The organism is Actinokineospora sp. PR83 (genome assembly GCF_021056305.1).
Taxonomy (GTDB): domain Bacteria; phylum Actinomycetota; class Actinomycetes; order Mycobacteriales; family Pseudonocardiaceae; genus Actinokineospora; species Actinokineospora spheciospongiae.
In genome coordinates, this window is the sequence record NZ_JAJCXD010000035.1 from 78099 (window position 1) to 134425 (window position 56327).

Here is a 56327-nt window from a genome sequence, read left to right on the forward strand (position 1 = left end):
TGCCGGACACGCTGCTCCCGGTCGGCGAGCGCGTCGGCCTGGCCTACGACGCCGTCCTGCTGCTGGTCCGCACGACCCAGGACCTCATCGCGGGCAAGAGCGACAAGTCCCTCCCGGACCCGCTCTACCTGTACACCGCCATCACCGACCACACCCGCGACGAGCCGTACCAGGGCGTCACCGGTCCCCTGAGCTTCACACCGGGCGGGGTGGCGCAGGACAAGCACCTGGCCCTGCTCTGCGTCCCCGACCTGCCGAACGCGTTCACCCCGGACCACCCGGTGCCCGACCGGGTCCACGAGATCGGCAGGCGGGCGGCGAGCGACGCACCCGCCGTCTCCCGCCCGTGCGGCTGACCACCGGCCGGTGACGACGCCACCCCGCGCGCGCGGGGTCACCGCCGGATCTGCCTCCCGGGTGCCCGGAGGGCGCCGGTGGCGGCGGCGTCCAGGATGCCGCGGAAGGTGGGGCACTCCAGGTGGCTGGGGGCCGGGCACGCGGCGGCGTGGCGGAGGCCGTCGCGCAGGGCGGTGAGGTCGGCGATGGTCGCGTCGAGCTCGTCGGCCTTGGCGGTGAGCACCTCCCGGTCGAGGGCGGGGCGGCCGTCCGGGCCGAACATGCGGGCGATGTCGTCGAGGGTGAAGCCCGCGGCCCGGCCGACCGCGATCAGGGCCAGGCGTTCCAGGACCCCCTCGTCGAAGACGCGCTTGAGGCCGTTGCGGCCGGTCGAGGCGATCAGCCCCCGCTCCTCGTAGTACCGCAGCGTGGAGGCGGGCAGGCCGGAGCTGCGGACCACCGCCGTGATGTCCAGTTCCGCCATCGCACCTTGACCTCAAGTCAGCTTGAGGTGACAGGGTAGGGCTGTCGGTCGGACGAGGACAAGGAGTGGGGAATGGACGTGCGCGAGACCAATCGCGAGCAGGCCGCGCTGTGGGGCGGGTCGGCCGGGCAGTCCTGGGTACAGGCGCAGGGGTTGCTGGAGTTGATGTTCCAGCCGCTGCAGGACCTGCTGGTCGACGCCGCGCGGGACACCTCCCCCAGCCGCGTGCTCGACGTGGGTTGCGGGACGGGCGGGGTGACCGCGGCCATCGCCCGGGCCCTGGGCAAGCCGTGCGTCGGCGTCGACATCTCCGAACCGGTGATCGCCGCGGCCAGGGCGCGGACCGAGCCGGGGGCGACCTTCGTCCGGGCCGACGCGCAGGTGCACCCGTTCGAGCCCGCGTCCTTCGACCTGGTGGTCTCCCGGTTCGGCGTGATGTTCTTCCAGGACCCGGTCCGGGCCTTCGCGAACCTGCGCCGCGCGGTGAGCGGCGGCGGACAGCTCCGCGCGGTCGTGTGGCGCGGCGCGGCGGACAACCCGTTCATGACGACGGCGGAGCGGGCCGCGGCGCCGCTCCTGCCGGACCTGCCCGCCAGGGACCCGGACGGGCCCGGCCAGTTCGCCTTCGGGGACGCCGACCGGGTGCGCCGCGTCCTCGACCGGAGCGGGTGGACCGGCGTCGACATCCGGCCGCTCGACGTGGTCTGCGCCTTCCCGGAACCCGAGCTGGTCCGCTACCTGAGCCTGCTCGGCCCCGTCGGCCTGGCCCTGCAGAAGGAGGACGAGCAGACCCGGGTCCGGGTGGTGGAGTCGATCCGCGGCGCCTTCGACCCGTTCGTGCACGGCGCGGAGGTCCGCTTCACCGCCGCCTGCTGGCTGGTCACCGCCACCGCGGGCTGACCGGCGACCGGTGCCGTGGATGATCTGACCACGACCTTCGGACGGGAGCCGCGATGGGCAAGCTGATCTACTCGATGATCACCTCGCTGGACGGGTACGTCGAGGACGCCGACGGCGAGTTCGCGTGGGGCGCCCCCGACGACGAGGAACTGCACGGCCACATCAACGAACTCGCCGCGTCGGTGGGCACGTTCCTCTACGGGCGGCGGATGTACGAGACGATGCTGTACTGGGAAACGGCGTACGACGTCCCCGACCAGCCACCGGTGGTGCTGGAGTGGGCGAGGCAGTGGCAGGCGACGGACAAGGTCGTCCACTCCCGCACCCTGACCGAGGTCTCCAGCGCCCGGACCCGCCTCGTCCGGGAGTTCGACCCCGACGCCGTCCGCCGCCTCAAGGCCGAAACCGACCACGACCTCACCGTCGACGGGCCGGACCTCGCCGCCCAGGCCATCCGCGCGGGCCTCGTCGACGAGTACCACCAGATCATCTGCCCGGTGCTGGTGGGCGGCGGGAAGCGCTTCTTCCCCGACGGCGTCCACGTCGACCTCGACCTGGTCGACGAACGCCGCTTCGCCGGGGGCGTGGTGGTCCTGCGCTACGCGAGCAGGCGCTGACCGGCGGAATCGGGTGTCGCAGTTGGCGGGGGCGAACGACGCGAACCGCACCGGCTCCCGGGTGAGCACGACCTGGGCGACAGCGCCCCCACCGCAGGTGTGGGGCCGTGGCCGGGGAGGTCGACAGTCGAACACCGTCCCCAAGTCATCCCCGTGACGACTCCGAGTTACCAGTGGACGCATCCGGCTCACCGGATCGAGAACGCACGCAACCATGCACGACTTGGAATATGTTGCTACTCTGCGTCAACAAGATTGCTACACACGGGTAATAGGAGACAAACCATGACCACCCACCTGGAGCACACCGGCCACGACCACGTGCACGGTGACGGCTGCGGCCACCAGGTCGTCGAGCACGGTGACCACGTCGAGTACGCCCACGACGGCCACCTGCACCGCCAGCACGACGGCCACTGGGACGAGTGCGAGCCCGCGGGCCACGCGGTGCACGAGGGCCACGACCACCAGCACAGCGCGGGCTGCGGCCACGAGGCGGTCCCCCACGGCGACCACGTCGACTACCTGCACGACGGTCACCGGCACGCCGAGCACGGTGACCACTACGACGACCACTAGACCTCTTCCCCGGCATCGGCGAGGGGGCTCAGCCCGGTGCCGGGGAGCCCTCACCCCACCAGCACCGCCGTTCCGCAACTCGCGACAACCTGGTCAAGCGTGCCGCGGCAGGGCACGGCCGCCTCTCGGCGTCGGACCCGTGGGCTATTCTGATGGAAACGATTGTCGTTTTCACGGAGGTCCGGGCAGGCGCACCGCGTCCCCGGTCCCGTGCCCACCACGAGGATCACCAGGTTCACATGACCGCAGACGCGCGCGTTCCCGTCACCGTCCTGTCCGGCTTCCTCGGCGCGGGCAAGACCACCCTGCTCAACCACGTCCTGACCAACCGGGAGGGGCGCCGGGTGGCCGTGGTGGTCAACGACATGAGCGAGGTCAACATCGACGCCGCGCTCGTCTCCGGCCGCGGCGGTGAGCGGCTGGTCGAGCTGACCAACGGCTGCATCTGCTGCACCCTGCGCGAAGACCTGCTCGACAGCGTCGGGGCGCTGGCCCGCGAGGGCCGCTTCGACACCATCCTGATCGAGTCCACCGGCATCTCCGAGCCCATGCCGGTCGCGGCGACCTTCGAGTGGACCTTCGACGACGGCACCAGCCTGTCCGACCACGCCCGCCTCGACACCATGGTCACCGTCGTCGACGCCGCGGGCTTCCTCGCCGAGGTCCGGCGCGGCGACCGGCTCGACGAACGCGGCCTCGCCGCCGCCGACGGCGACGAACGCGGCATCTCCGACCTGCTGGTCGACCAGGTCGAGTTCGCCGACGTCCTGGTCCTCAACAAGACCGACCTCGCCACCACCGAACAACTCGCCACCACCGAGGGCCTGCTCCGCGCGCTCAACCCCGGCGCCCGACTGGTCCGCTCCCACCGCGGCGCCGTCCCCCTGTCCGAGGTCCTCGACACCGGCCGCTACGACCCCGTCACGGCCGCAGAGGCGCCCGGCTGGACCCGGGAGCTGGCAGGCTCGCACACCCCGGAAACCGAGGAGTACGGCATCCGCTCGGTCACCTACCGCGCGGACCGCCCGTTCCACCCCACCCGGCTCGCCACCGCCCTGGCCGACTGGGAGGGGGTGACCCGCAGCAAGGGCTTCTGCCACCTCGCCAGCCGCCCGCACACCCTCGCGGTCTGGTCCCAGGCGGGCCCCACCCTCACCATCGAGCCCGGCGAACTCCTCGACCACCACACCGCCCGCCAGGAACTGGTCTTCATCGGCATCGACCTCGACCGGGAAGAGCCGCGCCGCCGCCTCGACCCGGCCCTGCTCACCGACACCGAACTGGCCGAGGGCCCCACCGCCTGGCAGCGCTACGACGACCCGCTGCCGCCGTGGGAGGACCTCGACGCCCACGAGCACCACTGGCACTGACGGCGCGGGGTCCATCGGGCACTTGCTCGACGTCCGTGCACTGCGTTGACCTGGGGGCTTATTCCCGTGCGCCGGGGTTCCCGAACGCCTAGCGTTGCGTCCGCCACGGGCGCGGGACCCGGTCCGCCTGCGGCCCCGACTCACCAGATCGGAGGTGCGGAGCGGGATGACCTGTCACCTCCACGCGCTCTGCTTCGACGCGAACGACCCCGACGGCCTCGCCCGCTTCTGGGCGGGTGTCCTGGGGTGGGAGCACGGTGACGACCCCCGGGACGGCATCACCCTCGTCCCGGTTGACGACACCGGGTTCCGGCTCCGGTTCCTGCCGAGCCGGGAGCGGAAGACCGGGCAGAACCAGGCGCACTTCGACCTGACCAGCACCTCCCTGGACGACCAGCGGGAGACGGTGGCCAGGGCGCTCGACCTCGGGGCGCGGCACATCGACGTCGGTCAGCGCCCCGAGGAGGGGCACGTCGTGCTCGCGGACCCCGAGGGCAACGAGTTCTGCGTCATCGAACCGGGCAACAACTTCCTGGCCGAGTGCGGTTTCGTCGGAGCGCTCGCCTGTGACGGGTCGCAGGAGGTCGGTTACTTCTGGAGTGCGGCGTTGGGGTGGCCGCTGGTGTGGGACCAGGATGAGGAGACTGCGATCCGCTCGCCCCTGGGTGGTCCGAAGCTCACCTGGGGTGGTCCGCCGGTGGCGGTGAAGACCGGGAAGAACCGGTTGCACTTCGACCTCGTTCCGGGGGCAGGCGATCAGGGGGCGGAGGTCGATCGGCTGGTTTCCCTCGGGGCGAGGGTGCTCGACACCGGTCCGGGTGGGGTTGAGCGGGTGGTCATGGCTGATCCCGATGGCAATGAGTTCTGCGTGCTGCCTTCGTAGTTCGCGGCGTGCACCGGCGGGTTCCGCCTGCCGTGTTCGAGAGCGCCGGTCGTTCGGTTGTGCCCGGGTGGGTTCTCCACCGCGCGGGCCAGGCGAAACCGGGCCCTGAACGTGGTATAAGGTGCCCTCTCGTCACTGGGGGATGAGGAGTGCGCGCGTGCGGATGATGAGCCATGCCGAGTACTTGGCACTGCGACGGTTCCCCGCCCTGGACGGGCTGCGGGCCGTCGCGGCGGCGATGGTCATCCTGGTGCACTTCGGCGGGCCGTCCTGGGCCTGGCTGTCCGGCTGGGCCGGGGTGCAGTTGTTCTTCGTGCTCACCGGTTTCCTGATCACCACGCTGGCGCTGCGCGAGGAGTCGCGGACGGGGCGGGTGTCGCTGCGGGAGTTCTACCTGCGGCGGGCGTTCCGGATCATGCCGGTGTACTTCGTCGTGCTCGCGTTCATCGTGGTGTTGCTGTACTTGCGGCGGGAGCCCGCGTTCGCGCTGCTGCCCGACCAGTTGCCGCTCTACCTGACGTTCAACAACGACCTGGTCGCGCCGGGGCCGTTGCACTGGGTGGGGCCGGTGCACCTCTACGGGCAGTCGTGGACGTTGGGGGTGGAGCAGAAGTTCTACCTGGTGTGGCCGCTGCTGGTGTTCGCCGTGCCCGCCATGCGCTTCAGCCGCAGGCTCGGCCTGGCGCTGGCCGCGATCGCGCTGGCGCTGGGCATGACGTCGACCATGGGCGGGTTGACGGTGCACTACGAGGTCATCCTGGCGGGCTGCGTGCTGGCGATCGTGCTGCACGACCCGCGCGGTTGGGCGGCGCTGCGCTGGGTGACCCACCCGGTGGTCGCCACCGCGGCGGCGCTGGTGTTCGTCTGCGCGCACCTGGCCCTGCCGTGGGGCATCCGGCAGGTGGGCGAGGTCACGGCGATCGCGATCTACGCCCTGCCGGTCGTCCTGCTGATCGCCGCCATCGCCCCGGGCCGGGGGCCGGCGGCGTGGCTGCTGTCGCTGCGGCCGATGGTGTGGCTGGGGCAGCGGTCGTACTCGCTCTACCTGGTGCAGCACATCGCCGCCATCGTGGTGCTGTCCTCGGTTCCGACGCTGCAGGACGGGCGCACCAGGACGGCGGTGGCGATCCTGTTCGCGTCGCTGGCCATGGCCGAGGTGCTCTACCGGTGGGTCGAGCTGCCGATGATCGACTACGGCAGGCGGGTCATCGGCTGGTTGCGCGCCCGTTCGGAGCGCACCGACGACACGGAGCCCGCTGACGACGCGAACTCCGAGACCGTCACGATGCCGCCGGTGCCCGCGTACGTGCCCGAGCCGACCGGCGCGGGCCAGCTCCCCGCCGGGAGCCGCACGCCCTGACCGGGTGCCCATCGGGCGCCGCCACCGGCCCGGAATTGGCTACCCTGGGCCCCACAGCGGGTCCGGCGCTCCCGGGCACGACCGCGACCAGTGAGGTGGGCATGCGAGAGATCATCAGGTCCAACAACCCCGTGCTGCTGTCGTTCGCGGCCTCGCTGCTGGCCGAGGCGGGCATCCACCACCACCTCGCCCACGCGCACGACGCGTCGCTGGAGGGTTCGATCGGCGTGGTGGAGCAGCGGCTGCTGGTGGCACCGGACCGCTACGACGAGGCCCACCGGCTGCTCGTGGACGCGGAGGCGATCGACGCACCGCCCGCGCCCACGCACCCGGCCTGAGCAGGGAGTCCTCTCCCGGGGCGTCGGACCGGGAACCGAAGAGGCGGCAGCGGACTCCTACCGGTCGTGAGTGAGCAACCCCCACCGCCGGAAGACCTGCCCGGGGCCGCGCTGCGGGCGTACCGGGCGAGCAGGCCCCGCAGGCGCAAGCTGTTCACCGGGTTCGCCGTGCTGTTCGCGGTGGGCTTGGGCGTCCTGGTGTGGGCGTGGACCGACCAGTCCGCGTTCGACGGCCGCAAGCAGCCCACGACCGCCCACGTCGAGGCCCGGCACGGCCACCGCGGCGGGCACACGCTCGACCTGGTGCTGACCGTGGGCGGGCACGAGTACCGGACCGGTCTGCGCGACGCCGACGGCAGGGTGGGGCAGGACATCGAGGTGTTCTACGACCCGGAGGACCCCACCGAGGTCACCGCCCCGGGTGACTCCCTGCACGGCAGGCTCATCGCCTACTCGGCGGCGGGTACCGCCGTCGGCGGCCTGATGGTCGCTGTCTTCGCGTTCGGAGCCGCCCAGACCCGCCGGGTGGCCCGCGGCCCCTGGCGCACCGGCACGGTCACCGCCCGCACCCCGAACAGCTTCCACGTCGAGTTCGCCGACGGCACGGGCACCGCGCTGCTGCGCACCCGCCACCCCCTGCCCGACGGCTACCGGACCGGGGCGGCCGCGGTGCAGCACCTGCGGGGCGGGCGCTGGCTGTACGTGCTCGCCAACCGCACCCCGCTGATCCTCCCGGCCTCGGGACAACCGCCGCCCACCGCGCCCTGAACGCGCGGGGTGTACCCCGGCGCGACGGGATGCGCCCGGGTGTCCGACAGCGGCCAGATCGGCGCAACCTGTTCTGCCGCAGGGGATCCGGCGTGATCACCCCAATGGCGGCCCGCACCACCCCGGTGGCGGATGATCACCGGTGCGGTGCCTGGTTTGCTCGACCGGCAAGCGTTCCGCTGACGGAAGGATTCCCCGTGTCGAGTTGCAGACGGTTGCTCGGGTTCGCGTTCGGCGTCGTGCTGCTGGCCCTGGGCCTGGCGCCCGCGACGGCGTCGGCGGCACCCGCCGGGACCAGCGGTGTGTGGGCGTGCTCGATCCCGGCGGGCAGCACCTACACCGGCGTTCGCCTGAGCAGCAACTGCGGTGGCTTCTCCTACGAGTACAACGTCACCGCACCCTCGAACGGCCTCTGGGCCTGCACCGTCCCGTCCGGCTGGTCCTACACCGGCGCCCGCCAGGGCAGCAACTGCAACACCTCCAGCCTGTCGTGGGAGTACAACCTCGCCACCCCCAGCACCGGCACCTGGATGTGCACGGTCCTGTCCGGCCACACCTACTACGGTGTCCGCCAGGGTTCCAACTGCGGCTCGGGCCTGACCTACGAGTACAACATCGTCATCCCGGTCAACGGGGTCTGGGCCTGCTACCCGCCCACCGGCTGGTCCTACACCGCCACCCGCCAGGGTTCCAACTGCGGCTCCGGCTTCACCTACGAGTACCTGCTGTTCAAGCCCTGACCCACCCCGTGCCCCGGTCCGCCACCGCGCGGGCCGGGGTACGGCGGGTAACGGCATTCCGCTCAACGCGGTGAACGGGTCAGGTATGTCCCTGGCCGTCTCGGGGGTGACCGACGCGGTCGGCACGCACGCGGTGACCGTCTCGCCACCTGCACGATCGGGGTGTACGACCGGACCGCGCAGTGGATGATCCCGCTGACCCGCGGCCCGGGGGACGCGGGCGGCGACCTGACCTGGTCCCCCCGACGGCACCCTGCTGGCGTTCACCAGCCGCGACCGGGCCGTGGTCGGCAGCGACCGCACGGGCTTCCACCTGTCCCGCAGCATCGCCGCGGGAATGGTGGGGATCCGACGAATCACCGCCTCGGCGTGAAGCGGTGCTCGAACGGTCACGGCAACGGTTTCCGCATCACCGTGCAGACCGTCTCGTAACGTCGGATCCCGCCGCCCGGGGCCTCCTCGTCCCAGGCGTCGGGTTCACTGCCGTAGGCGGTGTAACCGAGCCGCTCGTACAGCGCCCGAGCGCGGGGGTTGTCCTCCTCCACGCTCAACTCCGCGCGGCGCAGACCCCGAGCGGTGATGCGCTGCTCAGCCGCGCGAACCAGGAGACTGCCGATCCCGCACGACTGCAACGCCGGGTGCACGGCCAGCTGCCACAGGGTTCCCGCTCCCGGGCGCACCTCGAAGTCGACCCCACCGATCGCCACGGGCAAGTCGGACGGCGGACACACCGCCAAGTAGTCCGCGACGCCGGTACGAGCGCGCTTCACCTCGCGCGCGACCTGGGTCAGGTGCAGCGCCGTGCCGGACCACGAACACCACTCCAGATCGCCTGGGCGCAGGTCGCGCACCGACAGGGTCACGAGGACACCGGGCACCCGTACCACCTCCTGCCGGTCAGGATGTCCGCGACCCTGGATACCGGCAACGGAATTACCCACACCTGCCGAGGGCTGAACGCTCGTGACCGGGGACTCACGCCGCGGAAGGAGCGTCACCTCCGGTGGTTTCCGGGGCCTCGTCCCGTCTGAGGGTGACCCACACCGCGATCTGGGAGCGCTTGGTGAAGTCGAGCTTGACGAGGATGTGCTGGACGTGGGTCTCGGCCGTGCGCGGTGAGATGCGGAGCCGGGCGGCGATGTCGCGGTTGGACAGTCCCTGCGCCACCAGGCGGGCGACCTCCCGTTCCCGCCTGGACAGGGGGTTGTGGTCCGGGTCGGCGGCCGGGGACTCCTCGGTGGTCTCGTCGAGCGCGAGGCGCCGCGCCCGTTCCGGCGTCAGCGCCCGCCCCCGGCTGTGGGCGCTGTCGAACCGCCGGTCGCCCAGTGCTTCCCTGGTGATCCCGGTGAATTCGCGGTGCGGGCGGGCCACGACGTGCGCGATGGGGGACGCGAGGCGTTCCCAGGCGGTGGCCGCGGCGCCGAACAGGGTCGCGGCCCGTTCGTGCTGGTCGCGCTTGCAGGCGGCCCAGGCGAGGGTTTCGAGGTGGAAGGCGTCCCCGAACGGGCTGTTCAGCGTGCTCGACGCGAGGGCGGTGCGGGCCGCGGCGGTCGCGGCGCCCACGTCGCCGAACTTGACCTCGATGAGGGCGAGGCCGAACAGGGCCATGTCGCGGTAGTGGCTCCCGCCGCCCGCCTCGCCGCGGGCGATCACGCGGCGCAGCTTCTCGCGACCGGTTGCCACGTCGCCGTTGTACGCGGCGACGATGCCGTGCAGCGCCAGGGTCCGCAGTTCGCGGCGCAGGTCGCCGTGGGCGCGCAGCACGGGGACGCACTCCTCGGCCAGGTCCGCCGCCCGGGGGTCGCGGCGCAGCATCACCTCCAGGACGCGGACGCTGGTGATCTGCGCGGTGAGCAGGTCGTCGCCGATCGCGGCGGCGAGGTGTTCGGCCTCGGTCAGCGACGCGGACGCGGCCTCCACGTCGCAGCACCACAGGGCGTGCAGCGCGGCGGTGGCCAGCGCGAACGGGCGGTCGGGGTGGTCGGCAGGGGCGGCGGCCAGCGCGCGGTCCAGCCACCGCTGGGCCTCGGTGTCGAGGCCGAGCAGCGTCCAGTGCTCGTCGACCCGGGCCGCCATGCGCAGCGCCACCCCGGCCTGCCCGGGTTCGGCGACCGACCAGCCCAGGGCGGCCCGCAGGTTCGCCTGCTCCCGCCGCAGCCGCCGCCCCCACAGCGCCTGCTCCGGGCCCGCCCACCGCGCGTCGGCCAGGTGGGTGAGCCGGTCGAACCAGTCCCGGTGCCGCCGCAGCGCCCCGTCGAGGGCACCGGACCGCTCCAGCCGCTCGTGGCCGTACTCCCGCAGGGCTTCCAGCATCCGGTACCGGACGTCACCGTCGTCGGCCTCCACGCGCTGGAGCACGGACTTGTCCACCAGGGCGTCGACCACACCGCACACGGCGTCCGCGTCCACCCCGGAGCCCGCGCACACGTGCTCGGCCGCCGCCAGGTCGAACGAGCCCGCGAAGACCGACAGCCGCGCCCACACCAGCCGCTCGGCCGCCGAGCACAGCCCGTGGCTCCAGTCGACGGTCGTGCGCAGGGTCTGCTGCCGCTCGGGTGCGGTGCGGCTGCCGTTGGTCAACAGCGCCAGGCTGTTGCCCAGCCGCTCCGCGATCTGCCGCGGCGACAGGCCCTGGATGCGCGCGGCGGCCAGTTCGATGGCCAGCGGCAGGCCGTCGAGCCGCCCGCACAGCCGCGCCACGTCCTCGCGGTTGCCCTCGGTGATCCGGAACCCCGGGTGCACGGCGGTGGCCCGGTCCACGAAGAGCCGCACGCCGTCGTACCGGGCCAGCCGCTCCGGGTCGGAGGTGTCCCCGGGGCCCGGGACCGGCAACGGCGGCACCCGCAGCACCTGTTCGCCCGGCACGCCGAGGGATTGCCTGCTGGTGGCCAGCACCACCACCCTCGGGCACGTGGTCAGCACCTGGTGGACGAAGGTGGCGCAGTCGTCCACCAGGTGCTCGCAGTTGTCCAGCACCAGCAGCACCGCGCGCTCACGCAGGTGGTCGAGCACCCTGTCGGTGGCCGAGCGGCCCGACTGGGCGCGCAGCCCCAGCAACTGCGCCACCAGGTCGGCCTGCAACGCGCCGTCGCGCAACTCCGCCAGTTCCACGAGCAGGACCCCGTCGGGGTGCTCGGGTGCCACTTCCCTGGTCACCTGGGCCGCGAGCCTGGTCTTGCCGACCCCGCCGGGGCCCGCCAGCGTCACGAGCCGCCCGGAGCCCAGCAGCCGACGGGCCTCGGCCACCTCCCGGTGCCTGCCGAAGCACCTCGTCAGCTCGACCCCGAGCCGCGAACGACCCACCCCGTCCAGGACATCGGTGGCCGAAATCGAGCTGTCCGGAACCATCGCACACTCCCTAACAGTCGTTAGGAATAGTCGCAGTGGACCCCGTCACCGTCAACCCGGGCAGGCCGTCGGACCGAGTGTTTTTACGTAGTTCTGCCGATGCCGGGCCGCCGACGCCCGTGCCTATCCTGTGCACCGGATCACATCGGACAGACGTGACCAACCGCCGAGGAGAACAGCAGATGACGAAGATCCGCCGCAGCGCCGCGGCCCTGGCGCTCACCGTCGCGGCAGGCGCCGTCGTCGCCGCGGGCGGCCTCTCGCCCGCGAACGCCGCGACGCGGGGGTACGTCGCACTGGGCGACTCCTACTCCTCCGGCGACGGCGCGGGGGCGTACGGGTCCAGCGGGGCGTGCCTGCGCAGCGCCAACGCCTACCCGGAGCTGTACGCCAAGGCGCACCCGGGGACGGCGCTGTCGTTCGTCGCGTGCGCGGGCGCGAAGGTGGAGGACGTGCTCGGCAAGCAGGTGCAGGCGCTGACCGCCGACACCGGCCTGGTCACCATCTCCATCGGCGGCAACGACGTCGGCTTCGCCTCGGTGGTCACCACCTGCACCTTCGGCTCCGACGCCGCGTGCACCGACCAGATCGCCAAGTCCACGGCCACCGCCACCACCGCGCTGCCCGGCAAGCTGGACACGACCTACGCCGAGATCAAGACCCGCTCGCCCCGGGCCGAGGTCGTCGTCCTGGGCTACCCGCGCCTGTTCGCCTCGGGCCCGGCGTTCTGCACGATCAGCCAGACCAAGCGCACCGCGCTCAACAAGGCCGCCGACAGCCTCGCCGAGATCATCGCCGACCGCGCCCGCAGCGCCGGGTTCACCTACGAGGACGTGCGCGACGAGTTCGCCGGGCACGGCGTGTGCACGGTCAACCCGTGGATCCACGGCATCCGCCCGCTGGCGGTCGCCGAGTCCTACCACCCCACCGCGGCGGGCCAGAAGAACGGCTACTACGCCGCCCTCACCAAGGCGATCGGGTAGGCACCACAGGTCTTGACAACGGGAACGCGGTCGGCTGCCATGACCCCGGCACGGCTCCGGTACGGCCGTGCCCGGGCGGTGGTGTCCGCCCGGGCACGGCCGACTCCCGGTGCCGTCGACAGGCGAGCGGACCGGGAGCGGCGCGGTGGACGAGTTCGTGCGGGAACTGGTGGACCTCACCGGGTGGCGGGGATCGGCCTACGGGCCGGTGGCCTGGGACGCGGTCGAGGCGGACCTGGGGGTGGAACTGCCCGCGGACTACAAGGAGTTGCCGGCCACGTTCCCGCCCGGCACCTTCAACGCCGCCAACCTGCACCTGGGTGAGGCGATCGTGCTGCCGCCGCACACCGTTGCGGGCAAACTGGACCACCTGTACCAGTTCAGCACCGAGATGCGCGAGTTGCGCGACTGGCGGGACGAGCACCCCGAGGACGTCCCGCACCCGATCCACCCCGAACCCGGGGGGATGATCCCCTGGGCGCGGGCGGCACACGAACTTCTGCTCTGGGTCCGCCAACCCGGCCAGTCACCCGACGAGTGGACCGTCGCCGTGTCCAACGGGGGCATCTGGCGGTGCGACGAAACCTTCCCGGTCGTCGAGGAGTTCGACTGCGGGGCGGTGGAATTCCTCGTCGGTCTGGTCCGCGGAACCATTGTCAGCAAGGTGTTGGCCGGGGAACCGGAAAACCTGATCGCTCCTCCGATGGCAGCCCGGTTCCCCTTCCAGCCTGTACCCGAAGACGACTGGTGGAGCATGTCCACCGTCTCGGGTGGCGGCGGATGAGCGGCGCTCGATGAGGGCGTTGGTCGTCACCGGGCCGGGCCGCGCCGAGGTGCGGGACGTGCCCGATCCCGTCGCCGGGGTGGGGCAGGTGGTCGTGGACGTCGAGCGGGTGGGGGTGTGCGGGACCGACGTGGAGTTCTTCACCGGGGAGATGAGCTACCTGCACACCGGGGACGCCGCCTACCCGATGCGGTTGGGCCACGAGTGGTGCGGCGCTGTCACGGCCGTCGGCGACGGGGTGGACCCGGAGTGGCTGGGGCGTCGGGTCACCGGGGACACCATGCTCGGGTGCGGGCGCTGTCACCGGTGCCTCGACGGGCGCCACCACGTGTGCGCGGACCGCTTCGAGATCGGGGTGCGGGGCGGGTTCCCCGGTGCCCTCGCCGAGCAGCTCGCCGTTCCGGTGACCGCGCTGCACCGGCTGCCGGACTCCGTGGACGCCCCTCTCGGTGCCCTGGTGGAGCCGGGGGGCACTGCGCTGCGCGCCGTGCTGGCCGCCGACCTGCGGGCGGGTGATCGGCTCCTGGTGCTCGGTCCCGGGACGATCGGGCTGCTCGTCGCCTGGTTCGCGCGGGCGCGCGGGGTGGAGGTGCACCTGGTGGGGCCGGTGGGCGGGGACCAGACCTTCGTGCGCGGCCTCGGGTTCGCCGGGGTGTGGACCGCCGACGCGCTGCCCGCGGTGCCGTTCGACGCCGTGGTCGACGCCTCGAACTCCCCGGTGCTGCCCGCGTTGGCGGTCGAGTCGGTGGAGCCGGGCAAGCGGGTGGTCTACGTCGGTCTGGCGGGGTCGCCCAGCGCGGTCGACACCCGGGCGTTGGCGCTCAAGGACGTGACCGCGGTGGGCATCCTGGGTGCGTCCCCCGCCCTGGCGGCCACGATCGACGCCTACGCCTCCGGGGCGGTGGACCCGCGCGGCCTGGTCGCGGCCACGGTCGGGCTCGACGACGTGGGGCGGGTGCTGTCCGGGTGGCGCCCGGTGGGGGCCGGGCCCGGGCCGAAGGTCCACGTCGATCCCCGCCTCGGCCCGGTGGGGTGAGGGTCACGCGCCGAGGTGGTCGGCGACGCGTTCGGCCTCCCGTTCGCGGTGCTGGGACCGGTACAGCTCCAGGGCCCGCTGCCAGCTCTCCCCCGCCCGCGCCCGCCCGCCCAGGGCGAGGTGGGTGTGGCCGAGGTGGTCGAGGGCGTCGGCCTCGGCGTAGCTGTCGCCGAGCAGGCGGTGCAGGTCGAGGGCGTGGCGGTGGTGGTCGAGGGCCTCGCCGTGCCTGCCGGTGCGGCGGGCGATGACGCCCAGGGTGTCGCGGACGGCGGCTTCGCGGCTGCGGTGGCCGTGGCGGCGGAACCAGGACAGCGCGGCCTCGCAGGCCACCCTCCCCTCGGCGTAGCGGCCGAGCAGGGCCAGGTACCAGCCGGTGTCGCTGAGCGCCTCGGCCTCGCGGGCCGGGTCGCCCTCCGCCGCGTACCGCAGCAGGGCCCGGCTGGTGTGGTCGAGGGCTCGTTCGTTCTCGCCGCGCTGGTGCCACACCTGCGCCAAGGCCTGGTCGGTGTGGGCCCGCTCGGTGGTGTCCCCGGTGTCGCGGGCCAGGGCGAGGGCGCGGTTGAGGTGTTCCAGCGCCTCCGCGTGCGCGCCGACCCTGGCGCACGCCGAGCCCAGGCCGCGGTGGGCGACGAGTTCCCTGGCCGGGTCGCCGAGGCGGGTGGCGGCGCCGAGGCCGAGCCGCCACACCGCGACGTCCTCGTGCAGGTGGCCGCGCTGGCGGTGGTAGGTGCTGAGGTACCAGGCCAGGTACCAGGCGCCGACGGGGCACTCCTCGTCCTCGGCGAGCTGCTGGGTGGCGAGCAGGCACAGGTGCTCGGCGTCGAACCAGGCCAGGGCCGCGGCGCGGTCGGGGAACGGGTGCGGCGGGCAGTCCAGGGCGGTCGGGTCGAAGTCGGTGCGCTCGCGGTGCGGGTGCAGCAGCCGGTCGGCCGCGTGGGCGGCGAGGACGTAGTACTCCACCAGCCCCTTCACCGCCGCGCGCAGGCAGCCGTCCGGGTGCACCCGCAGGGCCAGGTCGGCGGCGGTGCGGCGGACCAGGTCGTGCATCCGGTACCGGCCGGGCACGTGCTCCTCCACCAGCGACACCTGCTCCAGCGAGCGCAGCACCGCCCGGGTCTCGACCTGGTCCAGCGCGGCCAGGCGGGCGGCGGCGGGCAGGCCGATGTCCGGCCCGGGCGCCCAGCCCAGCAGGCCGAGCACCCGCTGCTGCGCGTCGGTCAGCGAGCGGAACGACCAGGACAGCACCGCCGCCGCGCTCGTCGCGGGCTCGCCGCCGTCGAGGGCGGTCAGCCGGGTGGCGGTGTCGCGCAGCTCGGCGGTCCAGGTGCCCAGCGGGAACCCGGGGTGGGCGACCGCGCGGTTGGCCACGATGGCCAGCGCCAGCGGCAGACCGGCGCAGTGGTCCACCAGTTCGTCCGCCGCGTCCGGCTCCGCGGCCAGCCGGTCGCGCCCGAGGTGCTCGGCCAGCACGTCGGTCGCCTCGGCGCGGGTGAGCACCGGCACGGGCACCGGCCGGGCGCCGACCGAGGTGATCAGCCCGGCCAGCCGGTCGCGGCTGGTGACCAGGACCGCGCAGGTGGCGCCGCCGGGCAGCAGCGGCAGCACCTGGGCGGTGTCGCGGGCGTTGTCCAGCACGACCAGCATCCGCCGGTCGGCCACCAGGCTGCGGTAGCGGCCCACCCGCGCCTCCAGGTCGGCCGGGATGCGCACCGGGTCCACGCCCAGGGCCTGGAGGAACTCGTGCAGCACCGCCCCGGGGGCCAGCGGTTCGCCGACCGGGCTGAACCCGCGCAGGTCGACGAACAGGTGGCCGTCGGGGAACCGGTCGAGGCGCAGGTGCGCCCAGCGCAGCGCCAGCCAGCTCTTGCCGACCCCACCCGCGCCGGTGAGCACGCAGATCGCGGCCCGCCCGTCGGCCGACACCGACTGCCGCGCGTCCAGCAGCGCCAGTTCCCGGGCGCGGCCGGTGAACGACCCCGGGGCGGCGGGTAGCTGGCGCGGGACCACCTCGAGGCCGTCGCGGGTGGTGGTCTCGGCGCTGAGGGCGGGATCGGCGGCGAGGATGCGCTGGTGCAGGCGGCGCAGCGGCAGGCCGGGGTCGGCGCCCAGCTCCTCGGCCAGCAGGGTCCGCACCCGGTGGTAGGCCTCCAGGGCGTCCGCGGTGCGGCCCGCGCGGTGCAGGGCCAGCAGGTACTGCTCGGCGATCCGCTCGTCGAACGGGTGCTCGGCGTTGCGGGAGGCCAGCTCGGCGACCAGACCGCCGCGGTGGCCCAGCCGCAGCCGCAGGTCGGTGCGGTCGCTCTCGGCGCCGAGCCGCTCCTGGTGCAGCCGGGCCCGCTCGGCGAGCGCCCACTCGCCGTCCAGCCCGGCCAGCGCCGGACCGCGCCACAGGTCCAGCGCCTCGGTCAGCACCGCCTCGGCCAGCCGGTCGTCCGGCTCGGCGCGTGCCTGCGCGCACAGCGACCGGAACCGGTGCAGGTCGACCGCGGTCTCCTCGACCACCAGCGCGTAGCCGCCGGAGCGGCGCACGATGTCGACCGGGTCGGTGCCCGCGAGCGCCTGGCGCAGCCGCGAGACGTAGCTCGACAGCGTCGGCCGGACCCGCCGGGGCACGGCCGCGCCCCACACGCGCTCGGCGAGCACGTCACCCGGCACGGCCCGCCCCGCGTCGACGGCCAGCGCGGCGAGCACGCACCGCTGCCGCGCCGGTCCGAGGTCGGCGGTCCTGCCGTCGACCTCGGCGGTCATCTCCCCCAGCAGAGCGAACCGAACCACCGCAAGCCCCCCCAGCACCGTTGCCGACGTGTACTGGATAGCGCCCCTGACGGGCGGAATGCACGAATCCACAACAGGTTCACACGAACGGCCGCGCATCGTGTGAACCGCGGCCGGGGAGGACCCGGCCGCGCGACGATCACGAGGAGAACCGGATGAAGCGACGGATGCGGCTGCTGCTGGTGGCTTTCCTGGGGGCCATGGCGCTGCTGGTGGGGACGGTCGGGGCGCCCGCGATGGCGGTGGAGAACGGCGGCACGACCACGCTGGGCACCCAGGCCGCGGGCAACACCGTCCGCTCGAACATGAACGGCAAGTGCCTGGAAGTGCTGAGCTGGACCAACTACAACGGCGCGCCCGCGGGCATGTGGGACTGCCACGGCGGCACCAACCAGCAGTGGGTCTTCACCGCGGCGGGCGAGCTGCGGTCGGTCTGGAACGGCAAGTGCCTGGAGATCCTGGGCTTCAACAACAACAACGGCGCCGCGGTGGGCCTGTGGGACTGCACCGGTGGGTCCAACCAGAAGTGGTACTCCCTGGGTGCGGACATCCGGTCGCTGCAGAACAGCAAGTGCCTGGAAATCCTGAACTACGACAACAACAACGGCGCCCCGGTCGGCATGTGGGACTGCTACATCGGCGGTAACCAGCTCTGGTACTGATCACGCTCCGGAGGTCCGGCTCCGCCCCTGACCGACTCCGGTTCCTGACGGACGAAGGCCCGACGCCCCGGCGTCGGGCCTTTGCTGTGTGCGATTCGCCGACCACACAAGGACCATGTGGACAATCGCCGGATCGGCGGCCCGCACCGCCGGTCAGCCCACGTGGACTTTCCGCTCGGGGTGCTCACCGGGGCCGTGGTCGGCCGCGGGGGCCGCCGCGAGTGGGGTCGGGGTCAGGTCGGTGTCGTCCTCCCCCGCCTCCAGGAGGGTGGCGGCCGGGCCGACGATGCGCGGGTCCGGGCTGCCGATGGCCTCCGGGTTCCGGTCGCTGTAGTCGAAGCGGGCCAGGACGCTGCGCATCGCCTCGACCCGGGCGCGCTTCTTGTCGTTGCTCTTGACCACGGTCCACGGCGCCTCCGCGGTGTCGGTGGCGCGGAACATCTCCACCTTCGCCTTGGTGTAGGCGTCCCACCGGTCCAGGGACTCGATGTCGTTGGCGCTGAGCTTCCACTGCCGGACCGGGTCGACCTGGCGGATGATGAACCGGGTGCGCTGCTCCGCCCGCGACACCGAGAACCACAGCTTGACCAGCAGCACCCCGTCGTCGACGAGCATCCGCTCGAAGGCGGGCGCCTGGCGGATGAACCGGTCGTACTGCTCCTGGTCGCAGTAGCCCATCACCCGCTCCACGCCCGCGCGGTTGTACCAGGACCGGTCGAACATGACGATCTCACCGGCGGTGGGCAGGTGGGTGACGTACCGCTGGAAGTACCACTCCCCCTGCTCGCGGTCGGTCGGCTTGCCCAGGGCCACGACCCGGGCGCCGCGGGGGTTGAGGTGCTCGGTGAACCGCTTGATGGTCCCGCCCTTGCCCGCCGCGTCGCGCCCCTCGAACACGATGACCATGCGCCCGCCGGTGTCCTTGATCCAGTACTGCAACTTGAGCAGTTCGATCTGCAGCAGGCGCTTGGTGTGGTTGTACTCCTCGCGCGACATCCGCTCGTCGAGCGGGTAGTTCTCCCGCCAGGTCTCGACGGCGCTGCCGTCCTCGCGGATGAGCACCGGGTCGTCGTCGTCGGAGAACTCCACCCGCAGCTTCGTGCGCAGCTCCGGGAACACCTCGGCCGCGTCGACCCCGTCATTCATCACGGAACCAGACATACCCGACCGCGCCGGAACCCACACCCCGATCGGGCGGCTCGGTTCCGCCATCGACACTCGCAGGCACGGTCTGGCACCACGTGATCACCGACGGGTGACGCGGCGCAGGCTGTTCCCGTGCTGCGCCCGGGGCAAACCATGACGCGTTCGGCGATTGCCGCCCACTTCCGGGGGGTATCCACTGCGGACGGAGTACACCGACGGGGCTGGAGAGACCGTGACGATCCTTGACGTGCGCACCTCGGGACTGCCCGCGGCGCGCGGACCCCTGTCCGAGGCCGTCGCCGAGGTGCTGCGGGAGCCCGCCGGGACCGCGCTCCCGGCACCGGGTGACGCCGACCCGCTGGGCGCGGACCTGCAACTCGCCCTGACCCTCTGCTACGAACTGCACTACCAGGCCTTCGCCGGTGTCGACCCCCGGTGGGAGTGGGACCCGGGGCTGCTGGGCTTCCGGGCGCGGCTGGAGGCCCTGTTCGAGGGCGCGCTGCGCGACCGGGTGAGCGGTGGCACGGACATCGCGGGCGAGTTCGACGACCTGCTGGTCGAGCACCTGCCCGGCAGCGGCCTGAGCCACCACCTGCTCGCCGACGGCACCTGGGAGCAGATGCGCGAGCTGTTCGCGCACCGCTCGATCTACCACCTCAAGGAGGCCGACCCGCACGCCTGGGTCATCCCCCGGCTGTCCGGGGTGGCCAAGGCCGCGCTGGTGGCGGTGGAGTTCGACGAGTACGGCGGCGGGCGGGCCGACCGGATGCACTCGCGGCTGTTCGCCGACCTGCTCACCGCCGCCGGGCTGGACGCGGGCTACCTGCACTACCTCGACCACGTGCCCGCGGCCACGCTGGCCACGGTCAACATGATGTCGATGTTCGGGCTGCACCGGCGCCTGCGGGGCGCGCTCGTCGGGCACTTCGCCGCCGCCGAGATCACCACCGGCCCCAGCGCACAGCGGATGGACAAGGCCCTCGCCCGCTTCGACGCCCCCGCCGCGTGCCGCTTCTTCTACACCGAGCACGTCGAGGCCGACGCCGTGCACGAGCAGGTGCTCCGCCACGACGTGGTCGGCGGCCTGGTCGAGGCCGAACCGGAGCTCGCCGCAGACGTCGTCTTCGGCATCCAGGCGACCGACCTGCTCGAACAGGGCTTCTCCGACCACGTCCTCGGTGCCTGGAACTCCGGCGGGACCTCGCTCCTGCTGCCCCTGTGACCCGCTCCCGGGAGAGGAACACCCCATGAAGCCCACGCGCCAGGTGTCCCTGGAGCTCGACGGCCCGGTGCTGGTGGAAGGACCGGTCGACGTGCGCACCCCGGACGGTAGGGTCGTGCACTCCGACCGCTTCAAGGTCGCCGTCTGCACCTGCAAGCGCAGCAAGACCTTCCCGCTCTGCGACACCAGCCACCGGCGGAAGGTGCGCGACGACCAGTGAGCGGAAACCTGTGAAGGGAGAACCGTGGTCGACGCGGTCGTGATCGGTGCGGGCCCCAACGGGCTGGTCGCCGCGAACCTGCTGGCGGACGCGGGTTGGGACGTGCTGGTGCTGGAGGCGGCGGCGGAGCCGGGGGGTGCCGTCAAGACGGCCGAACTCACCGTGCCCGGCTTCCGGCACGACCTGTTCAGCGCGTTCTACCCGCTCGGCGCGGCGTCCCCGGTGCTGCGCGAGCTGGACCTGGAGGGCCACGGCCTGCGCTGGGAACACGCGCCCGACGTGCTCGCCCACCTCTTCCCGGACGACCGGGTGGCGGTGCTCTCGCGCGACGTGGAGCGGACGGCGGCCTCGGTCGACGCGTTCAGCGCGGGCGACGGCAAGGCGTGGCGGGGGTTGTTCCAGCACTACCTCGACATCCGCGAGGACCTGCTGGCGGCGGTGCTGCGCCCGTTCCCCCCGGTGCGGGCGGGGCTGGGCCTGCTGCGCACCCTCGGCCTCGGCGGCGCGCTGCGCGACGCGCGGGTGCTGACCATGCCGTCGCGGCGGTTCGGGCAGGAGGTGTTCGGCGGTGAGGGCGCCCGGGTGCTGCTGGCGGGCAACGCCCAGCACACCGACCTCGGGCCGGACCAGGCGGGCAGCGCCGTGTTCGGCTGGCTGCTGAGCATGCTGGCCCAGGACGTCGGCTTCCCCGTCCCCCGGGGCGGGGCGAGTGGGCTGATCGACGCCCTCGTGGCCCGGTTGCGGGCCAAGGGCGGGCGGGTCGAGTGCGGTCGGCCGGTGACGAAGGTGCACGTGGCGGGCGGTCGCGCGCTCGGTGTGCGCACCGCCGACGGCGAGGACGTGCGGGCCACCCGGGCGGTCGTGGCCGACGTGCCCGCACCGGCGCTGCTGCTGGACCTGGTGGGCGCGGACCTGCTGCCCGCCAGCTTGGTGCGCGACCTGCGCCGGTTCGACTGGGACGACGCCACGATCAAGGTCGACTGGGCGCTGTCGGAGCCGATCCCCTGGCGCTCCCGGGACGCGGCCGGGGCGGGCACCGTGCACCTGGGGGTCGACCTGGACGGCCTGGCCGCGGCGAACAACGACCTGGACCGCGGCCGGGTGCCCGAGCACCCGTTCCTGCTGCTCGGGCAGATGACGACCGCCGACCCCACCCGCTCCCCCGCGGGCACCGAGACGGCGTGGGCCTACACCCACGTGCCGCGCGACGACCAGTGGTCCGCCGAGCGCCTGGCGGCGAAGGCGGAGGAGTTCGAGGCGCTGGTCGAGCGGCACGCCCCCGGCTTCCGCGACCTGGTCATCGGCCGGTCGGTGGCGGGTCCGGCGGACCTGGAGCGGGCCAACCCCAGCCTGGTCGAGGGCGCCATCAACCAGGGCACCTCGGGCATCCACCAGCAACTGATCTTCCGCCCGACCCCGGGTCTGTCCCGACCGGACACCGTGGTCGAGAACCTGTTCCTCGCGGGCGCCTCCGCGCACCCGGGCGGCGGGGTGCACGGGTCCGCCGGGGCGAACGCCGCCCGCGCCGCCCTCGCTTCCCGCTCCTGGTACGGCCCGCTGTACCGGGCGGGGATGCGCGGGGTCCAGCGCGCCCTGCACACCTGATCCGCCTGCCCGCAACGCGATTCGGCGCTCGTCCCCGAGTTCGGGACGAGCGCCGGGTGCGCTGTGGACGGTGTGCGCTCAGTCCCCGCTGCGGCGCAGGACGAGGTCGGAGAGCCTGCTCAGCGCTTCGACGTTGCGCGGCTTCAGCAGCGCGTCCTGCACCGGCTTGGGCAGCAGCCGCGCGGGACCGCTGCGGGCCTGCTCGACCATCCGCATCCGCGTGCGCGCCGGGCCCTGGGGCTCCAGCTCCAACCGGACCAGTGCCTCACCGGTCGGCCAGGCGCGGGCGGTCAGCTCGATCATGCGGCCCTGGTCGACCCGCACCACCTCGGTGGTGTCGTCGATGGTCACCGGCCACGCGCCCACGCTGTGGTGGATGCGCGTGCCCAGGGCGGGCCAGCCCGCGTCGACCTTGCGGATGTGCGAGGCGCCGACCACCCACCCGGCGTAGCTCCACCCGTCGGCGATGACGTCCCACACCTGGGACACCGGGGCATCGACGTCTCTCGTCACTTCGGCCATGCCACAGGACTACCCCGCCGCGGGCAGGCCAACCCTGCCGGAGGAACGCCGCCCAGTGCTGTCGACCGCACTCGTGGGTCCCCCACACGTGTGATCGTTCCCGATCCGGGGTACGTGAACTGTGATCGTGTTGTCCGAAAGCACCAGGGTTGGAGCAGACATGCCTCGGGTTCAACAGCACCGCCGCCGCCTGCCGGGGAGCTGGTTCCGCACCACCACGGTGCAGAGCCACTACCGCCGCTCGCCCGCCCTGGTCCCCACGATCATCGCCGTGGTCCTCGGGCTGGTCCTGTTGGCGGTACTCATCTTCTGACCGCAGCACGCGGTTCCCGACGACATCGCGCGAGCCGATCCCCCGATGCCCGGCGTCGGGGGATCGCACGTTCAGCCGGGCTGATCGACGCGCAGGAGGTCGGCCACCCGGGTGATGAGGTCCGGGCCCACGCGGCAGCAGCCGCCGATCACCGACGCCCCGTCGGCCGCCCACCGCCGCGCCGCCGCCGCGTCGAAGCGCGCCGCACCGCTCCAGGTGCCGGTCCAGTCCTCGCCGCTGTTGGGGTAGATCACGACCGGCTTGCCCGTGACTCGCCGGGCGGTGCGGATCGCGCCGGACACGTCCTCCGGGCGGCAGCAGTTGACGCCGACCGCGATCACCTCGTCCACACCGTCGACCACCGCGAACGCCTCGTCGAGCGGTTGCCCGGCGCGGGTGCGGTCGCCGTCGACGGTGTAGCTCACCCAAGCGGGCACGCCGAGTTCGCGCACCAGGTCGACCAGTGCTTCCGCCTCGTCGACGTCCGGCACGGTTTCCACCGCCAGGAGATCGGCGCCCGACCCGGCCAGGACTTCCAGCCGCGGGCGGTGCCAGGCCCGCAACTCCGCGACCGCCTTGCCGTAGCGGCCCCGGTACTCCGAACCGTCGGCGAGCACGGCGCCGTACGGCCCGACCGAAGCCGCGACCCAGCGCTGAACCCCGTCGCCCGCGACCTCCTGCCGGGCCGCGTCGGCGAGTTCGACGCTGCGGCGGAGCAGGGCCGCGGTCTCGTCGAACCCCAACCCCCGGGCGGCGAACCCGGTGAAGCTCGCCTGGTAGCTGGCCGTTGTGGCGATCCGCGCGCCCGCCCGGAAGTACGCCGCGTGGGCGGCCACGACCTCCGCCGGGGAGTCCACCAGCAGCCGGGCCGACCACAGCGGGTCGGACAGGTCGTTGCCCCGCCGTTCCAGCTCGGTGGCCAGACCGCCGTCCGCGACGACCACGCCGGGACCCGGCAGCACGGGGTGGTTTCGGGGGATCAACCCAGACCCCCCGCGAACTCGCTCCCACGCCACTCGGCGACCATCGGCTTCAAGCCGTCGACCAGGAGCGGCAGTTCCGGCGCCAGGGCCAGGCAGCTCAGCATCTGCAGGTCGCGCAGCGCCACCATGGCCCGCAGCAGGCGGGGGTCGACCGGCCGCAGGCCCAGCGGGGCCGCCGCGGCGTCGTAGGCGGCCACCGCCTCGGCACCGACGTGGGTCAGGTCCCACTCGACCGGGCCGAGCATCACGTGCTCGAAGTCGGAGTAGTAGACGCGGTCCGGGGTCTCGATGAGGTTGTAGTAGGGCGCGTCGCCGTGGACCGGTTGGAGGGTGGCGTCGGGGAACTCGGCCCGGAACGCGTCCACGGAGGTGGTGAGCGGGCTCAGGACCGCCCACTCCCGCCGGGCGCGGTCGAGGTCGTCGGGGGCCAGCAGGTCCGGGCGGTCGGCCAACTGGTGGAACCCGTCCTCGACGCCGTGCCCCAGCGCCGCGAACAGGCGCGGCTCACCCGGGTAGTCGCGCAGCTCAGAGTGCAGCCGGGCGGTCAGCGCGACCTGCTCCGGCAGGTCCAGTGTGGACTCGGTGACGCCGTCCACCCGCTCCCAGAACGTCATCCCGAACCCGCCGTGGCGCACCGGTTCGGCGGGCACGAGCGGGCTCGGCACGACGGTGGGCGCACCGCGCCCGGCCAGCCACGCCGTCACGGCGAGTTCCGCCCGCTGGAAACCCGCCTGCACCGCGGGGGTCACCGCGCGCGGGACGACCACCGGCACCCTGGCCACCACCGGCGCCGGGTCGAGCCGCACGACCACCGAGAACACGTCGTAGAGCACCCGCGCGTCCCGCACGGTGAGCCCCAGCCCGCGCGCGGCCGCCACGGCGGCGTCGCGGGCACGGTCGGATCGGGCGGCGCGGTCCTCGTCGGTGAACACCCCACCACCGTAGCCGTGCCCGCCCGGGACCGGTTCGGACGCGGCCGGCCGCCGGTGCTCCGAGTGGGCGGCGGTGCGCGGAATCCACCCCGGGCCGGACATGCCCTGTGCCACACTGGCCCGCGTCCGCACCCGGGGGTACGAGGTGGGGCCCGGAGCCGCCGCGCAGGCCGCCACCGGGTGATCGCGGTCGACTCCGCCCCCGCCGCCGACGTGCGGACCGTCCTCCGCGACCCGACCCCGCATGAATGGACCCGACACGTGAGAACCCGCGCGTTAGCCCCGTCGCTGCTGATCCCGGCCCTGCTGCTGGCGGGCTGCTCCATCGCCAACCCGACCTCCAGCGAGGTGTCCCTGCAGTACGGCGCGGGCCCGTTCGACTCCCGCAAGTTCGTCGAGTGCGAGACCGCCCGCGACGTCTCCGACGTCAACGACGACCACTACTACTACCCGTCCGGGCAGCGCGACTTCACCTTCGGCGACGGCGAGGGGCTCGACGCCGCGGCGCTCACCTCCACCACCCAGGACTCGCAGGAGATCAAGGTGACGGGCACGGTGAAGTTCACGCTGAACACCGACTGCACCCAGTTCACCGACCCCACCGGCAAGGTCTGGCCGGGCGGGAAGCTGCAGATGTTCCACGAGCTGATCGCCTACAAGTACGAGGCCGCCCCCACCGACGGCGGCGAGCAGATGGAAGGGGGCTGGTCGGAGCTGCTGCGCAACTACGTCGGCGCCGCCCTCGACCGGGCCACCGACAACGAGGCCCTCAAGTACCCGTGGCAGAAGCTCTACACCGACACCGCCGCGAAGGCCCAGTGGGAGAAGGACGTCCTCGGGCAGTTGCCGGACATCCTGCGCTCGCTGACCCAGGGCGTGGACCTGATCACCATCAACAGCGTGCTGCTGCAGAAGCCGGGCATCCAGGCCGCGCTGGTGCAGGGGCTCACCGAGAAGCAGGCCGCCGAGCTGCGCGGGCAGGCGGTGGAGGTCGACAAGCAGGCCGCGTCGTCGTTCCCGGGCGGGATCGTCGCCTACCAGCAGTACCAACAGCAGCAGGCGGTGAACCAGGCGATCAAGGACGGCAAGGTGCAGGTGCTCCCGGTCCCCCAGGGCTCACCGGTGATCGTGTCCCCCACGAAGTAGTCCGGCCCGGCCCACCGCGGCGGCCCGCGCTCACCCGGCGAAGTTCAACCGCGCCCAAACCGTCTTGCTCGCGCGGTGGCGGCGGATGCCCCAGCAGTCGCAGAGCTTCGACACGAGCAGCAGGCCCCGGCCGCGGTGGGCGGAGGTGGAGAGGGCACGTTCGACCGGTACGGCACCCGGGGTGGCGTCGTCCACCTCGACGCGGATCGTGTGGTCCTCGCGGGCCAGGCGGACGCTGCGCGGGCCGGTGGCGTGCTCGCGGGCGTTCGTGGCGAGTTCGGTGATGACCAGTTCGACGTCGCTGAGCGTGAGTGGGTCCAGACCCTCCAGCACTTGGCGGGACCAGTCGCGGACAGTGCCCAGCGAAGGCGGCTCGGGCGAATCGAGGTGCAGCTCGTATGTCGCGGTCGACATGGTTCCCCTCTCTGCCACCGACACCCGACGCGACGCGAGGAGGACGGCGACCCCGATCGGGTACCCAGGTGACCCGGGCGCACACTTATCGCCCGCGCGGCCTCACCCCGGCGGCGCGGGGGCGGCCGGGACGCTGATCGCGAGGACCGCGGCGTCGTCCTCCAGACCCGCGCCGAAGTCGGCCAGCAGGCGGCGCACCGCGTCGACGACGGCGGGCGCCGTACTGGGGGCCAGCCCCGCCGCGAAGGTCAGCAGGGCGACCTCCTCGTAGCGCTCCCGGTCGCGGCCGGTGTGGGCCTCGGTGAGCCCGTCGGTGTAGAGCAGCAGGGTGTCGCCGGGGCCCAGGTGCACGGTGACGGTGGTGATGGTGACCCGCGACAGGACGCCGATGAGCTGCCCTCCCGGGGTGGGCAGGTAGTCGACGGTGCCGTCGGCGCGCAGCAGCAGGGCGGGCGGGTGCCCGCCGCTGGCCAGGGTCACCGCGTAGCCATCGCCCTCGGGGGTGAGCAGGCCGAAGATGACCGTGCAGAACCGGGCCAGGCTGCCACCCTCCTCCTGGTTGAGCACGGTGTTGAGGTTGGTCAGCACGGCGGCGCAGTCGGTGTCGTAGACCGCCGCCGCGCGCAGGGTGTAGCGGGTCAGCGAGGTGATCGCCGCCGCCTCCGCGCCCTTGCCGCACACGTCGCCGAGGAACAGCCCCCACCGGTGCTCGGTGAGCGGGAACAGGTCGTAGAAGTCGCCGCCGACCTCGTCGGCGCTGGCGTGGTGGTAGTGCGCGGCGACCTCGGCGCCCGGCGGTGCGGCGAGCACCGGGGGCAGCAGCGTGCTCTGCAGGGTCGTGGCCAGCCACTGGACGCGGTCGCGCTCGGAGTCGGCGGCCTTGCGGGCGCGCAGCAGCTCCTCCTCGTAGGCCCGCCGCTCGCGCGCGTCGAACAGGGTGATCCGGATCAGCAGCGGCGCGCCGTCGGCGTCGGCCTTGACCGTGGCGGTCAGCAGCACCGGCAGCCGGGTGCCGTCGGCGGTCCTGACCTGTACCGCGATGCCGTTGACCTCGCCGTGCATCAGCAGCAGCGGGGACAGGTGCGTCTCGTGGTAGATCCGGTCGCCGACCGGGAGCAGGTCCGCGAAGCGGCGGTTGCCGACCAGTTCCGCGCGGGTGCGGCCCAGCCAGCGCAGCAGCGTCGTGTTGACCTTGACGATGAGGCCGTCCGGCCGGGTGGACAGGTGACCGACGGGGGCGTGCTCGTAGATGTCCTCGGCACTGTCCTCCGGCGACAGGACCGGCTCCGGGACGTCCACCGCACAACCTCACAGATCGTCCCGGGGACCACGACACCGGCTCGCGGGTGTCGGGGAGCCACCCGGTCGGCCGTGGGCGCACGGTAACAGGCCTGCGCCCGGTCGCGCCGGGGCGACGGCGGCACCGGGTACCGCGGCGACGTCACCGGGCCCGGTCCGCACCGCCGCTGCGACCCATTCCTTCGGCGGTACTGCAAATCCGGAAGGCAACGCATTTTCGCGGGTTAAACGTCGATCAAGGACCTCACCCGATTCTCACACGTCCGGATGAAGACCAGGAAAGTTGACTTGCGCCTCCGAGTTCCGCAGGTAGTTTCATTAGCGCAGGCCGAGAACGGCGGCACTTAATACTGAATACCTACAACATCGGGAGACAACAATGCGAAGCATCACGCGGATGGTCGTCGGCAGCCTCATCGCGATTCCGCTGACGGTCGGTGCGGCCGGGATGGCCCTCGCGGATGACTACAGCGCCAGCTCGGCCGCGGCGGGCCCCAACGGCGCGTACACCGACCGCGTCGTCAGCGTCGTCGACGACGAGGGCAACGCCTACTACCTGCGCCAGCAGGCCGCCGCCGGTTCGGGTGGTGCCAGCAGCAGCACGGTCGGGGCCTACGCGGGCGACGAGTACCCCCACCACCACAACCACTACAACAACGACGACGAGGACTACGACGACGAGGGCTACGACGACGACGACCAGAGCGCGGCGTTCCTGTGGTCGTCGAACGTGGCGGGCCCCCACGGCGCCTCCTCGTCGGCGATCGCCTCCAGCGCGGGTGACTGGGACAACTGATCCACACCGGGTCCGTGTCGCTGTGATCCGCACCGAACGGGATCGCGGAAAGCGGTAGAACTCCGGGTGAGCCGAGTGGCTCGCCCGGAGTTCTTTTTCGTTGTCACCCACAGGGATAACATTCACACCTCCGATTCCTCCCGCACTTCTCCGGTCCACCCGCCGGAGCCCGACGACGTGGGCGTCGAAAGCCGGGCGCGCGGGGCGCACCCAGCGCCCCGGGGAAAGGGAGTCGACAGCATTCCGGCCCACCCCTCGTGCGGCGGGGAGCCTCCCACGGCGGCCGATGTGCACGGCCCGCGGGCGGGGCTCAGGGCGCGGTGGCGAGCCGGTCGAGCTCGGACGCGTGCCTGTGCCGGATCGTGAGCAGGGTGATGTCGTCGGTGGCGGGCCGGTCGCCGACGAGGGTCGCCATGATGCGGACGCAGGCCCGCTCCGGCGACACCGGGGTCACCACCTGCCGGAGGGTCTCCAGGCGACTGTCCAGGTCCAGGTCGCGGCGCTCGACCAGCCCGTCGGTGTAGAAGGCGATCAGGGCGCCGAACGGGATGTCGACGCGGGCGCTGCGGCGCCCGGTGAGGGCCAGGCCGTAGCCGACGGGCGGGCCGAGCGGGGCGTCGATGAACGCGGTCTCCCGCCCCGGCACGGCGATGAGGGGCGGGTAGTGGCCCGCCAGGGCCAGGTCCATGCGGCCGGTCGCCGTCTCGACGACCGCGTAGGCGACCGTGGCCATGCCGTGGCCCTCGAAGTGGGTGGCCTTGCGGTCGAGCTTGTTGAGCACCTCGGCGGGGTCGATGAACTCCAGGGCGTAGGCGCGCAACGCGCTGCGCAGGCGCCCCATGACGATGGCCGCGGGCAGCCCGTTGCCCGCCACGTCGCCGACCACCAGGCCGATGCGCCCGCCGGGGAGGTGGAACACGTCGTACCAGTCGCCACCGACGCCGCTCTCGGCCCCGGTGACGTAGCGGGCGGCCAGGTCCCAGTCCGGGGAGGTCGGCAGGAGGCCGGGCAGGAGGCTGTCCTGCAACATGGCGGCCGCGGCCCGCTCCGACCGCGACTGGTGCGTGTGCGCGGCCATCGCCAGCCGGTCCGCGACCAGGTGCAGCAGGTCGACCTCCTCGTCGGTGAACCGGCGGGGTGTGGTGCTGCCGACGTGCAGGACCCCGGCCACGTCGCCCTGGGTCACCATGGGCACACCCAGCAGCGCCTGCAGACCCCGCTCCCACAGCAGCGGGTTGACCACCGTGGACTTGTCGACGTGGTCGAGCCGGACCGGCTCGCGCTCCCGGGCGACCCGCCCGGCGAACCCCGACCCCACCGGGATGCGCACGCCCTGGAAGACCTCCTCCTCCAGGCCCGAGGTCGCCCTGGCCACCAACTGCTCACCGCGGACGTCGAGCAGGAGGACGGTCACGGTGTCGACGGCGAACAGCTCGCGCACCCGCCACACCATCGCCTCGAACAGCTTGTCGAGGTCCAGGTCCCGCAGGGTCCCGTCGGTGATCGCCTCGAGCACGCGCAGCCTCAGGTCCGAACCGTGGGCACCACCCATCGCCAACCCCATCCCACGCCCCTACGGTGCACATCGGGTGAACAGCACAAGCGCGTGGCAGTCGCCGTGTGAGCTGATACCGGACACCCCACCCTACCTCTCGGCAGGGGCGCCACCCCGACGCCGCACCGCGGTGGAACCGCCGAGACCGGCACCGCGCGGACAGGGGCGCGGTACCGGGGGCGACCGCGGCGGGCGGGGCTAAGCTGCCGCGAGTCGACAGGCACGAGGAGGCGTTGATGACGGTTGCGGCAGGGCGCGACGACGGGATCCCGGGACTGCTGCGGGCGTCCGCGCGGTCCCTCACCGAGCGCTGGGTCGAGCTGACCGCCGCACCGCTGCGCGGCCGGGTGAGCCGCGCCGAGTTGGAACGCGAGCTGGGCGAGCTGTTCGAGGCATTCCTGGCGGCCGTCGAGACCGGCAGCCGCGACGTCGACGACGAGGCGTACGCCGAGGTGCGGGCGCTGCTCTCGGAGCTGTCGAAGCGGCGGGCGCGGGCGGGCTTCACCCCGACCGAGACCGCCACCGGCGTCTTCTCCCTCAAGCGGGCCGTATTCGAGGTGATCGAGGGCGACGAGGGCGCGGGCATCGCCGAGCTGGTGGTCGTCTCCCAGCTCCTCGACGCGCTGGGGCTGTGGACGTTCGAGTCCTACTCCAAGGCCCGCGAGGAGGTCATCGACGAGCAGGCCGCGCAGCTCCTGGAGCTGACCACGCCGGTGGTCAAGCTGTGGGACGGGGTGCTGGCGGTGCCGCTGGTGGGGACGCTGGACTCCGGGCGCACCCAGGTGGTCATGGAGAAGCTGCTGGAGTCGCTGGTCAGCACCGGCGCCGAGCACGCCATCATCGACATCACCGGCGTCCTGGCTGTCGACACCCAGGTCGCGCAGTACCTGCTCAAGACCGCCACCGCGGCGCGGCTGATGGGCGCGGAGTGCACGATCTCCGGCATCCGCCCGCACATCGCGCAGACCATCGTGGAGCTGGGCATCGAGTTCGGCGACATCACCACCAAGGCCTCCCTGGCCGACGCGCTGCTGCACGCGCTGCGGCGCTCGGGCGTCGACGTGGTGCGCGGTCGGACCGGGCGCTGACGTGGAGCGCATCCCCATCCTCAAGATCGGCGACGTGCTGCTGGTCTCCATCCAGGTCGACCTGCAGGACCGCGACGTACTCGCGCTGCAGGAGGACCTGTCGGAGCGGATCTGCGACACCGGCGCCCGGGGTGTTGTCATCGACATCTCCGCGGTCGACATCGTCGACTCGTTCATCGGCCGGATGTTCGCCACCATCGCCTCCACCTCGCGGCTGTTCGACGCCACCACCGTGGTCGTCGGCATGCGCCCGGCGGTGGCGATCACCCTGGTGGAGCTGGGGCTGACCCTGGGCAACGTGCGCACCGCGCTCAACCTGGAGAAGGGCCTGGCGATCCTGCGCCGGATCGGCGGCACCCGCACCGACGTCCTCGGCCACGCCGACGACGACCTGCCGGTCGACCCGTGAGCGCCCCGGCGGCCATCGAGCTGCCGATCGGTGCGGACGACGACATCGTGCGGATCAGGCAACTGGTGCGCACCAAGGCGCAGGAGGTCAAGCTGTCGCTGGTCGACCAGACGAAGGTCGTCACCGCCGCCAGCGAACTGGCCCGCAACACCCTGACCTACGGCGGCGGCGGGCGGGTCGTGATCGACATGCCCACCAACGGCAGGCGGGTCGGCATCCGCGCCAGGTTCATCGACGAGGGGCCGGGCATCCCCGACCTCGACCTGGCCCTGACCGAGGGCTGGACCAGCGGCAAGGGCATGGGCCTCGGGCTCAGCGGCAGCCGCAGGCTGGTCGACGAGTTCACCCTGGACACCGAGGTCGGCCGGGGTACGACGGTGACCATCGTCAAGTGGTCGCGGTGACCGGCGAACCCCCGGTGACCGAAGAGGTCGCCTGGTTCCGGATCGACGACCGGGCCACCGCGGGCACCGCGCGCCGGGCCGCGGCGGCCCTGGCCGAACGGCTGGGGTTCTCCGCGAGCCGGGCCGCCGAGGTCGGGCTGGCGGCGATGGAGCTGGCCTCCAACCTGCACAAGCACGCCGACCGCGGCTCGCTGCTGCTGCGCGAGGTGCGCACCGGGGACACCGCGTCGGTCGAGGTGGCCACGGTCGACCACGGGCCGGGGATGTCGAGCACCGACCTGGCCTTCCTCGACGGGCACTCCACCACCGGCACGCTGGGCATCGGGCTGGGCGCGGTGCGCAGGCTCGCCGACGCCACCGCGGTGCGCTCCGGCCCGGACGGCACGGTCCTGACCGCGCTGTTCACCCCGGGCCGCGGCCCGGCGCCGCGGGAGTCGTTCGCCGGGGTGACCAGGCCGATGACCGGCGAGCAGGTCTGCGGCGACGCCTACGCGGTCCGCCGCGACGGCGGCAGGCTCGGGCTGCTGCTGTGCGACGGGTCCGGGCACGGCCCGCTCGCGGCCACCGCGTCCGCCCTGGCGGTGCGGGCGTTCCTGGGTTCGGCGCCGACCGCGCCGGACGCGATGGTGCGCCGCCTGCACGAGGCGATGTCCGGCAGCCGGGGCGGGGCGGTGGCCGTCGCCGAGCTCGACCCGGAGCGGGGTGTGGTGCGCTACGCGGGCCTGGGCAACATCGGCGGGTCGGTGGTGGCCGAGCGCAGGCGGGGCATGGTGTCGCTGCCCGGGATCGCCGGGTACCAGGCCAGGGCGGTGCGGATGTTCGAGTACCCGCTGCCGCCGGGCGCGGTGGTGGTGCTGCACTCCGACGGGCTCACCGACCGGTGGGAGCTGGGTCCCGGCCTGACCGCGCACCCGCCGCTGGTGGTCGCGCTGACCCTGCTGCGCGACGCCGGGGTGCGCCGCGACGACGCGAGCGTGCTGGTGGCCGGGGCGGACCGGGCATGACGGCAGGTGGGCGGCCGGTTGGCCTGCTGCGGCTGACGCTGTCGGGCGGGGAGTCGGTGTTCCAGTTGCGCCAGTGCGGCCGGGAGGTCGCGGAGGCGGTGGGGCTGGAGTTCCAGGACCGGATCCGGGTGGCCACGGCGCTGAGCGACCTCGGTCGCATCCTGCTCACCGGGGAGGCGTCGCTGGTGGTGGAGTTCGAGGTGGTCGACCGCGCGCTCCGGGTGCGGCTGCGGACCGCGGCCAGGGGGGACGAGGCCGACCAGCCGGGGTGGAAGACCGCGCAGCGCCTGCTCGACGAGTTCGAGGCCGAGGAGGTCGACCTCGTGCTGACCATCACCGTCACCAAGAACCTGCCGCCGGGGGCGCCCGTGCTCGGCGGCGAGCAGTTGGCCCGCCTGCGGGAGGCGGTCGGCGCGCTCACCGGCCGGGAGGCCGTCGACGAGTTGAAGACGCAGAACGAGGAACTGCTGGCGACGCTGGACGCCCTGGAGGCCAAGCGCCGCGAGCTGGTGCAGCTCAACGAGGAGTTGGAGGAGACCAACCGCGGCGTGATGGCGCTCTACAGCCAGCTCACCGAGGAGCTGGAGGAGACCAACCGCGGTGTCGTCGCCCTCTACGCCGAGCTGGACAACAAGACGATCGAGCTGAACCGGGCCAGCACGGCGAAGAACCGGTTCTGGTCCAACGTCAGCCACGAGGTGCGCACCCCGGTCAACGCCATCGTCGGCCTGGCCCGGCTGCTGCTGGGCCCCGGCGCCGACCCGCTGACCGACGACCAGCGCCGCCAGCTCGAACTGGTCGAGCGCTCCGGGGCGGGGCTGCTGGCGCTGGTCAACGAGCTGCTCGACGTGGCCAAGGCCGAGTCCGGCAGGCTGGTCCCGGTCCTCGCACCGGTCGACCTGCGGCTGCTGTTCGCGCAGGTGCAGGACATGTTCGTGGCCACCACCGCCACCTCCGGGGTCGACCTGGTCTTCGTCGAGGCACCCGCGGCGACGCTGGTGACCGACGAGAAGCTGCTCGCCCACATCCTGCGCAACCTGGTCTCCAACAGCCTCAAGTTCACCGAGCGGGGCAGCGTCCGGGTCTCGGCCGAGGTCGACGCGGACGGCGACTGGGTGTTCCTGGTCACCGACACCGGCATCGGCATCGACGCCGAGCACCTCGACCACGTCTTCGAGGAGTTCCACCAGGTGCCCAACCCGTTGCAGGCGCGCAGCCCCGGCACCGGCCTCGGCCTGCCGTACGCGCGCACCCTGGCGCAGGTGCTCGGCGGCTCGCTGGAGCTGACCAGCCAGGTGGGCGTGGGCACCGAGGTGACCGTGCGGCTGCCCAGCCCGGAGCCGCTGCCCGACGTGGGCACGGTGCTGGTGGTCACCGAGGACGACACCCTGCGCGGTCGCCTGACCACCGTCGTGGCGGCGCTGAGCGACGGCCCCTGCGTCCCGGTCGCCCCCGCCGACCTGACCGCCGCGGTCACCTCCGACCGACCCGGGCTGGTGGTGCTCGACCTGGAGCCCGCCGAGGCCGACACCCTGCTGGAGGCGCTGGTCGCGGCGGGGATCGCGGTCGTGGCGCTGTCCGCGGCGGAAGCGGTACCGTCTGACGACGGCGGGGAGGCACCGGTGGCCACGCTGCACAAGTCCCGCCTCTCGACGGACTCGGTCCGGGAGGCGATCCGGCGAGCACTGGCGGACCTGTGACCACTGTGAACCGCGTCGACCCGGACGCCCCCGCGCGCATCCTGGTGGTCGACGACACCGAGGCCAACCGCTACATCACCGGTGGCTGGCTGCGCCGCGCCGGGCACGAGGTGCTGGAGGCTGCCACCGGCCGCGCCGCCCTGGACACCGTCCGCGGCGAGGTCGTCGACCTGGTGATCCTGGACGTGAACCTGCCGGACATGAGCGGCTTCGACGTGTGCGAGGTGCTCAAGGGCGACGCGGCCACCGCGGCGATCCCGGTGGTGCACGTGTCGGCGAGCCACGTCGAGGCAGGCGACCGCGCCACCGGCCTGACCCGGGGCGCCGACGCCTACCTCAGCGAACCGATCGACCCCGGCGAGTTGCAGGCCACGGTCAAGGCGGCGCTGCGCTACTACCGGGCCCGCGCGGCGGCGGAGAACCTGGCGGGCAGGCTGAGCAGGCTCACCGAGGCCGGGTTGGAGATCAACACCGCCCGCACCTTCCCCACCCTGCTCGCCGCCGCGGTGCGCGGGGCGACGGCGGTCCTGGGCCAGCCGGTGACGGTCCTGGTCATGCTGCCCAGCGGCGCGCACCTGTGGGGTTGCGGCGGCGGGCCGGACGGGCCGGTCACCACCCGCGCCGAGCACCCCGACCCGCTGGTGCCGCAGTGGCGGGCCACCCCGGGGCCGCCGCAGTCCGCACTGGACCCCGCCCGCACCGTGCAACTGGTCACCTTCACCGACCCCGGCGAGCAGTGGCCCGCGGCGGAGGTCACCGCCGCGGTCGTGCGCACCGCCCCCGAGCACCCGACCACCTGCGTGGCCCTGCCCGCGGCGGCCGTCGCCACCGGCGAGGACCGCGACCTGCTGATCCAGCTCGGCCAGACCACCGCCGTCGCCGCCCGCGGCCTGCTCGCCTTCACCGACGAGCACGACATCGCCCTGTCGCTGCAGCGCAGCCTGCTGCCGAGCCGCCTGCCGGTGGTGCCCGGCCTCACCATGGCCGCCCGCTACGTCCCCGCCTCCAGCGTCGCCCAGGTCGGCGGCGACTTCTACGAGGTCACCGAACTCGACACCGGGGTGCTGGTGGCCATCGGCGACGTCACCGGCCACTCGATCGAGGCGGCGACGGTGATGGGCGAGGTCCGGCACGCCCTGCGCGCCTACGCCATCGAGGGCCACACCCCCACCGAGATCATCGCCCTGCTCAACGCGATGGTCTGCCGCTTCCACCCCACCGGCCTGACCACCCTGTGCCTGATCCTGCTGGACCTGGCGGCGGACACCGCCACCATCGCCAACGCGGGGCACATCCCGCCCCTGCTCATCAACGACGAGCACGCCGCCTACCTGCCGCTGCCCGGCGCGATCCTCGGCATCGACGTCCCCCGGCCCGAGGCCACCACCATCGCCTTCCCCCGGGGCTCGACGATCGTGCTGATGACCGACGGGCTGGTCGAGCGCCGGGCCGTCCCGCTCGACGACGACCTGGAGACCCTCCGCGCGTCCATGGACCCCGGCGAGCAACCGGAGGCCGTCTGCCGCCGCCTCCTGGCCACCTTCGGCCGGGACAAGGACGACGACATCGCCCTGGTGGTCCTGCGCCGCACCTGAGAGGGCGTCGCGGTCACCGCCCGGAATGTCCGTCCACCCCGGATACTGGAACCGTGACCGCGCCCCTGCTCAGCCCGACCCGCATCTACGTGGAACCCGCCGCCGCCGAACTGCCGCGCGGCCGGGCCGTGCTGGAGCGCTTCCCCGACGCCGAGCGCGTGGAGGTCGAGAGCCACTGGCGCATCCCGGAGCTGCACGGCGACGAGGCCAACGCCCGGCGCTGGGTGCGGATCAAGCGGGAGGCGCTGGTGCTGGGGGTCAAGAAGTCCCTCGCCGCCCGCCCCAACGGCCGCTCCGCCGACTTCATCGCCCCGTCGACGGCCAACGGGTGCGCCATGGCCTGCGCGTACTGCTACGTGCCCCGCCGCAAGGGCTACTCCAACCCGATCACCGTCTTCGCCAACATCGAGCAGATCACCGGCTACCTGGCCCGGCACATCGCCCGCCAGGGCCCCAAGCCCGCCCCGGACCAGTGCGACCCGCACGCCTGGGTCTACGACATCGGCGAGAACTCCGACTGCTCGGCCGACGCCCTGGTCAGCGACAACGTCCGCGACCTGGTCGCGCTCTTCCGCACCCAGCCGACCGCCAAGGCGTCCTTCGCCACCAAGTACGTCAACCGCGACCTGCTCGACTGGGACCCGGCGGGCCGCACCCGCGTCCGCTTCTCCCTGATGCCCGAGGCCACGGCGAAGCTGCTCGACATCCGCACCACCCCGGTCCCCGAGCGGCTGGCCGCCATCGACGACTTCGTCGCGGCGGGCTACGAGGTCCACCTCAACCTCAGCCCCGTCGTCGTGCACGACAACTGGCTCGCCGACTGGCGCGAGCTGCTCACCGCCGTGGGCGAGACCACCTCCCCCGCCACGAAGGCCCAGCTCGCCGCCGAGGTCATCATGCTCACCCACAACCTGGCCCTGCACCAGGTGAACCTCGCCTGGCACCCGCGCGCGGAGGACCTGCTGTGGCAGCCGCGCCTGCAAGAGCCCAAGCGCAGCGAGAACGGGGCCGCGAACGTGCGCTACCGGGCGGGCCTCAAGCGCCAGTTCCTCGACCAGTTCCTCGCCCTGGTCGCCGAGTGCGCCCCGTACCTGCGCGTCCGCTACGCCTTCTGACCCGCCTTCTGACCCGCCTCCCCGCTCCGAACAGGACTGCCCGCCGGGCTTCGACCACCGCAGGGGGAAACACCTGACTGTCAGGTGAAACACCTCCGGCGATGTGTCATCCGCGAAGCGCCGGGTAGGCCTGGTGGAACACCGACGGTGAGGGAAGAGGGACCGACACATGAGCGCAGCGGAGCCCACCGCGGCCCTGCGGGGCATCCGGGTGATCGACATGGCGGCCGTGGTGATGGGGCCGTACGCGGCGCAGATCCTCGGCGACTTCGGCGCCGACGTGATCAAGGTCGAGCCACCGGCAGGGGACATGACGCGCTTCACCCACCCGCAGCGGCACGAGGGCATGGGCGCGCTGGCCCTCAACGTCAACCGGAACAAGCGCAGCCTGTCGCTGGACCTCAAGTCCGCCGAGGGCCGGGAGGTGTTCCTGGACCTGGTGCGCAGCGCCGACGTGCTGATCACCAACACCCGGCCGGGCGGGCTGCGGCGGCTGGGGTTGGACTACGAGTCGCTCGCCGCGGTCAACCCGAGGTTGGTGTACTGCTCCGCCCAGGGTTTCCGCAGTGACTCCGACCGGGCCGACCACGCGGCCTACGACGAGATCGTGCAGTCCGGGTCCGGCCTGGCCGACCTGATGCGCCGGGCCACCGGGACGCCCACCTACGTGCCGACCATCCTGGCGGACAAGGTGTGCGCGCTGACCATCGTCTACGCCGCGCTGATCGCGGTGATCCACCAGCGCGCCACCGGCCAGGGCCAGCACGTCGAGGTGCCGATGACCGACACCATGCTCGCGTTCAACCTGGTGGAGCACCTGGCCGGGCAGACCTTCGAGCCGCCCGCCGGACCGGTGGGGTTCCCGCGCTCGCTGTCCGCGGGCCACCGCGCGATGCCCACCGCGGACGGGTGGGCGTGCATCATCCCGTACACCCCCCGCGACATCCGCACCTTCTTCACCGCGATCGACCGGCCCGACCTCGCCGGGGACGAGCGGTTCGCCACCTCCGGGCAGCTCGCCAAGCACTACTCCGACCTCTACGAGCTGATCGAACAGCTCTCGCCGGAGCGGACCACGGCGGAGTGGGCGCGGATCTGCGCCGACAACAGCATCCCCTTCTCCCCCGTGCTCGACCTCGACCACGCCGCCGAGGACCCGTACTTCACCGACGGCGGCCTGCTGTCGGTGGCCGAGCACCCGACCGAGGGGACCTACCGCGTGGTCGGCAACCCGCTGGCGTTCTCCGGGACACCGCCGACGATCCGCAGCCACACCCCGGCGCTCGGCCAGCACACCACCGAACTGCTCACCGAACTCGGCTACGACGCCGCGACCATCGCCGACCTGGTGGCCAAGTCCGTGGTCGGCACGCCGGGGACCGGCGCGTGAGCACCGGGCGGCTCAGGGCCGCGGACATCGTGGCGGCGGGCACCACCCCGCTCACCGCGCCGCCCTACGCGCGGGTCCGCCGCAGGTTCACCGACCGCGAGTACCTCAACGTCGTCTACCGCACCGACCCGGAGGCGCTGCGGCGGGTCGTGCCCGAGCCGCTGGAGGTCGAGGACGACCTGGTGCGGTTCGAGGTCATGCGCATGGGCGACGTCCCGGGTTTCGGGCCGTACACCGAGTGCGGGCAGGCGATCCCGGTGTCCTTCGACGGCGAGCGCGGCGAGTACCTGCACGCGATGTACCTCGACAGCTTCGCGGGCACCGCGGCGGGCCGCGAGAGCAGCGCCTACCCGAAGGGGCCGGGCAAGCCCGCGCTGCGGGTCGAGGAGGGCGCGCTCGTCGGCACCCTGGACGTCGGGTCGCTGCGGGTCGCCGCCGCGACGATGGCCTACAAGCACCGGCCGATGGACCTGGCCGAGGCCGGAGCGCAGATCACCGTGCCCACGTTCATGGTCAAGATCGTGCAGGGCTACGGCCCCCGGCCGCAGGTGTGCGACCTGGTGCGCACCCGGATCACCGACATCGTCGTGCACGAGGCCTGGTCCGGTCCGGCCCGGCTGCACCTGTTCGAGCACGTCCTGGCACCGCTGGCCGACCTGCCGGTGCGGGAGGTCGTGGCCGCGTCGCACGTGCGCACCGACCTGACCCTGGAACCGGTGCACCCGGTTCACGACTACCTGGAGGACCTGTGAGCACCGACTCCCCCGGCACGGTCGCGGTGATCGGTGCGGGCACCATCGGGCTGTCCTGGGCCGTGCTGTTCGCCGCGCACGGTTGGTCGGTGCACATCCAGGACCCGCGGCCCGACCTGGGGGAAGCGGTGGCCGGGGGCCTGCGCCAGTTCGCCCCGACCCTGCTGGAACCGGTGGCGGTCGAAGTACTCGAACGCCGGGTGCGGGTGCACACCGAGCTGGGCGCGGCGGTGGGCACAGCGGACCTGGTGCAGGAGAACGGCCCGGAGGACCTGGGGTTCAAGCAGCGGCTGTTCGCCGACCTCGCCGCAGCCGCCCCGACGGGCGCACTGCTCGCCTCCTCCACCTCGGGCCTGCAACCCAGCGACATCGCCGAACACCTCGACGACGGCGCCGCCGCGCGCGTGGTGGTGGCCCACCCGTTCAACCCGCCGCACCTGCTGCCGCTGGTGGAGGTCGTGGCGGGTCGCCGGACCTCCCCGGACACCGTCGAGCGGGCCATGGCCGTGTACCGGGACCTGGGCAAGGTCCCCGTGCACGTGCGCAAGGAGACCCCCGGGTTCGTCGCCAACCGCTTGCAGTCGGCCATGTTCCGCGAGGCCGTCGACCTGGTGCTGCGCGGCGTGGTCACCCCGGCCGAACTGGACACGGTGGTCACCGAGTCGGTGGGGCCGCGCTGGGCCACCGGCGGCCCGTTCCTGAGCTACCACCTCGGTGGTGGCCCCGGCGGTTTCCGGCACTTCCTGGAGCACCTGGGCCCCGGCATGGCCCGCCGCTGGCGCGACCTCGGCACCCCGGAACTCACCGACGAGGTCATCGCGCGGCTCGTCGAGGCCACCGAGGGCGCCTACGCCGGGCACGACTACGCGGACCTGACCCGTGCCAGGGACCTGCAGGAGATCGCCGTCCTCAACGCCCGCGCGCAGGCGCGGGCCGACACCTGACCGAGAGGAACACCATGAGCGCCGTGCAGAGCAGCACGAGCACCTTCCCCCGCAGCGGCGACCGGCACTTCGAGACGCTGACCGGTGACTTCTTCGGCTTCGAGAACCTGCTCGCGGAGGACGAGCGCGACATCGTCGTGCGGGTGCGGGAGTTCCTGCGCGCCGAGGTGGAGCCGATCGCCAACGACTACTGGTCCCGCGCGGAGTTCCCGTTCCAGATCCTCGACGGCCTGCGCGCCCTGGACATCGCGGGCCTGCGGTACGAGGGGCTGGCCGCGCACCACGGCACCCGGCTGCTCAGCGGCTTCCTCGCGCTGGAGATCAGCCGGGCCGACCCGTCGATCAACACCTTCTACGGCGTGCACACCGGTCTGGCGATGGGCAGCATCAACCGGTGCGGCTCCGACGAGCAGCGCGAGCGCTGGCTGCCCGCGATGGCGCGGATGGAGAAGATCGGGGCCTTCGCGCTCACCGAACCGCACGGCGGTTCCGACGTGGCGGGCGGTCTGGAGACCACGGCCCGCCGCGAGGGCGACGAGTGGGTGCTCAACGGGGAGAAGCGGTGGATCGGCAACGCCACCTTCGCCGACCTCGTCGTGGTCTGGGCCCGCGACGAGGCCGACCACCACGTCAAGGGGTTCGTCGTGGCGAAGGGCACGCCCGGCTTCCACGCCACCAAGATCGAGGACAAGGTGGCGCTGCGCACCGTGCAGAACGCCGACATCGTGCTGAGCGACTGCCGCGTCGCCGAGCGGGACCGGTTGCAGCGCGCCGAGAGCTTCCGCGACACCAGCGACGTGCTGCGGCTGACCCGCGGCGGTGTCGCCTGGGGCGCGGTCGGCTGCATGATGGCCGCCTACGAGCTGGCCCTGGCCTACGCCACCGAGCGGGTCCAGTTCGGCCGCCCGATCGCCAAGTTCCAGCTCATCCAGGACCACCTGGCCACCATGGTCGGCAACGTCACCTCCTCGCTGGCCCTCGTGGTCAGCCTGGCCCAGTTGCAGGACCACGGCGTCAACAAGGACGAGCACTCCGCCCTGGTGAAGTCCGTGGTGACCACCCGGATGCGGGAAACCGTGGCACTGGCCCGGGAAGTGCTGGGCGGCAACGGGATCCTGCTCACCAACAACGTGGCCCGCTTCTTCGCCGACGCGGAGGCGCTCTACTCCTACGAGGGCACCCGCGAGATCAACCAGCTCATCGTGGGCCGGGCGATCACCGGCATGGGCGCCTTCGTCTGACCCGCCCGGCCGGGCGCGGACCCCGGGGGCCCGGGCCCGGCCGGAACCGCTCGCGGCGGATCAGCTCGGGGGCCTGCCCATGCTCCAGTTGCCCGGGGCGTCCGGGTCGGTGCTGGACCAGAACTCCACGCAGGCGCGGGTGAACTCCTCGGCGGTGAGGTGGCCGTCGCCGTCGACGTCGAGGTGCTCGAACGCCTCGGTGGCCTCGGCCTCGGAGAGACCGGGGAAGTGCCCGCGCTGGAACAGGAGGAACTCGGCGGGGCTCACCCGGCCGTCGGAGTCGATGTCGGCGACGGCGAGGAACGCCTCGGCCAACGCGCCCACGCTCGCCTGCGCGGCCTCCGGGTCGTCGGCGAGCGAACCGGTTGAGGCGAGGAACTGCTCCCGCGAGATCGAGGTTCCCCCGTCGGGGATGTGCGGCAGGTGCAGGTCGCGCCACACCCTCAGGTAGGCGTCGACGATCCCCTGCGCCTGCGGCGAATCGGGGGCGAGCCCGCGGGCTTCCGCGGCCCGCTTCCCCATCAGGACGTGGTCCTGCTCGGTGAGCAGGCCGTCCCCGTCGACGTCCAGGTGGTCGAACCCCCGGTTGATCTTGGCTTTGAGCAGGTCGTTGACCGGCATGGGGCCTCCGTACGCGATCGGTTGGCGGACGGCACACAGGATGCTGCCGCCGGGAGTGGCCGGACAACGGCCGATCGGGTTCCCGGGCTCCTCGATCGGGTAATTGTGGCCGCGCGGCTCCGGCAGCCGAGCGCGCGCGGGATCACCGGGGCACGGTCACGTCCACCGATCCGCCACCGTCACCGCCGCCCCGGAACGCGCAGGGGTCGCCCCTCCGCGGAACACGAGCCCACCGGGTGCCGCGCGGTCGGGTCACTAGCCTTTCGGCTGGTTCAACCTAGCCGGAAGAGTGATGAGCGGTGCGCCGCGAGTAACTAGCATGGGCGCATGACAGCAGGGGGATGGGCGGAGCCGCGACGGGTCCTGGTCGCGGCGAAGGAAGTGATGCGGGCGCCGCTGCGGCAGGTCCTGGGGACCCTGTCCGAGGTCATCGCGGACTTCCTCCCGCACACCGCCCTGGTGATGCTCTCCGGCGACTGCCCCAAGACACCGATGTGGGCGCACGGGGACGCCGCGCTGGTCAACGAGGTGACCACCGTCGAGATGACCCGGCTCTCCACCCTCGTCGACGTCGGCACCCCCTGGGTCGGCGAGGCCACGCTCGCGGGTTCCCCCCGGCCCGTCCTCGCGCTGGCCGCGGCACCGCCGGGGTCCGCCGGAGCGCTGCTGGCCGTGCTCACCACCGGCGACGGCGACCACCCGGCCGCCGCCCTCGCGGTGGTGCAGGAGCTGTGGGAGCTGGTCGCCGGGCGCATCCTCGACCTGCTGCCCGCGGCGGTGCCGGTCACCACGCCGTGGATCGCCAACAGCGAGCGGGCCAGGGTCATCGCGGGCCTCACCGACGCGCACGCCGCCACCCTGATGGCCCTGCTGGGTGTGCTGCGCAGCCGCGCCCTCGACGACCGGACCGCGCGCCGGACGGCCATCGACCTCCTGGCCTCGGCGATGGTCGAACTGCGGGCGACCGACGACGACGACCCGGCGCCGCACGAGGAGACGATCGGCGACGCCTACGGCAGGCTCTCGGACATGCTGGGCCTGCTGTCGCGCTACGGGGACGTGGCGCTGGACTTCTCACCGGTGGACGGCCGGAACCGGTTGATCCCCGCCGACATCGCCCGCACCGCCCGCGCGGTCATCCGCGGCACCGTGCTGACCATGCTGGAGCAGGGGGGCGTCAGCCGGATCCGGGTCGGCTGGGAGGTCGACGACACCGGGCTGCTCTGCACGGTGCGCGACGACGGCCCCGGCGCGCTGGCCGCGGAGGCGCTGGCGGTGCACCGCCTCACCGACCGGGTGGTGGCGCACAACGGCAGCCTGCACCTCGACTCGGTCCCGGAGTGGGGCACGATCGTGACCATGCGGCTCCCGCTGGCCGCCCCCGGCCTGTCGCGGGGCGAGCAGCCCCTCACCGTGCTCAACCCGCGGGAGCTGGACGTGCTGGAGCACCTGGTCAACGGCCACCGCAACCGGGTGATCGCCGAGCACCTGCACATCAGCGAGCACACGGTGAAGTTCCACGTGGCGAAGATCCTCAAGAAGCTCGGCGTCGACTCCCGCGGCGAGGCCGCCGCGGTCGCCAGGGCCGCGGGCTTCCCCGTCGAACCCTGGCTGGTGGGCCAGCCGAACCTGCCGGTGCAGGCCGCGTGGTCCGCGCCGAGCCGCTCCACGTCCTGAGCACGCCCCCGCCCCGGCACCCCGGCTCGGCCTCGTCCGACGCGACGGCGGACCGGCGGCCGAGCGGGGTCGGCCGGGTCAGCGGGCCCCGCCGACCCCGCGCCGCCCGGTTTCTACACCAGTTCGTCGAGGGTGGCGCCGTCGGGAACCGACTGCCCCACGTCCCAGTGCTCCGCCAGCAGGCCGTCCCGGACCCGCCAGATGTCCACCACGATCGAGGGCGGTACACCGGGCGCGATGCGGACGACCCCGTGCGTCCACACCAGGTCGCCCTCCGCGACCGTGCGCAGGATCGTCAGCGAGAACTCGGGGAACCGGTCCGCCACCATCTCCCGGAACGTCTCCACCGTCCGCTCCCGACCGGTGCCGACCCCGTGGTGGTGGTTGGCGAAGTCCTCGGCGAGCAGCAGCTTGGCGTTGTCGAAATCCTTCCGGTTGTAGAACGACTCGACGTAGTCCGCGACGAGCTTCTTGTTCTCCGCCAACGCATCGGACGGCATGTGGCAACTCCTCGTTCAGGCGGGCAGAGCACGATCCACACTACTGGAAGTGGTCCGGTCCGGGCGCAGGAAAACCGGGTCTCCCCGCCCAAAACCCTTGCGTGGTGGGAAGAACACCCGATCGCGACGCGTCGACTTCCTCGTCCGCCCGGAGCGGGAACGGTGAACTCCCCCGGTCACAGCATCTCGTAGTCCTCCGGATCCACCACGCGGGTGCGCTGCCAGTACTCCTGCGCGGAATAGGGCCAGTTCACCGCGGAACGCCCGCCCTGGTTGTACCAACCGCCGACCTTCGACCAGCCCCACGCGCGGTTCCGGTTGCCCGAGTCGATCCACTCGTTGTAGCGGTCGTGGACGTCGCGGCGCACCTGCAGCGCGCTCTTGCCGCTGTCGAGCAGCAACCGGATCGCGTCGAGGACGTACGACGTGGCGCACTCGGAGAAGTAGACGATGCTGCCGCCCTGCCCGACCAGGTTGGTGTTGGGCCCGTAGAGGCAGAACAGGTTGGGGAAGTCCGGCACCGCGATGCCGAGGTAGGCGCGCGGTTCACCGTTCCAGGTCGCGTGCAGGTCGGCGCCCGCCCGGCCGGTCACCACCATCGGGGCCAGGAAGTGCGACGCCCGGAACCCGGTGGCGAAGATCAGCACGTCGACGTCGACGGCCGCGCCGCCCGCGACCACCCCGGTGGGGGTGATCCGCTCGATGGGCTCGGTCACCAGCCGCACGTCGTCCCGCTTCAGCGTGGCGATCCAGCGGCCGTTGTCCCGGAGGACGCGCTTCGCGCCGACCGGGTACCGCGGGATCACGGCACCCCGCAGTTCCGGCGCGTCGGCGAGCTGCGCCTCCATGGCCGCGGCCAGGCTCGCCCGCAGGTCCTCGTTCAGCGCCGAGACCGCGCGCTCCGTCGGCGGGTGGTCCGGGTCGACGACCCACCCCTCCAGGATCCCCCGCAGCCCGGGGGCGAAGAGCCAGAACCGGTGCCACCGGCTGTAGTGGGGCAGGTGGCGGTGCAGCCAGTGCGCGCCCGCGGGCACCGGGTCGTGGTAGTGCGGGGTCGGGCGCAACCACGGCGGGGTGCGCTGGAAGACGACCACCTCGGCCGCCACCCCGGCGATCTCCGGGATGAACTGGTACGCGCTCGCCCCGGTCCCGACCACGGCGACGCGCCTGCCCGCCAGGTCGACCGAGTGGTCCCAGGCCGCCGAGTGGAACGCGGCCCCGGCGAACGCGTCGCGGCCGGGGATGTCCGGGGTGCTCGGCCGGTTGAGCTGCCCCACCGCGCTGATGACGGCGTTGCAGGTGACCGCCCGCTCCCCGTCGGGCCCGCTCGTGCCCAGGTGCCACAGCGAGTCCCGGTCGTCCCAGCGCATCGTGCCCACCTCGACGCCGAACCGGATGTGCTCGACGACGCCGGACTCCTCCGCGAAGGCCCGGAGGTAGTCCAGCACGTCGTCGCGGGTGCTGAAGTGGTCGGGCCAGTCGGCCCTCGGGGCGAACGAGTAGTCGTAGAGGTGGCTGGCCACGTCGGTGCGGCAGCCGGGGTAGGTGTTCTCGAACCACGTCCCGCCGAGGTCGGTGTTCTTCTCGTAGACCACGAAGGGCACCCCGGCCTCGGCGAGGCGGCGGGCCGCGAGCAGCCCGCTGAAACCGGCACCGATGACGACGACGCGGAAGCCCTCCGGCGGCGAGAGCTCGGTGAAGTTCCAGCGGGGTGCCCGCGGGTCCTCACCGGGGAGCGCGAACCCCTCGGCGAGCAGCGGCAGCAGTTCCGCGGTGTCGGACCCCATGGCCCACGTGGTGATCGCGCGCAACAGGTCGTCGCCAGGGGGCCGCACCTCCCGCCCGCGGAGCCCGCGCAGCGCCAGGAACGCCCTCTCCCGCAGCGATTCCTGTTGCTCCGGTGTCAGACCACCCTGCGGCGCGAACAGCCAACCCGGACTCCGCGGGAGTTCGCCCAGCAGCGACACGTCCCCGGTCAGGTGGGCGACGGTCATCACCAGCGCCGGGATCTCCGCGTCCGCCAGGTGTTCGCGCAGGGCGTCCTCGTCGAGGTCGGGGAAACTAGCCCGTGCCACGGGCTTCACCTCCCACCGCGACCGGAGCCGGGTCGAGCGTGGCGAACCGGCGGTCGAAGTAGATCGCGGGCGGGCCCGCGGCGGCCAGCACCTGGTCGACGACCTCCCCGACGACGATCACGTGGTCCCCCGCGTCGTGCCGCTGGTGGATCCGGCACTCGACGGCGCCCAGCGCGTCCTCGACGATCGGCGCCCGGTCGTCGGCGGGCGCGAAACCGCCCGCCGCGAACTTGTCGGCCAGCCTGGTGGCGAACCGGCGGGCGAGGTCGGTCTGCTCCGCGCGCAGGATGCTGACCGCGAACCGCTCCGCGCGGGCGAAGACGGGGAAGCACCTCGACGACCTGGCCAGGCACACCAGGACCAGCGGCGGGGTGAGCGAGACCGAGCAGAAGGAGCTGACGGTCATGCCGTGCGGGGTGCCGTGCTCGTCGCGGGTCGTGACGATGGCGACCCCGGCGGGGAGCCGGGCGAGCACGTCCTTGAAGTCGTCGGCCATGGCCTGCCCGCCCGGTCAGCTCGTCCGCACGAGGGCGTCGTTGACCAGGTCGAGCACCTCGCGCGGGGTGCGCAGTTCGGCCATGCGCTCCTCGGGGACCCGCACCCCGTACTCCGCCTCGATCCTGGCCGCGGTCTCCATCAGCGCGAGGGAGTCGTAGCCGAACTCCTCGAAGTCCCGGTCCTGGCGGTCGGCGGTCAGCGCCTCGCCGTCGGCCTCGCCCGCGCACTCGGCCAGCACGCGGCGGAGGTCGTCGATGGTCATCCTGCTCATGTTCGCTCCCGTTGTTGTTGCGGTCTCCGCGGTGCCGCGGCGCGCGGCCCGGTCACCGCGCGGACGACGACGGCGGAGTTGAACCCCCACCTGCCCCTGGCCAGCACCAGGGCGGTGGTCACCTCGCGGTGGCGGGGAACCCCGCGCACCAGGTCGATCCGGTAGTCCTCCGGCACCTCGGCGGTGCCGGGCGTCGGTGGGATCACGCCGTCCCGGATGGACAGCAGGGCGTCGGCGACGTCGACCGGGCCGCCACCGGAGTACATCCGGCCGGTCAGCGCCTTCGGCGCGGTGACGGGCACCGCGAACGGCCCGAACACCGCGCTGATGGCGGCGGCCTCGGCCCGGTCCAGCTCGGGCACCCCGGAGGCGTCGGCGAACACCACGTCGACCTGGTCCGGGGTCAGGCCCGCGTCGGCGAGCGCCGACTCCGCCGCCCGGCGCAGACCCGGCGGTCGCGGTGAACCGGGCGGCGGGTCGAACGTCGTGGCGTAGCCCGCGATCTCGCCGTAGACCTGCCGCGCTCCCCTGGCCTCCGCGGCGGACGCGGTCTCCAGGACCAGGATCGCCCCGCCCTCCCCGGGGACGTACCCGCAGGCGTCGACGTCGAAGGGGCGGTAGGCGCGGTGCGCGTCGGTCGCGGTGCTGAGCCGCCCACTGGCGATCTGCGCCACCCAGCCCCACGGGTCCAGAGCCGAGTCGACACCCCCGGTGACCACCATCGGGGTGCCCCGCCGGATGGTCCGTCGGGCGTGGCCGATGGCGTCGAGCCCGCCCGCCTGCTCGGCGACCAGCGCGGAACTAGGTCCGCGGAACCGGTTGCGGATGGAGATCTGCCCCGTGTTCACCGCGTAGAACCAGGCGAAGGACTCGTAGACGCTCACCGCGGCGGCGCCCCTGGTCCACAGCTTCCGGAACTCCCGGTGGGTGAACTCGAAACCACCGGAGGCGTTGGAGGTGACCACGCCCGTGTCGTAGTCGGCGAAGAACCCCTCGTCGATCTCCGCGTCCGCCAGCGCCCAGTCCGCGGCCACCAGCGCGAGCTGGGTGGAGATGTCGGTCTGCGGCAGCAGCCTGCTCGGCAGGTGCTGCGCCGCGTCGAAGTCGTCGACCTGACCGGCCAGCCGGACCGGGTACCGCGAGACGTCGAACCGCGACAGGGTGGCGATCCCGGTGCGGCCCGCCAGCGTCGCCGCCCAGTGCTGCTCCAGCCCGGCACCGTTCGGGGCCAGCAGGCCGATCCCGGTGACGTAGACCCCCTCGCTCACCTGGGCCCCCCGGTCCGGCGCAGGACCATCGCGCTCTGGAAGCCGCCGAAGCCGCTGCCGACGGTGAGCACGCTGTCCAGCCTCTTCTGCCGGGCGGTCAGCGGGACGTAGTCGAGGTCGCACTCCGGGTCCGGCACGCGCAGGTTCGCCGTCGGCGGCACCACGTCGTTCACCATGGCCAGGGCGCAGGCGGCGATCTCGATCGAGCCGATCGCACCGAGCGAGTGCCCGACCATGGACTTGATCGAGCTGATCGGCGTGCGCCGGGCGTGCTCGCCCAGGCTGCGCTTGTACGCCGCGGTCTCGTGGCGGTCGTTCTGCTTGGTGCCGGACCCGTGCGCGTTGATGTAGTCGATCGCCGTCGGGTCGATCCTGGCCTCGTCGAGCGCCACCGTCACCGCCTCGGCGAGTTCGCGGCCGTCGGTCTTCAACCCGGTCATGTGGTAGGCGTTGCACCGCGTCGCGTAGCCGGAGATCTCGGCGTAGACGCGCGCGCCGCGCCGCTTGGCGCGCTCGTACTCCTCCAGCACGAACACGGCGGCGCCCTCGGCGAGGACGAACCCGGTGCGGGTCCGGTCGAACGGCCGCGAGGCGTGCTCGGGGTCGTCGTTGTTCGGCGTGGTCGCCTTGATCGCGTCGAAGCAGGCGACCACGATCGGGGTGATCGGCGTGTCCGAGGCCCCGGCCAGCACCACGTCGGCGCTGCCCTCGCGGATGAGCTGGCAACCGTGGCCCACCGAGTCGATGCCCGAGGTGCACCCGTTGGACACCATGGTCACCGGGCCCTCCGCACCGACGGTCCAGGCCACCTCGGCGGGCATGGCGCTCGGGACCAGGTAGTCGAACATGTGCGGGGACAGGTTGGTGTGGTCGACCAGCCAGTTCCGGCCGCTGTCGGACAGCACCAGGTACTCCTGTTCGAGGCTGGTCGCCGAGGCGACCGCGCTGCCGAGGCTGACCCCCACCCTGGTGGGGTCGGAGTCCTCGAACTGCAGGCCGCTGTCGGTCACCGCCTCCCTGGCGCACACGACCGCGAGTTGCGCGGCCCGGTCCATCCGGCGGACCTCCAGCGGGGACAGCCCCTCGTGCTCCGGGGCGAAGTCCACCTCCCCCGCGACCCGGGACCGGTAGGCCGACGGCTCGAAGAAGGAGATCCGGCGCGTGGCGGTGCGGCCCGCGGTCAACAGGTCGAGGAATTCCTTCGTCCCGTTGGCACCCGGTGTGCGCACCCCGATCCCGGTGATCACCACCCGGCGGTTCACCGGACACCGCCCGGCGGTGATTGAGCTGTTGGTCCGATCATTGGCGTGACCCCTTTCCAAGGCGGTCGCCAGCGTCGCCACGGGTGCTAGTGGGACGCTCGGGCCGCGGTTGGTCCGGTGTGGTCGATCCGGTGCGCCCCAGCGAAAGCCCAGCGGGACCCGAGCGGCGGCGGTGAGCCTCCGGGGGCGGGCCGGGACGGAACCGGCCGTGCCGCGGCTCCCCCGAGCCGAACCCGCCAGCCGAGGAGCGAACCGGATGGACCTGGAATCGACGCCGACCCCCCTGCTCACCGCGGCCGGGGAGGTGGCGGTCGTGGCGGCGCGGTGCGCCCCCGGCGCGGAGGCCCAGCGCAGGCTCGACCCCGAGGTGGTCAAGTCGTTGGTCGCGGCCGGGTTCCCCCGGCACTTCGTGCCCGCGGAGTGCGGCGGGGACCCGGGCACCTTCCTGGAGTTGAACCGGGCGGTGAGCGCGGTCGGCGAGGGCTGCACCGCCACCGCGTGGTGCGCGTCGCTGGCCGCGCACGTGTCGCGGATGGCGGCGCACCTGCCCGCCGAGGGCTACCGCGAGGTCTGGGCGGACGGCCCCGACGCGCTGCTCGTCGCGTCGCTGACCCCGGCCGGTCGCGCCGAGATCGCGCCCGGCGGCTACCGGGTGACCGGCAAGTGGCCGTTCGTCAGCGCCATCGACCACGCGGAGTGGGCGCTGCTGGCCTCGACGGTGGACGACGGCCACGCCAGGGTCTTCGCCGTGCCGCGCTCGGCCTGGCGCACCGCGGACACCTGGACGAACGTCGGCATGGCCGCCACCGGCAGCAACACGGTGTCCGTCGAGGACGTCTTCGTCCCGGCGGCGCGCACCGTCAGCCGCGACGACCTGTTCGCCGGTCGCGCGACCGACTCCGACGCCCCGTGCCACGCGGTGCCGATGCAGTCCACCACGATGATGTTCGCGGTCCCCGCGCTCGGTGCCGCCAAGGGCGCGCTGAAGTCCTGGGTGGACCACGTGACCCCGAGGATCCGGGCCGCGGCGGCGGCACCGGCGCCCGCCCTGCCGGGGATGCCGACGTTCAACCGGGCCGTCCACGACGTGGTCCTGACCCGCAGCGCGGCCGAGATCGACGCCGCCGAGCTGCTGCTGGAACGGGCCGCGGTCACCGCGGACCGCGGGCCCGCGATCACCGTCCCGGACACCATGCGCACCTGGCGCGACTGCGCGGTGGCCACCGAGTCGCTGGTGGCGGTGGTGAACCGGCTGTTCCGCGCCGTGGGCACCACCGGGCAGAACTCGGCCAACCCGGTCCAGCGGTTCTGGCGCGACGTCAACTCGCTGGCGGGCCACCAGGGCCTGCAGGTCGAATCCGCGTCGACCGCCTACGCGCACCAGGTGATCCGGGTGTAGCGGCGCCCCCGGCACCGGAGTCCCCCACCAACAGGATCGGAGACGGATCTGCCATGACGATGAACCGGCGTACCGCCATGCTGGGCATCCCCGCCGCGCTCGGCCTGGGCCTGGTGCCCGCACTGGCCACCACCGCGCGGGCGGGCACCCCGGCCACGCCGTTCCGGATCGTCTGGGACGACTTCTCGGACGGCCTGCGCACCGAGGGCCCGGGGGCGAAGTGGGCGCACCTGCCGTTCGGCCCCACCACCGGCCGGGACGGCACCATCACCACGTCCGCACGCGGACTGCGCGTCTCCTCCCGGGGGACCAACCCGACGACCGGTGAGCCCGCCTTCACCGCCACGGTGGCCCAGGACGACCCCGGTGGTTTCCCGGGGACGCTCGACCACGTGAAGTGGATGGTCTACACCAACAGGACGTCCTCGGGCGGGACGCTCGGCTTCGACACCGCACCCGGGTACGAGCTGTCCTGCGAGACCGGTTTCTCGGGCCGGACCCACGGCGTCGCCGGGCACCCCTTCGGCGCCCGGGTGCCCGACGCCGAGGACGACCCCCGGCTGGCTTCGGCGGCCCTGCTCCTGCAAGACCTGGCCACGGACGTCGCCTTCGAGTTCGCCCTCACCAACAAGACCGTCTACGTCTACTACGAGCGGCTGCCCAACAGCCGGACCGCGCTGGGCAACTACGCGTCCTTCCTCTACGCGATCCCGGTCGCGCGCCGTTCGCCGGGCCGGACGCACCGCCTCAAGATCTCCTACGACCGCTCGTGCGGCCTGGTCCGCTGGTTCCTGGAGGGCAGGGAGGTCTTCCGGCTCGACCGGATCGGCCACCACCTGCCCCCCGCGCAGCGCCGCCACCTGGTGCAGGACCACGGCGGCGTCGAGCAGGCGGTCCGACCGGAGCAGCTCGCGGTCGGGATGGGGCTGTTCAACTTCCTCGACGGGGCCGCACCCGGCCGCCCCGGCACCGGCCTGGTGCGGCTGAGCACCGCCACCGACTACTACTACGACCCGGTGACCGGCCCGCCGAACCCGCTGACCTTCGCCGACGACCGCAGCCTGGAGACGAGCCGCCTGTTCGGGCAGGGGGCCTCCCTGCGGATGGACCGGCTCGTGGTCGCGCACCGGCCGTCCCCGCGGTGACGGCGATGACGACCGACTCGGTACCCGCCGCCGCGCTGGCCGGGGCCTGGCGGCTCGACGCCTACGTCGACGTGACCGACGGCGCGGTCGGCGAGGGCCCGCTCGGTCCCGCTCCCGCGGGTCTGCTGATCTACACCGGCTGCGGCCGGGTGTCGGTGAGCATGATGCGGACCGACCCCGACCCACCGGCCGAGGACAGGCCGGGGACGCGCTTCATGGGGTACGCGGGCACCTGGTGGCTGGTGGGCAGGCAGGTCGTCCACCAGGTCGAGGTGGCGTCGCACGACTACCTGGTGGGCACCCGCCAGGTGCGCGACCTCGCGCTCGACGGCGACCTGCTCACCCTGTCCGGCCGGACACCGCCGGGCGCGGGGCCGCCGCGCAGGCGGCTGCTGACCTGGCGACGGGCGACCGGGGAGTGGCGATGAGCTACGAGTTCGACCCGGACCTGGCGGACGCCGCACCGCGGCTGCGACCACTCGACTACGCCGACCCCGTCTCGGCGCGGGCCGCCCTCCGCGCGGTCATGTCCCGCCAGCCGGGCCACGAACCGGTGTCGGGGGTGCTGGTGCGGGACCGGACCATCCCGGGGCGGGCGGGCGGCCCCGGGGTGGTGGTGCGGCTCTACCGCCCGGCGGACCGGCCCGGCCCGCTGCCCGCGCTGGTCTTCCCGCACTGGGGCGGGTTCGTGACCGGCGACCTGGACACGGCCGACACCGCGGCCACCCGGATCGCCGACCTCGTCGGCGCGGTCGTGGTCTCGCCCGACTACCGCCTGGCGCCGGAACACCCGTACCCGGCCGGGCTGGAGGACTGCTACGCGGCGCTGGAGTGGACGGCGGCGGAGGCCGCCGCGCTGGGGGTCGACGCCGACCGGATCGCGGTGGCCGGTTTCAGCGCGGGCGGGGCGCTGGCGGCGGGGCTCGCCCTGCTCGCCCGGGACCGGACCGGCCCCCGGGTGTGCTTCCAGTACCTGCTGTTCCCCCAGTTGGACGACCGGCTGGTCACCCCGTCGGCGCGTTCCTTCGTGGACACACCGATGCTGGACCGCCGGTGCCTGGAGCTGAGCTGGGGGCACTACCTCGGCGGCGCGGCGGCCTCCGACTACGCCGCACCCGCCCGCGTGGCGGACCTGTCCGGGCTCCCGCCCGCCTTCGTCGGGGTGTGCGAGTACGACCCGCTGCGCGACGAGGGCACCCACTACGGCCACCGGTTGACCGCCAGTGGCGTGCGGACCGAACTGGTGCACTACCCCGGCACGTTCCACGGTTCGATCGGCCTCGCCCACGCCGCGTCCTCGCGGCGGATGATCGCCGACCAGGTCGACGCCCTGCGCCGTGCGCTGCACCCCCCACTCCCCTGACCCACCCACCACCGGCCTGATCCACCCACCACCGGGACCCCGCGGGTGTGCCCGGGTCACCCGTCCCGGGCACACCCCCCGTGCCCGACCGCGTCGGGTGCGCCCGGGTCACCCGGTCAGATCGAGAGCCGGGCCCGGCTCAGCAGCAGCGCGTGGTCGGCGACCCGCCTGCCGAGGTGGGCCGCGGTGAGCAGGTCCGCCTCGTTCATGGCCTCCGGCCCCTGGTCCGTCGGGCACCGCCCCATGGCGCCCAACCAGCCCCCGAGCCGGTTCAGCTCGGACTCGGTCTTGCCGGGCAGCAGGTCGAGGTTCACCCAGTGCATCCCGTGCTGGGCGGCCAGGATGGCGAAGTACTGGAGCGTGTTCAGCTTGTCGCCGCTCATCGACCCGGACGTGGTGAAGCCCGCGGCGACCTTGTCCTTCCACACCTGCGCGAACCAGCGCTTGCTGGAGGCGTGCGCGAAGGCGTGGAACTCCGGGCTCGCCGAACCCATGTAGGTGGGTGAGCCGAAGACGATGGCGTCCGCCGCGTCCAGCCGCGCCCACGCGTCGTCGGTCAGCTCGTCGAGCGCGAGCAGCTCCGCGACGACACCGTCGACGGAGGCCGCGCCGTCGCAGGTCGCCTCGGCCATCCTGGTCGTGTGCCCGAAGCCGCTGTGGAAGGCGACGACGACCGAGACCGTCTTGGCGGTCATGTGGTTTCCCTTCGTGCTGCTGATCTGCTGGGGCCGTCGGTCCGACCGGCGGCTCGGGTGTTCCCCCCACCCAGCCTGGCAGTTCCGCCCGGTGGCCAGAACTGGCCGTTCGAGCGGTTGGACCTGCCCGAAAGAAGAGCGGATTTTCCCACCGGGGTGAACCCTGGCGGAAATACCTCCACAATGGGTGAATTGATGTGACCTATGTCACAAAACATTACATTGCACGGACGAAGTGCTCCTCCTACCCTCGATGGGGAAGTCTCGAACTGTTGCCGCGTGACATTTTTGCATTTTCCGGCCGATGGCGCCTGGAAATGTGAGCACAGCTCAACGGGGGAGCATCCACGCCCAACAGTGGGAATTGTGTCCGAAAGCAATGGCGACGTCCATCAGTGACGCATTTTCTGCGTGGCGCGGCTATTCGGGGAAGGGTCCCGCGCCGGGCAGGCGTTCCAACGGGGGGATCACGTTGAAATTCAACCTGCTAGGTCAATTCACCATCGAAACGGCAGAGGGGAACCTGTCCTTCCTGCCCAAGTCGAAGATCAGCCAGATCCTCGCCGTGCTGCTGGTGCAGAACGGTGAGACCGTCGGCGTGGACACGCTGATCGAGGAGCTCTGGGGGGAGAACGTCCCGCGCAGCGCGCTCACCACGCTGCAGACCTACGTCTACCACGCCCGCAAGATGTTCGCCGAGATCCCGGAGGGGCGCGGTCTGCTGCTCACCAGGCCGTCCGGGTACGCGATGGACGTCGCCGACGAGGCGATCGACGTCAAGGTGTTCGAGCGGCTGGTCTGCCTGGCGCGGCAGCGGCTGCACGCCGGGCAGCCGGAGGCGGCGATCGAGTCCATCGAGCAGGCGGTAGACCTCTGGCAGGGGCCGGTGCTCGCGGGCATGGCGCTCGGCCGGGTGCTCGACGCCCACATCACCTACATCACCGAGTTCAAGTTCTCCGCCACCGAGCTGTGGGTGGCCGCGAGCAGGCGCCTCGGCCGGGACCGCGAGGTCGTGCCCCGGCTCCGGCTGCTCGTGGCCGAGAACCCGCTCAACGAGAGCCTGCACGCCCAGCTCATCCGGTCCCTGCACCGGTGCGGCAGGCGGGCGGAGGCGCTGGCGGCCTACCGGAACCTCTGGCGCATCCTCGACCGGGAACTGGGCGTGGAGCCCGCCCCGGAGCTGCAACTGCTGCAGCACGAGTTGCTGGCGACCGCGGGCCGCCACGCCCCACCGCGGGTGGCGCTCTGAGCGGTGGTCCGACGCCCGGCGGCGCGCGCCCGCCCGAGGCACGCGCCGCCGGGCGTCAGACCATCGCCACCACCCGGGTCCACCCCGCGCCCGCGCCCGCGAGGGAGACCGGGAAGCAGGAGACCGCGAACCCCGTCGGCGCGGGGAGGTCCGCCAGGTTGGCGAGTTTCTCCAGTTGCAGGTACTCCCTGGTGCGGCCGTAGAGGTGCGCGGGCCACAGGTGGGCGCGGTCCCCGGTGCGGCGGTAGTCGTCGACCATGGACCGCATCGGCCGGTCCAGGCCCCAGGCGTCGATGCCGATGACCCGCACCCCGCGCTCCACCAGGAACGCCGTGCCCGCCCCGGTGAGGCCGGGGTAGTCGGTGAGGTAGTCGGCCGACCCCCAGAGCGCGTCCGCGCCGGTCCACAGCAGCACCAGGTCGCCCGCGGCGAGGTCGTGCCCGGCCGCGGCCAGCGCGGCGGTCAGGTGCGCCTCGGTGATCCCCGCCCCGGCGGGCACGTGCCGCAGGTCCAGGCGCACCCCGGGGCCGTGGCACCAGTCGAGCG

At 72.9% G+C, this 56327-nt stretch carries 57 protein-coding genes (2 of these 57 cut by a window edge); 37 read left to right on the forward strand and 20 right to left on the reverse strand.

Annotated elements, in window-relative coordinates:
- On the forward strand, positions 1-356 hold the end of the coding sequence (locus tag L6E12_RS12050) for a hypothetical protein (protein WP_236227979.1). 2275 nt of this gene lie to the left of the window's left edge; the window shows 356 of its 2631 coding nt (coding positions 2276-2631); the start codon falls outside the window, past its left edge; the stop codon is at positions 354-356.
- A gap of 38 nt (positions 357-394) precedes the next feature.
- Here the strand turns inward: L6E12_RS12050 and L6E12_RS12055 are convergent, their stop codons facing one another.
- Positions 395-820 carry a helix-turn-helix domain-containing protein gene (locus L6E12_RS12055; RefSeq protein WP_236227980.1) on the reverse strand — a complete coding sequence of 142 codons (426 nt, stop codon included), beginning with the start codon at positions 818-820 and terminating at the stop codon, positions 395-397.
- A 78-nt stretch (positions 821-898) separates the two neighbouring features.
- Between L6E12_RS12055 and L6E12_RS12060 the strand changes: the two genes are divergently transcribed.
- The 9 genes from L6E12_RS12060 (at position 899) to L6E12_RS12100 (ending at position 8375) form a co-directional block, all read left to right on the forward strand.
- On the forward strand, positions 899-1720 hold the full coding sequence (locus L6E12_RS12060) for a class I SAM-dependent methyltransferase (protein ID WP_236227981.1): 822 nt from the start codon (positions 899-901) through the stop codon (positions 1718-1720).
- Between the two features lie 53 nt (positions 1721-1773).
- Positions 1774-2337 carry a dihydrofolate reductase family protein gene (locus L6E12_RS12065; RefSeq protein ID WP_236227982.1) on the forward strand — a complete coding sequence of 188 codons (564 nt, stop codon included), beginning with the start codon at positions 1774-1776 and terminating at the stop codon, positions 2335-2337.
- A gap of 285 nt (positions 2338-2622) precedes the next feature.
- Positions 2623-2916, forward strand: coding sequence for a hypothetical protein (locus L6E12_RS12070; protein ID WP_236227983.1), 294 nt, complete (start codon positions 2623-2625; stop codon positions 2914-2916).
- Between the two features lie 239 nt (positions 2917-3155).
- Complete coding sequence (locus L6E12_RS12075) at positions 3156-4286, forward strand: GTP-binding protein (RefSeq protein ID WP_236227984.1); 1131 nt, start codon at positions 3156-3158, stop codon at positions 4284-4286.
- Between the two features lie 166 nt (positions 4287-4452).
- Positions 4453-5169: a VOC family protein gene (locus L6E12_RS12080; protein WP_236227985.1), complete on the forward strand. Its 717-nt coding sequence runs from the start codon at positions 4453-4455 to the stop codon at positions 5167-5169.
- A gap of 163 nt (positions 5170-5332) precedes the next feature.
- Positions 5333-6529 (forward strand): acyltransferase, encoded by a 1197-nt coding sequence (locus tag L6E12_RS12085; RefSeq protein ID WP_236228071.1) that lies wholly within the window; start codon positions 5333-5335, stop codon positions 6527-6529.
- A gap of 101 nt (positions 6530-6630) precedes the next feature.
- Positions 6631-6867 (forward strand): DUF2007 domain-containing protein, encoded by a 237-nt coding sequence (locus L6E12_RS12090; RefSeq protein ID WP_236227986.1) that lies wholly within the window; start codon positions 6631-6633, stop codon positions 6865-6867.
- Positions 6868-6933: 66 nt separating this feature from the next.
- Positions 6934-7635: a hypothetical protein gene (locus tag L6E12_RS12095; protein WP_236227987.1), complete on the forward strand. Its 702-nt coding sequence runs from the start codon at positions 6934-6936 to the stop codon at positions 7633-7635.
- A 197-nt stretch (positions 7636-7832) separates the two neighbouring features.
- On the forward strand, positions 7833-8375 hold the full coding sequence (locus tag L6E12_RS12100) for a hypothetical protein (RefSeq protein ID WP_236227988.1): 543 nt from the start codon (positions 7833-7835) through the stop codon (positions 8373-8375).
- 389 nt (positions 8376-8764) lie between these two features.
- Here L6E12_RS12100 and L6E12_RS12105 read toward each other — a convergent pair whose 3' ends face one another.
- Together L6E12_RS12105 and L6E12_RS12110 are read right to left on the reverse strand one after the other, a co-directional pair.
- Positions 8765-9253, reverse strand: coding sequence for an N-acetyltransferase (locus L6E12_RS12105; protein ID WP_236227989.1), 489 nt, complete (start codon positions 9251-9253; stop codon positions 8765-8767).
- A 97-nt stretch (positions 9254-9350) separates the two neighbouring features.
- Positions 9351-11723 (reverse strand): LuxR C-terminal-related transcriptional regulator, encoded by a 2373-nt coding sequence (locus L6E12_RS12110; protein WP_236227990.1) that lies wholly within the window; start codon positions 11721-11723, stop codon positions 9351-9353.
- A gap of 182 nt (positions 11724-11905) precedes the next feature.
- On the opposite strand from L6E12_RS12110, the gene L6E12_RS12115 reads away from it, so the two are divergent.
- From L6E12_RS12115 to L6E12_RS12125, 3 genes are all read left to right on the forward strand, one after another.
- Positions 11906-12706 (forward strand): SGNH/GDSL hydrolase family protein, encoded by an 801-nt coding sequence (locus L6E12_RS12115; protein ID WP_236227991.1) that lies wholly within the window; start codon positions 11906-11908, stop codon positions 12704-12706.
- A 145-nt stretch (positions 12707-12851) separates the two neighbouring features.
- A complete protein-coding gene (locus L6E12_RS12120; protein ID WP_236227992.1) occupies positions 12852-13490 on the forward strand; it encodes a hypothetical protein in 639 nt (212 codons plus the stop codon).
- Positions 13491-13500: 10 nt separating this feature from the next.
- Positions 13501-14526 (forward strand): zinc-binding dehydrogenase, encoded by a 1026-nt coding sequence (locus L6E12_RS12125; protein ID WP_236227993.1) that lies wholly within the window; start codon positions 13501-13503, stop codon positions 14524-14526.
- 3 nt (positions 14527-14529) lie between these two features.
- Here the strand turns inward: L6E12_RS12125 and L6E12_RS12130 are convergent, their stop codons facing one another.
- Positions 14530-17301, reverse strand: coding sequence for a BTAD domain-containing putative transcriptional regulator (locus tag L6E12_RS12130; RefSeq protein WP_308074731.1), 2772 nt, complete (start codon positions 17299-17301; stop codon positions 14530-14532).
- 155 nt (positions 17302-17456) lie between these two features.
- Between L6E12_RS12130 and L6E12_RS12135 the strand changes: the two genes are divergently transcribed.
- A complete protein-coding gene (locus tag L6E12_RS12135; protein ID WP_236227994.1) occupies positions 17457-17963 on the forward strand; it encodes an RICIN domain-containing protein in 507 nt (168 codons plus the stop codon).
- A gap of 153 nt (positions 17964-18116) precedes the next feature.
- On the opposite strand, the gene ppk2 is transcribed toward L6E12_RS12135, so the two are convergent.
- Positions 18117-19109: a polyphosphate kinase 2 gene (gene ppk2 / locus L6E12_RS12140; protein WP_236227995.1), complete on the reverse strand. Its 993-nt coding sequence runs from the start codon at positions 19107-19109 to the stop codon at positions 18117-18119.
- A 232-nt stretch (positions 19110-19341) separates the two neighbouring features.
- Between ppk2 and L6E12_RS12145 the strand changes: the two genes are divergently transcribed.
- The 3 genes from L6E12_RS12145 to L6E12_RS12155 are packed head-to-tail and all read left to right on the forward strand — an operon-like array spanning position 19342 to position 22156.
- Positions 19342-20331, forward strand: coding sequence for an iron-containing redox enzyme family protein (locus L6E12_RS12145; protein WP_236227996.1), 990 nt, complete (start codon positions 19342-19344; stop codon positions 20329-20331).
- A gap of 25 nt (positions 20332-20356) precedes the next feature.
- Complete coding sequence (locus L6E12_RS12150; protein WP_236227997.1) at positions 20357-20551, forward strand: CDGSH iron-sulfur domain-containing protein; 195 nt, start codon at positions 20357-20359, stop codon at positions 20549-20551.
- A gap of 24 nt (positions 20552-20575) precedes the next feature.
- Positions 20576-22156 carry an FAD-dependent oxidoreductase gene (locus L6E12_RS12155; protein ID WP_236227998.1) on the forward strand — a complete coding sequence of 527 codons (1581 nt, stop codon included), beginning with the start codon at positions 20576-20578 and terminating at the stop codon, positions 22154-22156.
- Between the two features lie 78 nt (positions 22157-22234).
- Here L6E12_RS12155 and L6E12_RS12160 read toward each other — a convergent pair whose 3' ends face one another.
- On the reverse strand, positions 22235-22678 hold the full coding sequence (locus L6E12_RS12160) for an SRPBCC family protein (RefSeq protein ID WP_236227999.1): 444 nt from the start codon (positions 22676-22678) through the stop codon (positions 22235-22237).
- Between the two features lie 160 nt (positions 22679-22838).
- Between L6E12_RS12160 and L6E12_RS12165 the strand changes: the two genes are divergently transcribed.
- Positions 22839-22991, forward strand: coding sequence for a hypothetical protein (locus tag L6E12_RS12165; RefSeq protein WP_236228000.1), 153 nt, complete (start codon positions 22839-22841; stop codon positions 22989-22991).
- Between the two features lie 71 nt (positions 22992-23062).
- On the opposite strand, the gene mmuM is transcribed toward L6E12_RS12165, so the two are convergent.
- Both mmuM and L6E12_RS12175 read right to left on the reverse strand, forming a co-directional pair.
- Entirely contained in the window at positions 23063-23953 is an 891-nt protein-coding gene (mmuM, locus tag L6E12_RS12170) for a homocysteine S-methyltransferase (protein ID WP_236228001.1), read from the reverse strand.
- A gap of 17 nt (positions 23954-23970) precedes the next feature.
- Complete coding sequence (locus L6E12_RS12175) at positions 23971-24906, reverse strand: aminoglycoside phosphotransferase family protein (RefSeq protein WP_236228002.1); 936 nt, start codon at positions 24904-24906, stop codon at positions 23971-23973.
- Positions 24907-25167: 261 nt separating this feature from the next.
- On the opposite strand from L6E12_RS12175, the gene L6E12_RS12180 reads away from it, so the two are divergent.
- Positions 25168-26052, forward strand: a complete 885-nt coding sequence (locus L6E12_RS12180) for a hypothetical protein (protein WP_236228003.1) — start codon at positions 25168-25170, stop codon at positions 26050-26052.
- A gap of 30 nt (positions 26053-26082) precedes the next feature.
- Here the strand turns inward: L6E12_RS12180 and L6E12_RS12185 are convergent, their stop codons facing one another.
- Positions 26083-26466: an ATP-binding protein gene (locus tag L6E12_RS12185; RefSeq protein ID WP_236228004.1), complete on the reverse strand. Its 384-nt coding sequence runs from the start codon at positions 26464-26466 to the stop codon at positions 26083-26085.
- Between the two features lie 102 nt (positions 26467-26568).
- On the reverse strand, positions 26569-27765 hold the full coding sequence (locus L6E12_RS12190) for a PP2C family protein-serine/threonine phosphatase (RefSeq protein ID WP_236228005.1): 1197 nt from the start codon (positions 27763-27765) through the stop codon (positions 26569-26571).
- Between the two features lie 379 nt (positions 27766-28144).
- On the opposite strand from L6E12_RS12190, the gene L6E12_RS12195 reads away from it, so the two are divergent.
- Complete coding sequence (locus L6E12_RS12195; protein WP_236228006.1) at positions 28145-28561, forward strand: hypothetical protein; 417 nt, start codon at positions 28145-28147, stop codon at positions 28559-28561.
- Between the two features lie 310 nt (positions 28562-28871).
- Here L6E12_RS12195 and L6E12_RS12200 read toward each other — a convergent pair whose 3' ends face one another.
- On the reverse strand, positions 28872-30077 hold the full coding sequence (locus tag L6E12_RS12200; RefSeq protein WP_308074734.1) for a SpoIIE family protein phosphatase: 1206 nt from the start codon (positions 30075-30077) through the stop codon (positions 28872-28874).
- A 275-nt stretch (positions 30078-30352) separates the two neighbouring features.
- On the opposite strand from L6E12_RS12200, the gene L6E12_RS12205 reads away from it, so the two are divergent.
- From L6E12_RS12205 to L6E12_RS12255, 11 genes are all read left to right on the forward strand, one after another.
- A complete protein-coding gene (locus L6E12_RS12205; RefSeq protein WP_236228008.1) occupies positions 30353-31204 on the forward strand; it encodes an STAS domain-containing protein in 852 nt (283 codons plus the stop codon).
- A gap of 1 nt (position 31205) precedes the next feature.
- On the forward strand, positions 31206-31613 hold the full coding sequence (locus L6E12_RS12210; RefSeq protein WP_236228009.1) for an STAS domain-containing protein: 408 nt from the start codon (positions 31206-31208) through the stop codon (positions 31611-31613).
- On the forward strand, positions 31610-32017 hold the full coding sequence (locus L6E12_RS12215; RefSeq protein ID WP_236228010.1) for an anti-sigma regulatory factor: 408 nt from the start codon (positions 31610-31612) through the stop codon (positions 32015-32017). Before L6E12_RS12210 ends, L6E12_RS12215 begins: the two co-directional genes overlap by 4 nt.
- A complete protein-coding gene (locus L6E12_RS35370; RefSeq protein WP_236228011.1) occupies positions 32005-33021 on the forward strand; it encodes an ATP-binding protein in 1017 nt (338 codons plus the stop codon). Before L6E12_RS12215 ends, L6E12_RS35370 begins: the two co-directional genes overlap by 13 nt.
- Positions 33018-34721: an ATP-binding protein gene (locus tag L6E12_RS12225; RefSeq protein WP_236228012.1), complete on the forward strand. Its 1704-nt coding sequence runs from the start codon at positions 33018-33020 to the stop codon at positions 34719-34721. Before L6E12_RS35370 ends, L6E12_RS12225 begins: the two co-directional genes overlap by 4 nt.
- A complete protein-coding gene (locus L6E12_RS12230) occupies positions 34718-36316 on the forward strand; it encodes a fused response regulator/phosphatase (protein ID WP_236228013.1) in 1599 nt (532 codons plus the stop codon). Before L6E12_RS12225 ends, L6E12_RS12230 begins: the two co-directional genes overlap by 4 nt.
- Positions 36317-36369: 53 nt before the next feature.
- Positions 36370-37431: a spore photoproduct lyase family protein gene (locus tag L6E12_RS12235; protein ID WP_236228014.1), complete on the forward strand. Its 1062-nt coding sequence runs from the start codon at positions 36370-36372 to the stop codon at positions 37429-37431.
- 169 nt (positions 37432-37600) lie between these two features.
- The gene (locus L6E12_RS12240; RefSeq protein WP_236228015.1) at positions 37601-38821 is read left to right on the forward strand and encodes a CaiB/BaiF CoA-transferase family protein; all 1221 of its coding nucleotides are present in this window, start codon (positions 37601-37603) and stop codon (positions 38819-38821) included.
- Complete coding sequence (locus L6E12_RS12245) at positions 38818-39573, forward strand: acetoacetate decarboxylase (RefSeq protein WP_236228016.1); 756 nt, start codon at positions 38818-38820, stop codon at positions 39571-39573. Before L6E12_RS12240 ends, L6E12_RS12245 begins: the two co-directional genes overlap by 4 nt.
- On the forward strand, positions 39570-40517 hold the full coding sequence (locus L6E12_RS12250) for a 3-hydroxyacyl-CoA dehydrogenase NAD-binding domain-containing protein (protein WP_236228017.1): 948 nt from the start codon (positions 39570-39572) through the stop codon (positions 40515-40517). The genes L6E12_RS12245 and L6E12_RS12250 overlap by 4 nt, the downstream gene beginning before the upstream one ends.
- A 14-nt stretch (positions 40518-40531) precedes the next feature.
- Positions 40532-41758, forward strand: coding sequence for an acyl-CoA dehydrogenase family protein (locus tag L6E12_RS12255; RefSeq protein ID WP_374201863.1), 1227 nt, complete (start codon positions 40532-40534; stop codon positions 41756-41758).
- Positions 41759-41818: 60 nt separating this feature from the next.
- Here the strand turns inward: L6E12_RS12255 and L6E12_RS12260 are convergent, their stop codons facing one another.
- On the reverse strand, positions 41819-42379 hold the full coding sequence (locus L6E12_RS12260; RefSeq protein WP_236228018.1) for an EF-hand domain-containing protein: 561 nt from the start codon (positions 42377-42379) through the stop codon (positions 41819-41821).
- Positions 42380-42706: 327 nt separating this feature from the next.
- Between L6E12_RS12260 and L6E12_RS12265 the strand changes: the two genes are divergently transcribed.
- Positions 42707-44056 carry a response regulator transcription factor family protein gene (locus L6E12_RS12265; RefSeq protein WP_236228019.1) on the forward strand — a complete coding sequence of 450 codons (1350 nt, stop codon included), beginning with the start codon at positions 42707-42709 and terminating at the stop codon, positions 44054-44056.
- A 113-nt stretch (positions 44057-44169) separates the two neighbouring features.
- On the opposite strand, the gene L6E12_RS12270 is transcribed toward L6E12_RS12265, so the two are convergent.
- From L6E12_RS12270 to L6E12_RS12295, 6 genes are all read right to left on the reverse strand, one after another.
- Positions 44170-44556: a nuclear transport factor 2 family protein gene (locus tag L6E12_RS12270; protein ID WP_236228020.1), complete on the reverse strand. Its 387-nt coding sequence runs from the start codon at positions 44554-44556 to the stop codon at positions 44170-44172.
- A 176-nt stretch (positions 44557-44732) separates the two neighbouring features.
- Positions 44733-46631, reverse strand: a complete 1899-nt coding sequence (locus L6E12_RS12275) for an NAD(P)/FAD-dependent oxidoreductase (RefSeq protein ID WP_236228021.1) — start codon at positions 46629-46631, stop codon at positions 44733-44735.
- Entirely contained in the window at positions 46618-47127 is a 510-nt protein-coding gene (locus L6E12_RS12280; RefSeq protein ID WP_236228022.1) for a flavin reductase family protein, read from the reverse strand. The genes L6E12_RS12275 and L6E12_RS12280 overlap by 14 nt, the downstream gene beginning before the upstream one ends.
- Before the next feature lie 15 nt (positions 47128-47142).
- On the reverse strand, positions 47143-47400 hold the full coding sequence (locus L6E12_RS12285; RefSeq protein ID WP_236228023.1) for an acyl carrier protein: 258 nt from the start codon (positions 47398-47400) through the stop codon (positions 47143-47145).
- The gene (locus L6E12_RS12290; protein ID WP_236228024.1) at positions 47397-48668 is read right to left on the reverse strand and encodes a ketosynthase chain-length factor; all 1272 of its coding nucleotides are present in this window, start codon (positions 48666-48668) and stop codon (positions 47397-47399) included. The genes L6E12_RS12285 and L6E12_RS12290 overlap by 4 nt, the downstream gene beginning before the upstream one ends.
- Positions 48665-49930: a beta-ketoacyl synthase gene (locus L6E12_RS12295; protein ID WP_236228025.1), complete on the reverse strand. Its 1266-nt coding sequence runs from the start codon at positions 49928-49930 to the stop codon at positions 48665-48667. Before L6E12_RS12295 ends, L6E12_RS12290 begins: the two co-directional genes overlap by 4 nt.
- A 256-nt stretch (positions 49931-50186) precedes the next feature.
- On the opposite strand from L6E12_RS12295, the gene L6E12_RS12300 reads away from it, so the two are divergent.
- From L6E12_RS12300 to L6E12_RS12315, 4 genes are read left to right on the forward strand one after another with little or no spacing between them, the layout of a single operon-like run.
- Entirely contained in the window at positions 50187-51329 is a 1143-nt protein-coding gene (locus L6E12_RS12300) for an acyl-CoA dehydrogenase family protein (RefSeq protein WP_236228026.1), read from the forward strand.
- A 59-nt stretch (positions 51330-51388) separates the two neighbouring features.
- Positions 51389-52474, forward strand: a complete 1086-nt coding sequence (locus L6E12_RS12305; RefSeq protein ID WP_236228027.1) for a DUF6081 family protein — start codon at positions 51389-51391, stop codon at positions 52472-52474.
- 5 nt (positions 52475-52479) lie between these two features.
- On the forward strand, positions 52480-52902 hold the full coding sequence (locus L6E12_RS12310) for a lipocalin-like domain-containing protein (protein WP_236228028.1): 423 nt from the start codon (positions 52480-52482) through the stop codon (positions 52900-52902).
- Positions 52899-53837 (forward strand): alpha/beta hydrolase, encoded by a 939-nt coding sequence (locus L6E12_RS12315; protein WP_236228029.1) that lies wholly within the window; start codon positions 52899-52901, stop codon positions 53835-53837. The genes L6E12_RS12310 and L6E12_RS12315 overlap by 4 nt, the downstream gene beginning before the upstream one ends.
- A 116-nt stretch (positions 53838-53953) precedes the next feature.
- Here L6E12_RS12315 and L6E12_RS12320 read toward each other — a convergent pair whose 3' ends face one another.
- Positions 53954-54532 carry a flavodoxin family protein gene (locus L6E12_RS12320; RefSeq protein WP_236228030.1) on the reverse strand — a complete coding sequence of 193 codons (579 nt, stop codon included), beginning with the start codon at positions 54530-54532 and terminating at the stop codon, positions 53954-53956.
- A gap of 472 nt (positions 54533-55004) precedes the next feature.
- Between L6E12_RS12320 and L6E12_RS12325 the strand changes: the two genes are divergently transcribed.
- Complete coding sequence (locus L6E12_RS12325; RefSeq protein WP_236228031.1) at positions 55005-55781, forward strand: AfsR/SARP family transcriptional regulator; 777 nt, start codon at positions 55005-55007, stop codon at positions 55779-55781.
- 55 nt (positions 55782-55836) lie between these two features.
- On the opposite strand, the gene L6E12_RS12330 is transcribed toward L6E12_RS12325, so the two are convergent.
- Positions 55837-56327 carry the 3' portion of a cyclase family protein gene (locus L6E12_RS12330; protein ID WP_236228032.1) on the reverse strand. The gene runs 253 nt beyond the window's last position, so only the last 491 of its 744 coding nucleotides appear in the window; the start codon falls outside the window, past its right edge; its stop codon occupies positions 55837-55839.

What these genes read in the sequence shown, in the direction of transcription:
- L6E12_RS12165 (WP_236228000.1), top strand. Translation starts at nt 22,839, where the DNA reads ATGCCTCGGGTTCAACAGCACCGCCGCCGCCTGCCGGGGAGCTGGTTC.
- L6E12_RS12070 (WP_236227983.1), top strand. Translation starts at nt 2,623, where the DNA reads ATGACCACCCACCTGGAGCACACCGGCCACGACCACGTGCACGGTGAC.
- L6E12_RS12225 (WP_236228012.1), top strand. Translation starts at nt 33,018, where the DNA reads ATGACGGCAGGTGGGCGGCCGGTTGGCCTGCTGCGGCTGACGCTGTCG.
- ppk2 (WP_236227995.1), bottom strand. Translation starts at nt 19,109, where the DNA reads ATGAATGACGGGGTCGACGCGGCCGAGGTGTTCCCGGAGCTGCGCACG.
- L6E12_RS12110 (WP_236227990.1), bottom strand. Translation starts at nt 11,723, where the DNA reads ATGGTTCCGGACAGCTCGATTTCGGCCACCGATGTCCTGGACGGGGTG.
- L6E12_RS12185 (WP_236228004.1), bottom strand. Translation starts at nt 26,466, where the DNA reads ATGTCGACCGCGACATACGAGCTGCACCTCGATTCGCCCGAGCCGCCT.
- L6E12_RS12135 (WP_236227994.1), top strand. Translation starts at nt 17,457, where the DNA reads ATGAAGCGACGGATGCGGCTGCTGCTGGTGGCTTTCCTGGGGGCCATG.
- L6E12_RS12300 (WP_236228026.1), top strand. Translation starts at nt 50,187, where the DNA reads ATGGACCTGGAATCGACGCCGACCCCCCTGCTCACCGCGGCCGGGGAG.
- L6E12_RS12150 (WP_236227997.1), top strand. Translation starts at nt 20,357, where the DNA reads ATGAAGCCCACGCGCCAGGTGTCCCTGGAGCTCGACGGCCCGGTGCTG.
- L6E12_RS12305 (WP_236228027.1), top strand. Translation starts at nt 51,389, where the DNA reads ATGAACCGGCGTACCGCCATGCTGGGCATCCCCGCCGCGCTCGGCCTG.
- L6E12_RS12065 (WP_236227982.1), top strand. Translation starts at nt 1,774, where the DNA reads ATGGGCAAGCTGATCTACTCGATGATCACCTCGCTGGACGGGTACGTC.
- L6E12_RS12265 (WP_236228019.1), top strand. Translation starts at nt 42,707, where the DNA reads ATGACAGCAGGGGGATGGGCGGAGCCGCGACGGGTCCTGGTCGCGGCG.
- L6E12_RS12240 (WP_236228015.1), top strand. Translation starts at nt 37,601, where the DNA reads ATGAGCGCAGCGGAGCCCACCGCGGCCCTGCGGGGCATCCGGGTGATC.
- L6E12_RS12125 (WP_236227993.1), top strand. Translation starts at nt 13,501, where the DNA reads ATGAGGGCGTTGGTCGTCACCGGGCCGGGCCGCGCCGAGGTGCGGGAC.
- L6E12_RS12080 (WP_236227985.1), top strand. Translation starts at nt 4,453, where the DNA reads ATGACCTGTCACCTCCACGCGCTCTGCTTCGACGCGAACGACCCCGAC.
- L6E12_RS12260 (WP_236228018.1), bottom strand. Translation starts at nt 42,379, where the DNA reads ATGCCGGTCAACGACCTGCTCAAAGCCAAGATCAACCGGGGGTTCGAC.
- L6E12_RS12315 (WP_236228029.1), top strand. Translation starts at nt 52,899, where the DNA reads ATGAGCTACGAGTTCGACCCGGACCTGGCGGACGCCGCACCGCGGCTG.
- L6E12_RS12055 (WP_236227980.1), bottom strand. Translation starts at nt 820, where the DNA reads ATGGCGGAACTGGACATCACGGCGGTGGTCCGCAGCTCCGGCCTGCCC.
- L6E12_RS12075 (WP_236227984.1), top strand. Translation starts at nt 3,156, where the DNA reads ATGACCGCAGACGCGCGCGTTCCCGTCACCGTCCTGTCCGGCTTCCTC.
- L6E12_RS12255 (WP_374201863.1), top strand. Translation starts at nt 40,532, where the DNA reads ATGAGCGCCGTGCAGAGCAGCACGAGCACCTTCCCCCGCAGCGGCGAC.
- L6E12_RS12195 (WP_236228006.1), top strand. Translation starts at nt 28,145, where the DNA reads ATGCGAAGCATCACGCGGATGGTCGTCGGCAGCCTCATCGCGATTCCG.
- L6E12_RS12160 (WP_236227999.1), bottom strand. Translation starts at nt 22,678, where the DNA reads ATGGCCGAAGTGACGAGAGACGTCGATGCCCCGGTGTCCCAGGTGTGG.
- L6E12_RS12270 (WP_236228020.1), bottom strand. Translation starts at nt 44,556, where the DNA reads ATGCCGTCCGATGCGTTGGCGGAGAACAAGAAGCTCGTCGCGGACTAC.
- L6E12_RS12320 (WP_236228030.1), bottom strand. Translation starts at nt 54,532, where the DNA reads ATGACCGCCAAGACGGTCTCGGTCGTCGTCGCCTTCCACAGCGGCTTC.
- L6E12_RS12085 (WP_236228071.1), top strand. Translation starts at nt 5,333, where the DNA reads ATGATGAGCCATGCCGAGTACTTGGCACTGCGACGGTTCCCCGCCCTG.
- L6E12_RS12090 (WP_236227986.1), top strand. Translation starts at nt 6,631, where the DNA reads ATGCGAGAGATCATCAGGTCCAACAACCCCGTGCTGCTGTCGTTCGCG.
- L6E12_RS12205 (WP_236228008.1), top strand. Translation starts at nt 30,353, where the DNA reads ATGACGGTTGCGGCAGGGCGCGACGACGGGATCCCGGGACTGCTGCGG.
- L6E12_RS12310 (WP_236228028.1), top strand. Translation starts at nt 52,480, where the DNA reads ATGACGACCGACTCGGTACCCGCCGCCGCGCTGGCCGGGGCCTGGCGG.
- L6E12_RS12285 (WP_236228023.1), bottom strand. Translation starts at nt 47,400, where the DNA reads ATGAGCAGGATGACCATCGACGACCTCCGCCGCGTGCTGGCCGAGTGC.
- L6E12_RS12115 (WP_236227991.1), top strand. Translation starts at nt 11,906, where the DNA reads ATGACGAAGATCCGCCGCAGCGCCGCGGCCCTGGCGCTCACCGTCGCG.
- L6E12_RS12280 (WP_236228022.1), bottom strand. Translation starts at nt 47,127, where the DNA reads ATGGCCGACGACTTCAAGGACGTGCTCGCCCGGCTCCCCGCCGGGGTC.